Source organism: Neobacillus drentensis (genome assembly GCF_036965645.1).
Lineage (GTDB): Bacteria > Bacillota > Bacilli > Bacillales > Cytobacillaceae > Neobacillus > Neobacillus drentensis_D.
Window position 1 is genome coordinate 1 of record NZ_JBALPZ010000044.1, and the last position, 57,671, is coordinate 57,671.

Here is a 57,671-nt window from a genome sequence, read left to right on the forward strand (position 1 = left end):
ATATGGTATTTAACATAGTATTTAAATTTTTTTATTCTATTCATTTTTTTTATTACTAGTGCTTTAAAACGTATTTTAACATCTGTTGGAAAATGTATAACAAATTAGAAATTTTTGCAACCTTTTTTAGGTTATTTCTCCATTTAATCAAAAATCCCTTCTAAAATAGAGGATATTATTCGTCAATTTTTAATCGTGTAGGGGAATATACTTTAATTCTTCTAAGATGTCCTTTGCACTTGTAATTAGTTTTGCACCTTGCTGGATCAATTCATTCGTACCACCAGAGCAAGGATTAAATATGCTTCCCGGTAATGAAAATACATCTCTTCCTTCATGAACGGCATAATTAGCGGTGATTAGCGAACCACTTTTCCGCTTTGCTTCTATAATAAACGTTCCGGCGGATAAACCGCTAATAATTCGATTGCGGGCAGGAAAGTGCCACCTAAGCGGCTTGGTATCAGGGGGATATTCTGAAAGGACTAGCTGCGTTTGCATCATCTTAACAGCGAGAGGAATATTTTCTTTTGGATAAATATGATACAGACCTCCGGCAATTACGGCGATGGTCCTGCCGCCCAATTTTATTGTCTCTTCATGAGCAATGGCATCAATTCCCATAGCAAGGCCGCTAACAATCAAGATTTCTTGTTCTATCAACTCAGGAAAGATGTGCCTGATCGCATTTTTACCGTATGATGTGGCTTGACGAGATCCAACGACAGCAAGTTTCGGTTCTTTTTCTAAAAGGGACAAATCTCCCTTTGCATACAAGGCCCAAGGTGGTTGATATATTTCTTTTAAAGATTGGGGGTATTCTTTATCGAAAATGGTGATTACAGAAATATCATTGGTTTTATATTGACGAATTTGTTCATGGATCAATTCAGTTGGAATAGTAGGAAAGGTTAATGATGAAGACATTTGGCGAGTATTCGGTAGAGTTGGATTAGGAGGAAAGCTAGAATTTTGTGCTTGGAGTGAGGGGTCTTTTTTTAGTATTTGATAGACGGTATTCCAGGAAATGTTGGGGTAGTGCATTAATTGAATAAATTTTTCTTTAAACTCATCCATATGTTTAAAACCTCCATTTTTTAATTTTATGATAAATAGCCCCTCAAAATTTGAGGGACTATCTGTTCATACTAGTTGTATAAATTAGTTAGTTTTACACTTTTCGTATAAGCCTTTTTCTTTTAATACTTCTATTAAGGTTTCACCCATAACAGAAGGGGTGTCTGCAACTTTAATACCACATTCGTTCATGACGCGAATTTTTTCATCAGCGGTACCTTTTCCACCGGAAATGATGGCACCTGCGTGACCCATTCTTTTGCCAGGAGGAGCAGTACGTCCGCCAATGAAACCAACAACAGGCTTTGTCATGTTTGCTTTTACCCATTCTGCTGCTTCTTCCTCAGCTGTACCACCGATTTCACCAATCATGATGACCGCGTAGGTATCAGGATCTTCATTAAAGGCTTTTAAAACATCAATGAAGTTTGTTCCATTTACTGGGTCTCCGCCGATTCCGACAGCAGTCGTTTGACCGATACCAGCTTGTGTTAATTGATGAACCGCCTCATATGTTAAGGTACCAGAGCGGGAAACTACACCAACATGTCCTTTTGTATGGATATAGCCAGGCATAATTCCAATCTTACATTCATCAGCCGTAATCACACCAGGGCAGTTTGGACCAACTAAACGAGTCTTCTTGCCTTCCATGTAACGCTTAACCTTTACCATATCTAATACAGGGATGTGCTCTGTAATACAAATTACTAGATCTAGTTCAGCATCCACTGCTTCAATAATAGAATCTGCGGCAAACGGAGCAGGAACATAGATAACGGAAGCATTGGCACCTGTATCCGCAACAGCATCTCTTACTGTATTAAAAACAGGTACTCCTTCCACTTCTTGACCTGCCTTACCAGGTGAGGTTCCACCGACAATTTTCGTACCGTATTCTAGCATTTGCTTTGTATGGAAACGGGCAGTTCCGCCTGTAATCCCCTGAACAATAACCTTTGTATCTTTATTAATAAAAACGCTCACGTGAATTCCCCTTTCTTTTGATCCTATTTGACTAATGAAACAATTTTTTGTGCACCGTCAGCCATAGATTCAGCAGCAATAATATCAACGCTTGACTCAGCAAGAATTTTCTTACCCAAGTCAACATTCGTTCCTTCTAAGCGAACAACAAGTGGAACCGATAATCCAACCTGCTTAGCTGCTTCCACAACACCCTCAGCAATGACATCACACTTCATAATTCCACCAAAGATATTTACAAAAATACCTTTTACATTTGGATCTGAAAGGATAATTTTGAATGCTTCTGTAACTTTTTCAGCTGTTGCGCCGCCGCCAACATCAAGGAAGTTAGCCGGATCACCGCCGTAATGCTTAACGATATCCATCGTAGCCATTGCAAGGCCAGCACCATTAACCATACAGCCGATATTACCATCTAAAGCAATATAGCTTAAATCATATTTAGATGCTTCGATTTCTTTCGCATCTTCTTCTTCAAGATCGCGGTATGCCAAGACTTCTTTTTGACGGTATAACGCATTTGAGTCAAAGTTTAATTTTGCATCTAATGCCATAACCTTACCGTCACCGGTAACGACCAATGGATTAATTTCTGCGATTGAGCAATCTTTTTCAATATAAGCATTGTATAAGCCCATCATGAACTTAACAGCTTGATTAACTAACTCATTTGGAATATTAATATTGAAGGCAATACGACGTGCTTGGAAAGGCTGTAAGCCGATCGCTGGGTCGATTTCTTCTTTAAAAATTTTCTCAGGCGTTTTAGCGGCTACTTCTTCTATTTCAGTACCGCCTTCTTCAGATGCCATTAGGACAACACGTGAAGTAGCACGATCTAATACTAAACCAACATAGTATTCTTTTTTAATGTCACAGCCTTCTTCAATTAGGAGGCGTTTTACTTCTTTTCCCTCAGGACCAGTTTGGTGTGTAACAAGGGTTTTTCCTAGAATTTCACTTGCATATGTACGAACCTCTTCAAGGTTTTTCGCCACTTTTACACCACCGGCTTTTCCCCGTCCGCCTGCATGGATTTGTGCTTTTACCACACATACCTGTGTTCCTAGTTCTTTAGCAGCTTCCACCGCTTCTTCAACCGTGAATGCCACTTTTCCGTTTGGAACAGATACCCCAAATTGCTTGAGGATCTCTTTCCCTTGATACTCATGGATATTCATTTCCCATCCTCCTATCAAACTCTTCAAAAAATTGACTCCGTTTTCATTTTATATAATGATACAAACCTTGTCTAGCTTTTAATACTAAAATTATATTCATCTTTAAAATATTCAGAAAAGTAACCGGAATAGTAAGCGGTTTCATGGAGTTTTCTTTATTTTTAGTTTTTTGTACAATAATAAAAAACAGGCCAAGACCTGTTTTCACTTTTACATTATTATGCTGGTATAATCCTTAACAGGTGCAAAACTTTTTCGATGGTACGGAGTAATGCCAAATTTTTGGATTGCTAGTAGATGCTCTTTTGTTCCATATCCCATGTTTTGCTGAAACCCATAGACAGGGTAAGTAAGAGACAGCTTCTTCATGTACTCATCTCTTTCAACCTTCGCAATAATGGAAGCTGCGGCAATTGAGATGCTTTTTGCATCACCCTTAATAATAGATTCGGTCGGATACGGGGTTTCAAGCTTCATGGCATCAATCAATAAAAAATCAGGTTTAGGATTTAGAGAGGCAATGGCTGATTTCATAGCTTTTTTAGTGGCTTCATATATATTAATCTCATCTATTTCATCAGCAGGAATCATCGCCACACTGTACGCCAATGCCTCTTGTTTAATTATGGCCGCAAATTCCTTCCGTTTTTTTTCAGTTAGTTTCTTCGAATCATCAATCCCTGCTAAGAAAAAATCCTCAGGCAATATAACCGCAGCGGCTGTAACCGGGCCTGCAAGCGGTCCTCTGCCTACTTCGTCAACACCGGCAATGAAATGAAATCCTTGGGCACGGACCTTTCGTTCAAATTGATTCATCTCAAAGAACTTTTTTTGAAGGAGTTTTTCTTGCTCTAGTTGTTTTTTCCATTTGACCAAGCATTGCTGTACGCCTTTTCGGTCATCGTTTTCTAATTCAATAATAAAAGAGTCATCTTCTTTTAAAATAGCTGTGAGCTTTTCTTCAATTTGGGCAATCGAAAGCTTTTTCATATGTAGTCACCTTATCTATAAATTGAAAAAATCAAGCCCTCCCAAGGGAGAGCTTATTTTATAAGTTATTTTCCATAGGTACTGATATATCTTTTGGAGTTTCAAAAGACAGTGGTCCAAATTTCTCCGAACGAATTTCTCTGATAACTAATTCAGCTACCTTATCGTAGTCAACCAATCCTCCGCCCATTAAACACCCTCTCAGAGTTCCAATATGGTCGAACAATGCTACAACATCCTCAGGTATCCCTGTTAGCTTGTATCGCTCCTTTAAACGTTCTGGATAGGCCTTTTCTAAAAAGCGCAGTGAGTAAACGGTCAAATCCTGCAGGTTTAATAAGGTATCCTTGATTGCCCCTGTGATTGCCAGTTTCATCCCCACTTCTTGGTCCTCAAATTTAGGCCATAGAATTCCCGGTGTATCGAGCAGTTCTAATTCTTTTCCTACCTTTATCCATTGCTGCGACTTGGTTACTCCAGGAGTGTTTCCCGTTTTTGCAATGTTTTTCTTGGCTAGACGATTAATAAGAGTAGATTTACCTGCATTTGGAATTCCTACGATCATAGCTCGGATCGCTCTTGGTTTAACACCTTTTGCTTTCAGGCGATCAAATTTTTCTTTTAAGATTTCATTAGAAGCCTGGACGATATTTTTCATGCCCTCGCCTGCCTGAGAGTTGATAGCTAGTGCTTTTATTCCCTTCTCAGCAAAGTAAGCAATCCATTCTCTTGTAACTTCTCTATCGGCCATATCTGCTTTATTTAATAAGACTAATCTGGGTTTATGCTGGATAATTTCATCAATCATTGGATTCCTTGAAGAATAGGGAATTCTCGCATCTACCAATTCGAAAATAATATCAACCAGCTTTAATTTTTCCGTGACCTCTCTGCGAGCCTTGGCCATATGGCCTGGAAACCATTGGATCGTCAAAGTGCCACCTCCTTTTAAAAGCTTAAACTATTTCTCATTTACCGTAACAATGTGGGCATCTTTTAATGGCCAATAGACAACACTGGTTTTCCCGATGACCTTACTCATCGGAACAGTTCCAATATGTCTTGAATCCTTACTAAAGCGGCGGTTATCACCCATCACAAACAATTCTCCTTTAGGAACTGTTTTACGGCCAATTTTTTCTTCTAGAGTGAATGAACCTGTTAACGGACCATCTTCTACCTGTTTCTTATATTCATCCAAATAAGGCTCTTTATACGCTTTTCCATTGATATATAAGACGTCATCCTTATACTCCAGCGTATCGCCAGGAAGTCCAATTACCCGCTTTATGTAATCTTTTCCTTCAGGGGCATGAAAAACGATAATATCAAATCGCTTTGGTTCTCCAATTGTATAACTGAATTTATTCACAATCATCCTGTCCTGGTCTTTTAAAGTCGGCATCATGGATAGTCCATCCACTACGATTGGAGCAAAAAGAAAATATCGAATGACTGCAGCTAAGGCTACTGCAATCAATAACGCTTTTGTCCATTCCCAAAGTTCATTTTTCTTTTTCTCTTCCTTTTTTTCCATACTGTCCCCACCAATCACTATTAAAAAATGTCATATATATAGCCTATTTTACATAAGTTAAACTTATTTAACACGATGGGATGATTTTTTTAACCAAACTTTAATATTTAATTAAAGGATAAACGTTCGATACATATCATTTACCATAGAATTCCATGTTATGTATAAAAAAAGAGCCTGCCCGAGCAAGCCCTTTTTCTTTTTTCATATTATCGAATCTCTTTAATTCTAGCTTTTTTACCACGAAGGTTACGCAAGTAGTAAAGCTTAGCACGGCGAACTTTACCGCGGCGAATTACTTCAAGCTTCGCAATTTTTGGTGTGTGTACAGGGAAAGTACGTTCAACGCCTACTCCGTAAGAAACTTTACGTACTGTAAAAGTTTCGCTAATTCCACCACCACGACGCTTAATCACAACACCTTCAAATAACTGAATACGCTCACGAGTACCCTCGACAACCTTTACGTGTACACGTACAGTGTCACCAGGACGGAAGCTAGGAAGATCAGTACGAAGTTGTTCTTGTGTGATTTCTTTAATTAATTGTTGCATCGTTTTCAACTCCTTCCAACAGATGCTCTTACAAATCTACTTTCGATTACCTTGCAGCGGAACATCGTTATAAGACCACAATCTGAAAACCATCAGCTCTGAGTCACAAGAAGTATCATAACATAATTATAACGAGCCTGCAATATTACTCGTAATCTTTTTTTACTTCTTTCAGCCATTTTTCCTGTTCATCTGTTAGGGCAATTTTATCTAATAAATCAGGTCTTCTTAAAAGTGTCCGGCGTAATGCCTCTTTATTGCGCCATTCTTCGATTAGTTTATGATTGCCTGACAGCAGGACATCAGGAACCTTTAATCCCCTGAAATCCGCTGGTCTCGTATAATGGGGATGTTCTAGTAATCCTGTGCTAAAAGAATCTTTCTGATGAGACTCTTCATTCCCTAGTACTTCTGGCAGCAGACGGACAACACTATCCACCACGACCATTGCGCCTAGTTCACCACCAGTTAAAACATAGTCGCCAATCGATATTTCGTCTGTTACGACATGTTCCCTAATCCGTTCATCATATCCCTCATAATGACCGCAAATAAAGATCAAGTGCTCTTCTTTAGCTAACTCCTCGGCTTTTCGCTGCTCGTAGCGTTCCCCTTGCGGACAAAGCAGGATAACCCTTGGATTTTTACTAGCTGCTTGTTCTCTAAGAGATGCTACAGCGTCAAAAATTGGCTGCGGTTTAAGAACCATTCCGGCCCCGCCGCCATATGGGTAATCATCAACAGTAGAGTGTTTATTGTCGGCATAATCACGGAAGTTTACGACATTATACTGAACGGCAGATTTCTCTGCGGCCTTTTGTAAAATAGAATGACCGAAAACTCCGGAAAACATTTCCGGAAATAATGTCAAGATATCGATTTGCATCATGAAAGTAATCCTTCCATTGGATCAATAATGATGACTTGTTCTTTTACATCTACTTTCTTTACTACATCTTGTATATATGGGATTAGAATTTCTTTGCCGCCCTTTCCTTTCACAACCCAAACGTCATTTGCTCCAGGCGAAAGAATTTCAGTTACCTTACCAAGTTCTTCCCCTTTGGTAGTTGCAACCAGGCAGCCAATAATTTCATGATAATAGAATTCGTCTTCTTCTAACTCACCGAGCTGGGATTCAGGTACTTTTAAAATTCCTTCTTTGAATTTCTCTACATCATTAATGTTGTTGTATCCTTCAAATGTAAGCAGCTCAAAATTTTTATGTGTTCTGTGGGTTTTTACCGTTAGTTCAATCGGTGTTTTCGAGTTCGGCATAAATAGATAGAGAACATTCCCCGACTTATAGCGTTTTTCAGGGAAATCTGTTTTCGATACCACTCGAACTTCACCTTTAATCCCCTGAGTATTGACGATTTTACCAACATTAAACCATTTTTCCATATTACTTCACCTTCTATCTTATTTCCTTAATTACTCCGTCCTCGATAATGATGGAAACTTGACCAAACTTGTCGTCCCATAGGTCTCCAACATTTACTTCTACGAGGGCCTGAACTTCTCTTTCCTGTATTTCGCTGCCTAGTGGTAGGTTATGTAATTGTTCGGTTTGGAACTCAAGAAGCTTCATTTTTTCTTTACGAATTTGTATTTCTGTTTCGAACTTTTTCTTTAATGCCTCTGTAGAAAAATTTTTTGTTTTTTCCATTCGCTTTTGCTCGAATAAAAGCTGTTCGCTTTCCTTTTTCAGCTGTAGCATTTTCCCTCGGAACTTTTCGAAAAGCTGTTCCTTGCTTTTTTCCGTTAACACTTGCTTCACCACAACAGTTTGAATCAGCTGCAAAAAATCCGCCTCCCTGATTGAACTTTGAGAAATGTTCAGCTGCAGCGCCCCTAGGAAAAAATGAACTACTTTTTTCCCCGAGCAAGGCGCTTCCGCTTTTCGTATAGCAAAAAAGGGAGGAATGACTCCCTCCCTTTTATCTAGATGCAAAAAGCTATTCACCAATTTCTAGAAAAATTTTCTTTTGTTGTGATGATCCTGCTGCATAAACAACAGTTCTAATGGCCTTTGCAACGCGCCCCTGTTTCCCGATTACTTTTCCCATATCTGTTTTATTAACGGATAATTGATAAGTAATCCTAGAGTCATCTTCTACGACATCCACATGAACATCTTCTGGAAAATCAACAAGAGGCTTAACAATCGTCTCGATTAATTGTTTCATAATCGTTTAACAATTACTTGTTTAATTTTGCATTATGGAATTTTTCCATGATGCCTTGGTTTGAGAAAAGGTTACGAACTGTATCAGATGGCTTCGCACCGTCTTTTAACCATTTAAGAGCTAATTCTTCGTTGATGTCAACTAGTGCTGGCTCAGCAACTGGATTGTAAGTTCCAACTGTTTCAATGAAACGGCCATCACGTGGTGAACGAGAATCTGCTACAACAATACGATAAAAAGGAGTTTTCTTAGCTCCCATACGCTTTAAACGAATTTTTACTGCCATTTTAAATAAGCACCTCCGAATAGTTTCACACAAGATAGTATAATATCAATTCTTTTATAGTTTGTAAAGTGTTTTTTCTTTACAACCATTATTACCATTTTTTTTCAGCTTAAAACTTAAAAGGAAACTTAAATCCGCCCTTTTTCTTGCCTTTTAGCTGCATTCCGGACATTTGTTTCATCATCTTCTTCATGTCCTCGAACTGCTTTAATAGACGGTTAATTTCAGTTACTGGACGGCCGCTTCCTTTAGCAATTCTTTTCTTTCGGCTGGCATTTAGAATTTCCGGATTATTTTTCTCAGCCTTTGTCATGGATTGAATAATTGCTTCTACATGGGCAATTTGCTTTTCATCGATTTGAATATTATTCAAACCCTTGATTTTATTTGCACCAGGCATCATCTTCAACAATTCATCCAGCGGTCCTAAGTTTCGAACCTGGCCAAGCTGATCTAAAAAGTCCTCGAGCGTAAACGAAGCTGTCCGCATTTTCTGCTCTAACTCTTTTGCCTTTTGTTCATCCACATTGGCTTGTGCTTTTTCAATCAGTGTCAGCACATCACCCATGCCTAAGATTCTCGAAGCCATTCGTTCAGGATGAAACGGCTCCAATGCATCCATTTTTTCGCCAAGACCAACAAACTTAATCGGTGTCTGAGTTACCGCCCGAATAGACAAAGCCGCTCCTCCACGGGTATCACCATCAAGCTTAGTTAAGACGACACCAGTTAAACCAAGCTGTTCATTAAAGCTTTGTGCTACATTGACTGCATCTTGACCGGTCATAGCATCGACTACAAGGAAGATTTCGTCCGGTTTGGTTAGTTCTTTTATGTCCTTAAGCTCGTCCATTAAGGCCTCGTCAACGTGGAGTCGACCGGCGGTATCGATCAGAACATAATCATGATGCTCTTCTTTTGCTTTTGCAATGGCTTGCTTAGCAATTTCAACAGGGCTCACCTGATCCCCAAGCGAGAACACAGGCATATCCAACTGTTTACCCAAAGTTTGAAGCTGTTTGATTGCGGCAGGACGATAAATATCAGCTGCAACCAGCAAAGGTTTACGGTTATACTTTTTACGAAGTAATAGTGACAGCTTTCCCGTTGTCGTTGTTTTACCTGCACCTTGCAGCCCAACCATCATAATCACCGTCGGCGGGCGATTTGAAGCAGCAATCTTGCTATGTTCGCCCCCCATTAACTCAGTTAATTCCTCGTTAACGATTTTAATGATCTGCTGTCCCGGAGATAAACTTTGCAGAACCTCTTGCCCTACAGCCCGCTCACTGACCTTTTTAACAAAATCTTTGACAACCTTGAAGTTAACGTCCGCTTCCAGTAAGGCTAGACGTACTTCACGCATCATTTCTTTGACGTCCGCTTCCGAGACCTTTCCTTTTCCGCGGATTTTTTGGATTGTATTTTGCAGTCGGTCGGCTAATCCTTCAAACGCCATTTATGCCGCCTCCTAATCTAATTTCTCAAGCTCAGCAACCGTATTTAACAATACTGCTTTTGATGGGTTCTCCCCATTAAGCAATTCTTTCATGTCTCTGATTAGTCTTGTACGCTCTTGAAATTTCTGAAGTAATAACAGCTTTTCCTCATACTCCTCGAGCATTGCTTCTGTCCGTTTAATATTATCATAAACAGCTTGTCTGCTGACATCATATTCTTCAGCAATTTCTCCCAGAGAATAATCATCTAAATAATAGAGAGACATATAGCTTTGCTGCTTTGGAGTTAACAGCGAATAGTAGAAATCATATAGATAATTCATTCGCGTTGTCTTTTCAAGCATCATGCCAGTATTCCCTCCCATACTAATGTTAAGTGAAAAGCCTTTACAAAAGTAGTTTACAGGGTCATATCATATCTGTCAAGATAATACCTTTACAAGCTATTCTGATTTTTCTACTTGATCGGCAAATAACCCGTACACATATTTTTCTGCATCAAATTCTTGAAGATCATCCATTTTTTCGCCAAGCCCTACAAATTTAACAGGGATTTTTAATTCGTTGCGAATCGCCAGAACGATTCCGCCCTTTGCGGTACCATCCAATTTTGATAGAACAATCCCACTGACATTAGTTGCTTCTTTGAACGTTTTTGCCTGGATGAGTGCATTCTGACCGGTTGTTGCATCAAGAACTAAAATTACTTCATGCGGGGCACCCGGAATCTCCCGCTCAATCACCCTTTTTACCTTTTCTAACTCTTTCATTAAGTTCACTTTGTTTTGCAAACGGCCTGCTGTATCACACAATAAAATATCAGCATGACGTGATTTAGCTGCTTGAATGGCGTCATACATAACCGCAGCCGGGTCAGAGCCCTCTGCCTGTTTAATGACTTCTACTCCAACTCTTTCACCCCACACCTCGAGCTGTTCGATGGCACCAGCACGGAACGTATCTCCTGCTGCCATCAATACTTTTTTACCTTCACTCTTAAACTTATGACCAAGCTTGCCAATGGTAGTCGTTTTTCCAACTCCATTAACCCCGACAAATAATATGACGGTTAAGCCATCCTCCTGGATATTTAATTTCGATGATTGTTCTTCACCTGAATTATAAATATCGACAAGTTTCTCGGAGATAACACTTTGCACCTCTTGCGGGTCTTGAATGTTACGGCGTTTTACTTCCATCTTAAGATCATCAATTAACTGCATAACGGTATCGAAACCGACATCGGCCTGAATTAAAATTTCCTCTAATTCTTCAAAAAAATCTTCATCAACTTTACGATACCTGGCAACTAAATCATTTACTTTCCCTGAAAAACTGTCTCGTGTTTTGGTCAGTCCTTCCCTAAACTTTTCGGTTACAGAATCCGTGGACTTTGAAATTTTTTCTTTTAACTTTTTAAAAAAGCTCATGTTTTCACTTCCTTCAATTAAGATTCAACTAATTCTTTTGTATCCTCCAAACGGACAGATACAAGCTTTGAAACACCCGATTCCTGCATGGTTACTCCATATAGAACATCGGCCTCTTCCATCGTACCTTTTCGGTGCGTTATGACAATGAATTGTGTTTCCTTACTATACCTTTTTAAATATTGGCTGAAGCGGTGTACATTGGCTTCATCTAAAGCTGCCTCTACCTCATCTAGAATACAGAATGGTACCGGCCGTACTTTTAAAATGGAAAATAACAAAGCAATCGCGGTTAGTGCACGTTCTCCTCCTGATAACAGTCCAAGATTCTGCAGTTTTTTACCCGGCGGCTGGGCAACAATTTCTACACCGGTATTCAAGAGATCCTCTGGTTCAGTTAAGACTAAGTCCGCTCTCCCTCCCCCAAAAAGGGTCCGGAATGTCGGTTCAAAATGTTCTCGAATCCCCTCAAATGTTTGTTCGAAGCGTCTCTTCATTTCAGTATCCATTTCCTCAATAACCTTGTAAAGAGTATCTTTTGCTTCCTGAAGGTCCGTTTTTTGTTCATTTAAAAACTCATAGCGTTCAGAAACCCGTTCATATTCTTCAATTGCCCCAAGATTAACATTGCCGAGTTCTTCAATTGCGAGCTTAATTAATTTAACCTTTTTCCTTGCTTCATCTACAGGGATCATTAATGGATACTGTTCCTTCGCTCCCTCAAATGATAGAAGATATTCTTCTCTGAGCTGAGCAAGGCGATTTTCCAGCTCCACATCTAAGCGGTTAATTTTTACTTCTTCATCCTTTAAAACGACGATCATCCCTTTTTGAAGTCGCTTTAACTCTTTTGCTTCTAATTCACTATTTTCAAGTGAGTCCTGCATCGACAACCGCTCTTGTCTTCTTTCCGTAATTAACGTTAAGGTTGCTTCTTTATCCCGTTGCTTTCTTTTTGCGGCTGCTTCTAGTTGTACTTCCCCAGAGGAACTATTCGTCATTTCAGAATTTAGAAGGTTTAGATCCTCTGTAAAAATGAAGAGCTTTTGCTCACTTTCCTTTAAATCATCTTGGAGCAGTGTTAAGCGCTCTTTTGCATGGGTAAACTGTTCATTCTTCGAAGCAAACTCTATCTTCAACTCATTAATTTCATTAGTTAAGGTTTCCTTCGAGCTAAGATCACTTGTTTTTTGTTCTGTTAGTTTCGTAATTTGTGCATCTAACTCGGCAATCGTTATCTTATAAGACTCAAATGCCTCCACTAACTCCATTTTTCTTTTTAACAGTGATTCTCTCTCTTCCGTCAATTGTCCTTTTTCAAGATCATATAGAGCTAAACGGTCATTCAGGTTTTTCTCTTGCAGATCTGCCTCACGAAGGTCACCCTTAACAGTTTGCTCTGTTAATCTTAATGACTCCCCATCCTGTCGAAATTCATCTACTTGCTTTTCAGCCTGTTGAACTTCAGCTTTTAACCCCTTTACCGCTGTTTCCAAGCCTGCTGTTTTTTCTTCCATCATGACGAGCTTATCTTTTAAATTTTCAAGCTCCCCTTTTCTGGTTAACAGAGACGACGTCCTTTGCTTAACAGCTCCACCGGTCATCGAACCGCCAGGGTTCACAATATCGCCATCTAATGTCACCATTCTTGCACGATATTGAAGGATTTTAGCTAACTCATTAGCTCCTTTTAAGTCTTTTGTAATGACGACATTTCCGAGCAGGTTGTTCATAATCTCAGAATACTTCGGATCATGTTTAACGAGATTTACAGCTGGTCCAATCAAAGATGGATGGTTTTGAATGGAAGACAGCTGAGCAGCTGATAATGGCCGTCCCTTTATGACACTCAGCGGTAAAAATGTAGCCCGGCCAAATGAGTTCTGCTTCAAATATTGAATAGCTGTACGTGCATTTTGCTCGTTATCCACCACAATATGCTGAAGCGCCCCCCCAAGGGCTGTTTCAATTGCTGTTTCATAATCTTTTGGAACCTTTACAAGCTCCGCAACTGCCCCTTCAATTCCCTTTAATTTATGACCACGGGCTTTTAAAACCTCTTTAACACCCTGAAAAAAGCCAGCAAAATCTTCTTCCATCTCTTCAAGCATTTCTTTTCGAGACTTTGCTTGCTGAAGCAGCTGATAGGCTTGATACAATGTTTTTTCTTGTTTTTCGTAATTAGATTTAACTGTTTCCAGCTCACGCTTTCCCTCACGATAGCTTACCAACTGACCAGCTAATTTCTTTTGTACCTCTTCTAAGGCAGATTGAATTTCCCGCTTTTTGTTTTGGATGGCAAGTCGCTCTTCAAGATATTTTTCATTTTCTTCATCAAGACGACCTCCTCTTCGCGCTTGTTGCTCCAATTGCTGTTCAATATATTTTATTTCATTCTTCGCACCGGCTTGATCGTTCAATAAGTCGATATATTCACTTTTTAAGGCTTCAATTTTTTCTTCCATATTCTCGGTAAATAAAGGAAGCTTCTCTTGCCGTTCTTTTAATTCAAATTGCAGTTTTTCAACTTGAATCGTTAAATGCCTTACGGTTTCAGCCTGTGTATCTCTATTATCCTTTAACAGACTAATGCGATCTTTTAGTTCTGAGATGTTATTTTTTAGCTGTTCTTTATTTTGTGATGCATTCTTCTTTCGTTCCTTAAGGACTTCTTTCCTGCCCTCCAGCTTTTCCAATTCTTCACTTGCATGTAAAAGGACATTCTGCAAGTCTGTGATTGACTCATCCATGGCAGCCATTTTGTCCCTTGTTTCAACAATCTCCGCTTCTTTGACCTGCAATTTCGAGGAAAGCTTTAGTTCTTCTTGTTGGTGTTCCTCCAGCTGTTTTGAAAGTTGTTCCCATTTTTGGTGAAGGTCTTCTATTTCAAAAACCGTTAACGCCACTTCAATCTTTTCAAGCTCTTCTTTTTTCTCTAAGAAGTCTTTTGCTATTGATGCTTGAATTTTCAGCGGCTCAACTTGACCTTCAAGTTCATGGAGAATATCATACACACGATTTAAATTATCCTGTGTTTCAAACAATTTTACTTCTGCCTTTTTCTTGCGGTTCTTATATTTTAAAACCCCTGCAGCCTCTTCAAAAATCGTTCGGCGGTCCTCCGCCTTGCTATTTAATATTTCTTCTACTTTTCCTTGGCTGATAATCGAAAAAGCTTCCCGGCCAAGACCAGAATCCATAAATAAATCAATAATGTCTTTAAGGCGGCATGACTGTTTATTAATGTAGAAGTCACTATCACCAGAGCGGGAGACCCTTCTAGTCACGCTAACCTCATTAAAATCAATCCCTAATCCTTGATCGGTATTGTCTAATGTTAGTGTCACTTCGGCAAAATTAAGGGCTTTTCTAGAATCACTTCCAGCAAAAATTATATCCTCCATCTTGCTGCCTCTTAAAGACTTGGCTGATTGTTCCCCTAATACCCAGCGAATCGCATCGGTAATATTACTCTTACCACTGCCATTAGGACCAACTACAGCCGTTACTCCAGGAACAAAATCAACTTCAATGCGTTCAGCAAAAGATTTAAAGCCAATAATGTCCAACCGTTTTAAAAACATTTTTTTTATCCTCCCTATGCTGCATGGGGATTTCTCCTGCCACCATTGTCTTTTCTAGGTTGTTTTTGTTTTTAACATCTTTAGGGCCATTTCAGCGGCATGTTGTTCCGCTTCTTTTTTAGATTTTCCTGAACCTACACCAAGTTCGGCCCCATTAAGAGATACTCTTGAAACAAATTCTTTATTATGGGCAGGGCCTTTTTCCTGGAGGACACGATATTCAATGATACCTACTCCATCGCGCTGAACAAGCTCTTGTAATTGACTTTTAAAATCCATCACATGAGAAAAAGCACCGGCATTTATTTTAGGAAAGACCACTCTCTCAAGGAATTCGACCACTTTTTCAATCCCTTGATCTAAATAGAGTGCACCAATGAAAGCTTCAAACACATCAGCTAGCAGAGCTGGGCGTTCACGGCCGCCTGTCATTTCTTCACCTTTGCCTAGCAGTATATGTTTGCCAAACTCTAGTTCATTTGCTAGTGACACTAGTGAAGGTTCACAAACGATGGCTGCACGCAGTTTGGTTAATTCCCCCTCCGTCATCGTAGGGTATTTTTTAAAGAGGAATTGCGAAACCGTTAATTCCAAGACAGCGTCTCCTAAAAATTCAAGTCTTTCATTATCTTCGAATGGCTTTCTGCGATGCTCATTCACATAGGATGAATGAGTAAATGCTTGTTTTAATAATTTTTCGTTTTCAATCGTAACACCGACTGAAATTTGAAAATCCTTAAATGGATTTTCCTTTGCGCGATTTACTTCATTTTCTTTACCGTTCTTGCGCATGAATTTCTCCACCTTGCATCAAATTTACATTCTATCTAATAAGAGTTTAAAAAAGTTTCCATGAAAACGCAAAGAAACTTGGCAGATAGTTTGCCAAGTTCTATCATACAGAATAAAGCTCCGTTTGAAAACGGAGCTTTTGAATAAATCTAACGGGATTATTTACTGCTATTTATGTAATTAACAGCATCACCAACTGTACTGATTTTTTCAGCATCATCGTCAGAAATTTCCATATCGAACTCATCTTCTAATTCCATTACTAGTTCAACTACGTCAAGGGAATCAGCGCCAAGATCATCTTTAAATGAAGCTTCAAGCTTAACTTGAGACTCATCAACACCTAAGCGGTCTACGATGATTTTTGTAACACGTTCTAATACCTCTGCCATACTTGTTCACCTCCCCTCAAGCTATTATAGAGTATTTCATAAAAAAGATAAATCTAAAAAAAAATTATTTTCACATTACCATGCCGCCATCGACATGGAATGTCTGGCCAGTTATATAGGCTGAATCATCTGATGCGATAAAAGCGGTTATTTTAGCAATATCCTTCGGTTCCCCTAAACGTGCAAGCGGGATTTGCTTGAGCATTTCTGCCTTTACTTCTTCCGGTAACTTATCAGTCATATCTGTGGTAATAAAACCAGGGGCAATCGCATTGACTGTAATATTCCGTGATGCCAGTTCTTTAGCCGTTGTTTTAGTTAAACCAATGACACCAGCCTTTGCCGCTACATAGTTTGCCTGACCTGGATTGCCGCTTACACCGACTATAGAAGCAAGATTAATGATCCGGCCAACACGCTGCTTCATCATTTGTCTTGTTACAGCTTTCGTGCAGAGGAACACACCTTTTAGGTTGGTATTGATGACATCATCCCATTCCTCTTCCTTCATTCTCATTAATAAATTATCTCTTGTAATCCCGGCATTATTAACGAGGATGTCTAGTCTTCCGAAACGATCCACTGTGGCTTTTATCATTTCTGACACTTCTTCAGAATTGGCGACATTACATTTTACCGTAAAGGCATCTCGGCCAATGGCCTTAATTTCATCTACAACCTCATTCGCTTTTGCTTCACTGCCTGCAAAATTGACGGCCACCTCGGCACCTTGTCTTGCCAATTCTAGGGCAATTTCTCTGCCGATTCCCCGGGATGCTCCTGTTACAAGAGCAAATTTCCCTGCTAAATTCATAGCTTTTCCTCCTTTAAAGCGTCCAATACGGTTTGAGCGCTCGCTTCATCCGATACCGAATACGTTTTAACTGTCTTATCAATTTTTTTAATTAAGCCTGATAGTACTTTCCCTGGACCAATTTCAATAAATGTATCGACTCCAAGGCTTATCATTTTTTCAACAGAATCTTCCCATAGTACTGGGGAGTATAGCTGTTCAATTAACTTATCTTTAATTTCTAAACTAGAATTAATCGGTTCGGCCGTAACATTTGCGATCACAGGGATATTGGCATCCTTCATTTCAAGTCCGTCTAAAACTTCTCTCAATTGATTAGCTGCAGGTTTCATTAGAGTCGAATGGAATGGTCCGCTTACCTCTAAAGGCAGTACACGTTTTGCACCGGCTTCTTTTGCTTTAGCACTTGCAACTTCTACACCTTCTCTTGAACCAGAAATGACAATCTGACCGGGACAGTTTAAGTTGGCTAATGAAACTGATAAACCAGACTCATTGACCTCATCAGCTACATTTTGAAGAGCATTTCGGTCTAATCCTAAAACAGCCGCCATGGAACCCTCACCATTCGGTACCGCATGCTCCATAAACTCTCCCCGTTTACGCACAGCATACACTCCATCTTCAAAAGATAACACTCCAGCCGCAACAAGAGCCGTATATTCACCTAAGCTGTGCCCAGCAACAAAATCTGCCTTAACCCCGGATTGTTGAAAGAAGTCTAAGATCGCGATACTTGTCGTTAACAATGCTGGCTGGGTATTATAAGTCAATGTCAACTCTTCTTTTGGCCCTTCAAAGATTAGATTACTTAATGGAACGTTCAATCTTTCATCCGCTTTTGAAAAATAGTTCATAATTTGTGGATGTTTTTCCGCTAACTCTTTCCCCATTCCCACTGTTTGTGAACCCTGTCCAGGAAAAACAAAAGCTAGTTTACTCATTTCAACACCTCTATTGTTCTAATTTAGCAGTATCTGATTCTTCTACTGCTTTTTGAATTAATTGGACCACATTGTTGCCTGCCATTTCCCTTGTCTGCCTAATAGCACTAAAGATTGCTTGAGCATTGGAAGAGCCATGCGCCTTAATGACAGGCGCCTTTAAACCGAAAAGGGCTGCACCGCCATACTCAGAATAATCCATTGTATTTTTTAGCGCCATTAGGTTGGGTTTTAGGACTGCTGCAGCTAGTTTGCTTGTAAAGCTGCTCATTAATGCTGTTTTTAGCATTTTAAACATCGATAAAGCAGTCCCTTCAAGTGTTTTCAACACCATATTCCCGGTGAATCCATCTGTCACGACAACGTCTGCAACGCCGTCAAGTAAATCACGTGCCTCGACATTGCCGACAAAATTCAGATTCGTGTTTTTTAATAAAGCAAAGGTATTCTTTGTAAGCTCGTTCCCTTTCTTTTCTTCCGTTCCGATATTTAAGAGCCCTACTCTTGGCCGTTTCAGCCCTCTAACCTTTTCACTATAAATAGAACCCATAATAGCATATTGAACTAAATGTTCAGGCTTAGCATCGGCATTAGCCCCAACATCGAGAAGCAGGAAGCCTTCACCCCCGATGGTTGGTAAGGTCGGTGCAAGGGCAGGACGATCAATTCCTTCTATTCGTCCTACTACAAATAGTCCAGCTGCCATTAATGCCCCTGTATTCCCTGCTGAGATGCAGGCATCGGCCAATCCATCAGTTACTTGTTTTGCTGCCAAAACCATTGAGGCTTCTTTTTTACGACGGACCGCCCTTACTGGTTCATCAGTTCCAAGTATTACTTCCGTTGTATGTAAAACCGAAATCCTCTCGTGATTCGTTAGTGTTTCTTTGATTTTGTTTTCGTCCCCAACAAGGGTAATATGTATATCAGAAAAGGACTGAACAGCCTTCATTGCACCTAATACGATTTCTTTTGGGGCATGATCTCCGCCCATGGCATCGATTGCTATTTTCATGTTTCTCATCCCTTAATAATTTTTCGAACGGTACATTTCAAATTCTCCGGTGAAAACCAGTTCGTTATTAACAAAACTATTTACTTCCACAAATGTTCTCCCTGAATTTTCTATTTTAGCTACCTTAGCTTTGGCAATAACCCGTTCATTCAAATTAACGGAACGTATAAATTGAATATTTGCTTTTGCCGTTAAGGCTAATTCGTCATTAATGACAGCAACCGCAAGAGAATTTGCCTGAGCAAAAACGTGATGTCCTCGTGCAATATTATTGCGCTTGAAAACATGCTCTTTCTTTACATCAAAAATGGATATGGCATTTTGGTCTAACTCTATATGGATTATTTCACCAATTATTTCTTCTAATGGCAAGGATCGGACTTCATCTTCAAATCGTTTCTCAGCGACCGTTTTTATTCGTTCGCGCAATTCCGGTATTGACAACTCTAAACGATCAAGACGGATCGTTTGTACACTTACTTGAAACTTTTCTGCTAATTCCTCATCGGTAATGAAAGGATTTTCTTTAATTGTTGAAGTTAATAATTGTTGTCGTTCTTTTTTACTTCGTCTCATGAATTTTCACACCGTCCGAGCTCTTATGACTAGGTACTAAGAGTAGTATAAAATTTAAAAAAGCAGATTGCAAGATATAATTTTATCACAAATTCCGAAGTGCCCGGTTTCCGACAGGTTGTTCGAGTCACCGGACACTTAGTAGACGGCGCGAAGTTGGTAAGAGTACTTGAATGCTTAATCTAGTTTTTCCCCTTCTAACACTCCTGATTCTTTAATTTTATCCCGCAAATACAGATATTCAGGGTCTTTCCAAAAATACTCTGAATTGATCAGCATGCTGGCATCATTTCTAGCTGTTTCAAGTGCACGATAGTCATGCACCATGTCGGCTACCTTAAACTCTGGGACTCCACTTTGTTTTTTCCCAAAGAAGTCCCCTGGCCCTCTTAGTTCTAAATCTTTTTCACTTAAGACAAAACCATCATTTGTTTCCGTCATAATTCGCATTCTTTCTTGGCCTACTTCTGTTTTTGGACTAGCCAGCAAAATACAATAAGATTGAGCACTGCCACGTCCAACACGGCCCCGCAGCTGATGCAGCTGAGATAGCCCAAACCGCTCCGCATCATAGATCACCATCATTGTCGCATTTGGCACATTTACACCTACCTCGACGACCGTAGTCGAAACCAGGACCTGAACGACATTTTCACTGAATGCCTTCATTACGGTTTCCTTTTCCTCTGATGTTAAACGGCCGTGCATAAGCCCTACTTTAAACCGATTTTGAAAAAATTGGCTTAATGTCATGTGAACATCGATTGCATTTTGTACATCCAGCTTTTCGGACTCCTCAATTAAAGGGCATATCACATAAGCCTGATGTCCTTTCAACAATTCCTTCTCAATAAATCCGAGAACCCGCTCTAGCATCTCCGGCTTTGCCCAATAGGTCTCGATTGATTTTCTTCCCGCCGGCATTTCGTCGATAATGGATACATCCATTTCTCCAAAAACCGTAATGGCAAGCGTTCGAGGAATAGGAGTGGCTGTCATAAACAGGACATCTGGATTCTCGCCTTTTTCACGTAAAATCCTTCGCTGCTCCACCCCAAAACGGTGCTGCTCATCGGTAATAACAAACCCAAGCTTGTTAAATGATACCTCATCTTGGATGAGTGCATGGGTACCGATTAAGATATCCACCTTGCCTTCTTGTAAATCTTTAAGTATTTCACGTCTCTGTTTTCCTTTAATAGAGCTTGTTAAAAGTTCGCATCTGACTTGTACCGGCTCTAACATCTTTTTTAACGATTCCGCATGCTGTTCTGCTAAAATCTCTGTTGGTACCATTAAGGCCCCCTGATAGCCAGCGGTTATAGTCGCGTAAAGACCAATCGCTGCTACAACCGTTTTACCAGAGCCTACATCCCCTTGGAGCAGACGACTCATATGGTAGGGGGATTTTAAATCTGCTAATATCTCATTAACAACCTTTTTTTGGGCATTTGTTAATGGGAAGGGAAGACTATTGATTAGCTCCATTAATTTGTCCAAGTTATATTTTTGCTTGATTCCTGGAGAATGTTCCCTTTCAAATTTCCTTAATGCTTGCATCTTCAATTGAAACAAAAGAAATTCTTCATATACAAAACGCCTTCTTGCTTGCTTAACTTCCTCTGGACTATTTGGAAAATGCATGATTTTTAGAGCATCCCGTTTACCCATCAGGCGATATCTTTTCAAGAAAGGATCTGGAAGGGTCTCGTCTATTTGCTGCCCATATTGTTGGAAGGCAAGATGGATAAACTTCCGCATCCCTTTTGTTGTGACCTTGCCTCTTAGGGAGTAAACAGGTTCGAAGTCGTTTGACTTCGTGTTATTCCCCATTTGCATTTCAGTTGCAGTAATGGTTTGCCGGTGTGCATCCCATTTACCAGTGACGGTAATTGTTTCATTCATGTGGATTTTATTTTTTAAATACGGCTGATTAAAGAACACTACCTTTATCAGATAAGAACCGACAAAAAGCCGAATTGTTAACTTTGATTTCTTTCTGCCAAAATAGTTAAGAGAAGGCTCACTATGAACCTTCCCTTCCACTGTCACTTTCTCATCATGCTGTACCTCGGCTAGATCTTTTAGCGAATAGTCTTCATAACGATACGGAAAGTATTCTAATAAATCACGGATGGTATAAATCCTCATTTCCGCGAAGGATTCTGCTGTTTCTTCCCCAATTCCTTTTAATGCGGTTATTGATTGATTTAGTTCTGTACTCACTTTTCTTTGAGCGGTAAACCGAAGATCTTTGCCTCTAGCTCACGACCTGTCGGTGTAGCCGCCAACCCTCCCTGCCCTGTTTCTTTTAAAGCAGTCGGCATCGATTGGCCGATTCTATACATAGCATCGATTACTTCATCGCATGGAATTCGGCTTGTAATCCCGGCTAGCGCCATATCTGCCGCTACCATCGCATTAGCTGCTCCCATTGCATTACGTTTCACACAAGGAACTTCTACAAGACCGGCAACAGGATCACAGACTAATCCAAGCATATTTTTTAAGGTAATGGCCATAGCCTCTGCACACTGATCTGGAGTTCCACCCGCCATTTCAACGATGGCTGCAGCTGCCATTCCAGATGCGGAGCCAACCTCTGCTTGACAGCCCCCGGCTGCTCCTGATATCGACGCATTATTGGCAACAACAAACCCAAAAGCACCGGCGGTAAACAAAAAGGATATCATTTGCTCTCTAGTTGGATTGAGTTTCTTCTTCACGGCGAACAAGGTACCAGGAACTACTCCTGCTGAGCCTGCGGTTGGCGTTGCACAAATCGTTCCCATTGCTGCATTTACTTCATTTGTCGCCACCGCTTTACTTACTGCATCTAGAATGGTTTCACCTGTTAAAAAGTTACCTTTTTCGATGTATTTTTGAAGAAGGACAGCATCACCCCCAGTTAATCCCGAGTGTGAGGTTACTCCTTTTAAGCCTCTCTCCACCGCTTGCTCCATCACTGTTAAGTTCCTGTCCATAAAGGAAAGGACTTCTTGTCTAGTTCTGCCCGTTACGCTCACTTCTTGCTCAATCATGATCTCAGAAATCTTTTTATTTTGGCTTATGGCTAATTCTACTAATTCAGCGACATTACGAAACACAAACCTTCCCCCTTGCTGTCTAACTGCAGCGCCTAAGGGCTCAGAGTTAAAAGACGAGCCCCTGGTCAGAGCACTGCCGTTTTTAGTATCACTCTACAATCTTTGTTACTTTTAGTATGTTAGGAAGCTGTTCGAGTTCTATAAGAATCTTGTTATCAATATTTTGATCTACTTCGATCGTCATTAGGGCCATCTTGCCTACGTCTTTACGGGCAACTTCCATATGGCCAATATTTAATTCGTATTTGGCTAGGATTTGAGAAACACTGGCTATCGCACCAAAACGGTCATTATGAACAACTAAAATGGCTGGATGATTTCCTGAAAGCTTTAGTTCAAAGCCATTTAGCTCAATAATTTCAATTTTACCGCCACCGATCGAGATACCTACTAATTCCAATTCACCATTAGAATCTCCAATAATGATTCTTGCTGTATTTGGATGATCTGTCACAGCATCTTCTTCAATAAAACGAAGCTTCATCCCTTTTTGTTTGGCGATATCAATCGCATGAATAATTCTTGTATCATCTGTATCAAAATCAAGCAAGCCGCCCACAATGGCTACATCTGTACCATGTCCTTTATACGTCTTTGCAAAAGAGCCATATAAAGAAATATTGGCCCATTTGGGCTCTCTGCCAAACAAGCTTCTAGCCACTCTTCCTATTCTGGCTGCCCCGGCTGTATGGGAACTAGATGGTCCGATCATAACTGGACCAATGATATCGAACACACTTCTATATTTCATTAGGTTCCTCTCCCTTAGTGTTCTTCTATCGTATATATTACGGTCATCCCGCAGGAAAATGATCAACTTTTTTATAAGCAATAAAAAGAAGGGGAAAACCAAAAGCCCCCCTTCTATTTTAGCTGTTTCTTATTCAATTGAAAAGATATATGAATATAATGGCTGACCGCCATTATGAATTTCAATTTCTACATCTTCATAATTTTCTTCAAGGAACGAAGTGAGTTTCGAAACTTCTTCTTCCGTTGCATCTTCACCGTAGATAATGGTAAGAATTTCAGAGTCCTCATCTAGCATCTCTGCTAATAGGTCCTCGGCCGCTTTTCCTTTATCTTTGTTTTTTACTACGATTTTCCCCTCAGAGATTCCCATGAAATCATCTTTTTCAATTTCCAAGCCATCAATAGAGGTATCCCTTACAGCAAATGTGATTTGCCCGGATTTGACATGATGTAACGCTTCTTTCATTGCAGCTTCATTCTCATCTACCGCTGCAGATGGATTAAAGGCAAGGAGAGCTGATAACCCTTGCGGAACCGTCTTAGAAGGAATGACGTAAATCTCGTCATCGGCAACATCTTTTGCTTGTTCTGCCGCCATTATGATGTTTTTATTATTTGGCAAAATGAAGACTTTTTTTGCATGGACATCTTTAACCGCTTTCACAATATCCTCTGTACTTGGGTTCATCGTTTGCCCGCCTTCAATGACAGCATGTGCCCCGATGCTTTTAAATAACTCAGCAATCCCTGCGCCCATTGAAACTGTAACGATCCCATATTCCTGCATTTCTTTTGGTGTCTGGCTGACTTCAGATTTTGCAGCGATGTGAGTTTCACCAACAATATTGGTGTGCTGCTGCCGCATATTTTCAATTTTCATGTTAATCAAATTACCATACCGTTGGCCATATGTTAACACTTCACCTGGCTGTTCTGAATGAATATGAACCTTAACGACATCATCATCGGCAATGACCAATAATGAGTCACCATATTTACTTAGGTCATTGCGGAAGGTACTTTCATCAAACGAATGTTTGGCTACCTTTTCCTGCTCAAAACGAACCATGAATTCGGTACAATAACCAAACACTATATCTTCCGTGTTGATGTGTCCTTGAACACTCTTATGATGTTCTGCACTAACTAACTCCGACATGGACGGAAGCAAGTCTGATGATTCAGGCAGACTTTCGCCCTTTAATTGAGCTAAGAATCCTTCATATACAAAAACAAGTCCCTGTCCGCCGCTATCAACAACACCTACTTCTTTTAAGACAGGAAGCAGATCAGGTGTGCGTTTAAGGGATGCTTTTGCTTCTTTTAAAACTTCTTCCATTATATAGATAATATCTTCTGACTTTTGAGCTGCCGCAAGGGCACTCTTAGCTGAATCTTTGGCAACCGTTAAAATGGTCCCCTCGACAGGCTTCATCACAGCCTTATAAGCTGTTTCTACACCTGCTTCTAGGGCATGAGCAAAATCACTCCCAGAAATAACCGGTTTAGACTCCACTGCCTTCGAGAAACCACGGAATAATTGCGAAAGAATAACACCGGAATTTCCACGTGCTCCCATTAGCAAACCTTTTGAAAGGGCTGCTCCTACTTTCCCAATATGTGCTTGGTTATTATTTTTTACTTCCTTTGCACCGGAGGTCATCGATAAATTCATATTAGTACCGGTATCACCGTCGGGCACTGGAAAAACGTTTAAGGCATCAACCATTTTGGCGTTTGCTGACAAATGATTGGCACCTTGAATCACCATCTCGGCGAAACGTTTTCCATCTAATGCTGTAATTGACACAAACTTTCCTCCTCACTACGGGTTCGTCACGCGAACTCCCTGAACGTAAATATTAACCGAGTCAACGGCAAGTCCAACAGTCTGATCGAGGGTGTATTTAACCTTTGATTGCACGTTGTGGGCAATTTCGGAAATTTTCGTTCCATAGCTGACTATAATGTACATATCAATATGTAAAGCCTCGTTTTCTTGGCGTACTATCACACCACGAGTAAAGTTTTCTTTACGTAGTATTTCCGTGATTCCATCTTTAATTTGATTTTTAGAGGCCATACCGACGATTCCATAGCATTCAATTGCAGCTCCTCCAGCAATTGTTGCAATTACTTCATTTGAAATATCAATTTGTCCGTACTTTGTTTTTAATTCAATGGACATGAATCGTTCCCCCTTTGGAATTTGCTCTCTGACTAAAGCCATTTTACTATAGTCAATCCAATATTGAAAGTCATACTTGCCTGTTACTATAAGAGCATTTAATAAATATCGATGTCAAGGTTTTTTTCTTGAAAGGTTTGTACACAAGTATTGCATTAAGGTACGTTGTGTGATAAATTATTAAGGTATCTCAAGTCTAGAAAATTTTTATACAATTTTCTATATCCAAATGAACATCTAATAGATGCTGTTCTAAGCTTTTGGTAGTTAAGGAGGGAAATCATTATGCCACGTAAATGTGTAGTAACTGGAAGAAAAACAACCACTGGTAACGCACGTTCTCACGCTATGAACGCTAACAAGCGTACATGGGGTGCTAACCTACAAAAAGTACGTATTCTTGTTGACGGAAAGCCTAAGCGTGTTTGGGTTTCTGCAAGAGCGTTAAGATCTGGTAAAGTAGAACGCGTATAAAACATGCGAGCATCCAATTATTGGATGCTTTTTCTTTTGGCAAAATTGTACTTATACATTTTTGTACAAAAAAAGAACAATTTAAACTATGCATTTTAGTATGATCTAAAATGCAAATAAAAAGCACCCAATCGGAAGGGTGCCCATGAATCTAAAGGTCTATTTCTATTCGCCTTTTTTAAATGCACCAATCATCGCCCGGACAAGTCCGCCTAAGAATTTCGGCAGTTTAATTGTATAAAATTTCATACTGTCCCTCCTCACAAATCTACCACAGCTATTTTAAAGCCACTTTTTTCGCACGCCTTACATAGTATTCATACGAACGAAATCAGTACCATGAATTGCATATTAATCGTTACTTCTTATCACTATTAATATGCCTTTGGAAAATGAAAAAGTACCATAATCACTAATAAGTTCATTACTAATACATAGTGTGGATCCGAGGGAAATATGACGGTTTTTAAGCGGATATTTAAAGCCCTCAAGCGTGAGATCAGTAACATCAAGGGTTAAAGGGACAAACGAAATATATTTTTTAGACGCCATTTTTTCAATGGAATAATCTCCTGCCTCTTTTAAAAAAACAATATTTTTTTCGTCAATTAAGTAAACATTGGCAGGGCTATTTACTTTAATCGGATTCAGCAGTAATTGGACATTGGCAAGCAAATGATCAAGTCTGCCACCAGTGGCGCCAAACAGCTGGATCCTTTCAGGCTGTTGTTGAAGGGCCCAATTGAGGGCAAGTTCCATATCGGTTTCATCTTTTTCCGGTTTGTATTTTTTTATGCCGTTTACTTGATGTTCAATCATTAATAATTCTTCTTCACTAACAGAATCAAAGTCACCAAATGCCTTTTCCGGGATAATGTTTCGGTTTAGCAGATGAAAAACCCCCCGGTCAACGCCCACCCAGATTGTCTCATCTCCTTGATAGCGGCTTAAATCAGGGACTAAATCCTCAGGTCCCCCTGCAAGTATATTGATAATCATAAAACATCCCTCTTTACATAAGAAAAGCGCAAGCGCCTTGATCAGCCCCGACAAGCATAAGACGAGCCGGCCGAAAGGTTGCTTTTTAACCTTTTGGACAGATTGGCTGTAGACCATCGAGGGGCTAGGCGCTGAAGCTAGACAATTTTCAAAGTACATTTATCTCATCTATTTAAAGGAAAAAGCCAGCTTTGTAAGCCTGGCTTTACCCTCTTAGTTGTGAAATGGCCTGTTTGTAATCCTCTTGATTATAGACAGCAGAACCAGCCACAAGAACAGTGGCACCCGCCTCGATGCATTGTCTAGCTGTTTCTGGATTAACACCGCCATCAATCTCTATCTCAATTGACAGCCCTTTTTGCTCGGCCATTTCCTTGACTTTCCTTATTTTCGGAAGTACTTCAGGAATAAAGGTTTGTCCCCCAAATCCCGGATTGACAGACATTAGTAACACCATATCAATGTCACCAATAATATGTTGAATAGATTCTACAGGAGTGGCTGGATTCAGGACAACACCTGCTTTAATACCAAATGATTTAATACTTTGAATGGTACGATGCAGATGGCGGGACGCCTCGACATGTACCGTAATAAAATCAGCTCCCGCCTTAGCAAAAGCTTCAATGTACTGATCAGGATTATCAATCATTAAATGTACATCCAATGGAAGCTTGGTAACCGGACGGACAGCCTCTACAATAAGCGGGCCAATTGTTATATTAGGAACAAAGTGGCCATCCATTACATCAATATGGATGTAATCTGCTCCCGCTTGATCAACAGCAATAATTTCTTCCCCCAACTTTGAAAAATCGGCTGAAAGTATAGAAGGTGCAATTTTCACCATGTTAATACCTCGGCTTTCTATCTTTAATTTCCTGTAAAAAATCCCCATAATGCTCATAGCGGTAAGATGGGATTTCTCCAGATTCAACAGCAGCTTTTACACCACATTTTGGCTCAGTCACATGCAGACAGCCGCGAAATTTACAATTTTCACTCGCCCTTTGGATTTCCGGAAAACAAGACGTTAAATCTTCTACTTCAATATTATTGAACTCTAACGAGCTAAAGCCTGGTGTATCAGCAATAAGCCCATTGCCTACCTTTATTAGCTCAACATGCCTGGTCGTATGTTTTCCCCTTCCAAGGTGTGAAGAAATATCATTGGTTTTTAGTTCAAGGTCAGGCCTTAATACATTTAGCAAAGATGATTTTCCGACACCTGATTGTCCGGCAAATACTGAAATCTTATTTTCGATATGAGGATTTAGCAATTCAATCCCTGTTTCTGTTTCTGATGAGGTTAATATTACCTCATACCCTGCAGTCCGGTATTGGTCTGCATATTTTACAATCTTCTCTTTTTCTTCTTTATTAGTTAGGTCCATCTTGGTGATACAAATTAATGGTTCAATACTGTTAAACTCCACCAAGACAAGGAAACGATCTAAAAGCACGGTGCTAAAATCTGGTTCGACCGCTGAAAAAACAAGGATTGCCTGATCCACATTGGCAATAGGCGGACGAACCAATTCATTTTTGCGCGTCTTTACTTCTAAGATATATCCTTCTAAGTCATTTTCAGCTTGAAAAACAACTTCATCACCAACTAGCGGGGTGATCTTGTTCTTCCGAAAAACGCCACGGCCGCGACATTGAATCAGGTTGTCGTCGTAAAGAACATAATAAAAACCGCTTAATGCTTTGACAATTTTCCCTTCAGGCATAGCTACACTCCTTGCCCTTTTACTTACCAAATAATTAATTTTCTCCTTTAAAATCTACACGAATTTTGTCCATCTTATTCAGGCAGAGTAATACTAATTATTTTGTGTTGTGTCAGTCGCTGTGTCAGTCGCTGTGTCAGTCGCTGTGTCAGTAGTTGTTTCTGGTGCTGATTCTGTTGTAGGTTCTGAATCTACATCCGAATAGTTTTTATTTTCATCAATAATCACCTTGTTATCACGAATGACTTTATAACCGGCCTTCTTGCCATATGGAATCATTAATTTAATTTGCTTTTTCGTATTTTCCGTAATATAAAAGGTATCTGCAGGCTCCGTCATACTGTGGTTCATATCCTCGATTAATATGTTCACAAGTTGTTTCTGGCCTGGCTCTCCTGGTATGGCTGGCTCATATGGAATGGATAACTCAATAATCACTTCTTTAGGCGGCTTATCTTCTTTCCCCTTTGATATGACCACCTTTACTTTGTCACCTTTCTCCAATTCCTTCCCCGGTGCTGGATCTTGGGAAATCACCATTCCAGCAGGAACATTTTCATCATATTTTTCCTCTGAAGCATCTATAGTTAGACCTACCAAAGAAGCATAGTCTTGAGCCATTTTTAAATTGTATTGGGTTAAATCTTTTAAAACAATTTTTTCAGGACCTTTACTTACCTCAAATTCGAGGGCCGTTTCGTCTGGAACGACTTTATCTCCAGCGGATAAGTTTTGACTAAGAATAGTCCCAGGTACGCTGTCATCAGTTTGTTCCATTTTTTTTATATCTTTAAATCCTTGCTCTTCGAGTAAACGAATAACATCCTCATATTGCCTTCCCACATAATCGGATAATTCATATTTCTCTTTACCTGTGCTGACATAGATGGTTACCTTTGAATTTTCTTTAACAGTACTACCGCTTTCGGGCACCGTCTTTATTACGTTCCCCTCTTTTATCTCTTCATCGGTTAATTCAACTTTATTTCCGGCTGCTAATCCTTTTAGCTTGAGTTTGGAAATCGCATCGTCTAAGGTCATACCGCTTAAGTCTGGTACCTTTACATCTTTAGGTGCCAACAAAGGAGGTAATAAGGTAAAAGATAATATACCGAGAATGACTAGTACTAAAAAAGTAGATAATAAAACTATCGGCCATTTTTTCCGTTTTTTCGTGTTAGTGTTTCCTTTATTTAACGGATCTTTCTGATTATACGTTGTTTTTTCATTACTATGGACCATTGTTTCATCCAAATTTTTCATTGGTTGATGATTGGTTATAACCGGAATTGCTTTTGTAGCATCATCATCAACTGGAATAGTAAACTTAGGTTCATCCATTCGCTCAGGGCTTAGGGCTGTGCGCAGATCCTCTTCCATTTCATCTACACTATTATAGCGATGAAAAGGGTCCTTTGCGGTAGCCTTTAAGACAATATTCTCAACACTTTGCGGGATGTTTGGATTCCATCTTCTGACAGAAGGTGTTTCCGATTGAAGATGTTTTAACGCAATCGATACTGCTGACTCACCAGAAAACGGCAGCCTGCCTGTCAACAGCTCAAACATGACTATTCCTAATGAATAGATATCGGACTTCCCGTTGGCCATGCCCCCTCTTGCTTGTTCAGGAGATAAGTAGTGCACAGACCCTAAGACAGAATTCGTCTGTGTGATACTTGTCGCACTAAGTGCCATCGCTATACCAAAATCCGTAATCTTAACATTTCCTTCGTGGTCTACCAAAATATTATGCGGCTTGATATCACGATGGATAATACGGTTTTGATGCGCATGCGAAATAGCTGATGTAAGCTGCCTCATGATTTCAATTGAATCCTCGACTCTAAGTGGTGAATTTTGCTGTATGTATTGCTTCAACGTCTGACCATCTACAAATTCCATCACGATATAATATAGGTCATTTTCCTCGCCAACGTCATAGATACTTACAATATTGGGATGTGCAAGACTTGTAGCTGATTGTGCTTCTCTCCGGAATCTGCGGATAAATTCTTCATCATTGGCAAAATCCAGCCGCAGCATCTTCACTGCAACATCACGGTCAAGGATCATATCATGGGCTAGATAGACATTTGCCATGCCTCCTCCGCCAATCATATCCAAAATTTTATAGCGGCCACTTAATCTTTTTCCAATCAACATCTAAACATCATCCTCGCGTGTTTCAGAAAACTCGACAATAGCCAGTGTAATGTTATCCTCTCCACCATTTTCATTTGCAAGTGAGATAAGTGTGTCTGCTTTTTGTTGTAAATTTTCATCATTTTGCAGTATTTCCATCATCTCTGATTCATTGATTTTATTAGAAAGACCATCGGAACAAAGTAAAAGGATGTCTGCTTCTTCAAAAATGATTGTTTTTATATCCATTTCGACTGTTTTTTCCGTCCCTAAGGCACGCAATAGGACATTCTTTCTTGGATGATGTTCAGCATCCTCTTTTGATATTTGTCCAGATCTTACAAGTTCATTGACTAGGGAATGGTCTTCCGTTATTTGTTTATAGCCGGATTCGTTCAACAAATAACCTCTGCTGTCACCAATATTGGCAATCGTCGCAAAAGTGTCCGTAGTTATCGCGGCAACAATTGTTGTCCCCATCCCGTCACATTCAGAATTATTGGTTGCATGGTCAAGTAATAATAGATTAACTTTGTTAATTTGCTTCTTAAGCCAGCTCTCAGCATCACCAGCCGTTTTAATCCCGCTGGATGCTTCCCATTCTGCTTTTAATGCATCGATTGTCATTTCACTCGCTACGTCACCAGCACGGTGGCCGCCCATCCCATCAGCTACAATGGCAAGGCGGTAACCGTCCTTATTTTTAAATACACCACCTGCATCTTCATTATGAAGTCGCACTTTCCCTCTATCTGTCTGAAATACTGCTTTCATCCTTTCACCTCGTCTCTTCCTTCCGCTCCTTTGCACGAAGTTGTCCACATGCTGCAGCAATATCTGATCCCTGCTCTCGGCGGATTGTTACATTAATTCCTAAGTCTTTTAAGGTTTTTTCAAAAGCAAAAATTTTATCCCTTGGTGTACGAACATAATCTCTTTCTGGTACATAATTAACAGGAATTAAATTTACGTGACATTTTAAACCTTTTAAGAGGGCTGCTAGTTCTTCAGCATGCTCGGTTGAATCATTTACACCGCCAAAAAGGCCATATTCAAAACTAATCCGTCTACCTGTCTTATCGATATAATACCGTACTGCCTTCATTAAGTCATTAAGTTTGTATGCCTTATTAATCGGCATTAATCTAGAACGAAGTTCGGTGTTTGGTGCATGAAGTGAAATGGCAAAATTTATTTGTGTGTTTTCATCTGCAAATTGATAGATTTTTGGAACGATTCCACTGGTCGAAACGGTAATATGACGCGCCCCAATATTCAAAGATTTGTCGTGATTAATGATTTTTAAAAAGGCTAACATGTTATCGTAATTATCAAACGGCTCGCCAATCCCCATGATGACCACAGAGTCCACCCGCTCGTCTGTTTCATCCAAGGCCTGTTGGACTTTGACAACTTGAGCAACAATTTCGCCTGCTTCTAAGTGTCTTTTCAAACCGCCAAGGGTCGAAGCACAAAAGGTACAACCGATTCGGCATCCTACCTGTGTAGTAACGCAAACAGAATTACCATAATCATGGCGCATAAGCACCGTTTCAATTGAGTAGCCATCATGAAGTTCAAATAAGAATTTAATGGTTCCATCTGTAGAAGTTTGCTGAATGATGGTATTCAGTGTGGTAATCTGAAAATGACCATCAAGCTTATCTCGCAAGCCCTTTGATAGATTGCTCATATCTTCGAAAGAAGTAATTCTCTTTTTATAGAGCCAATCGAAAATTTGTTCGGCCCGGAATGACTTTTCGCCATTCTCTGACAACCAGTTTTTTAATTCTTCAAGCTGAAGAGAGTAGATTGATTTCTTCTTCATGTCCATTGTTGTTTTTGTCTCAGTTGTATTTAATTGTTCCAACTGTAACACCTTCTTTCTAATGTCTAGCTTCAGCGCCCAGGGGCCTACGCTTTTTTTAAAACTGCGATATAAAACCCATCGGAGCCAATATCTTGCGGGAAAATTTGTAGGTCGTAACCTGTAATTAATGGTTGAATGGCTTCAGGCATCCTGCTTTTAAAAGTGGTATCACCTTCAAACTCCGGATGATTTTCTAAGAATGTTTTAACGGTATGTTCATTTTCACCTTTATCTACTGTACAGGTACTATAAACAAGAATACCGCCTTTTTTTAGAAGCGGAGTAACCGACTCTAAAAGGGTTTGTTGAATACTGCTTAAACGTTCTATGTCTTGTTCCGTTTTTGTATATTTCATGTCAGGTTTTCTTCTCATTACCCCAAGTCCAGAACATGGGGCATCGAGGAGAATTCGATCGAATGATTCAAGCTTGAACTTTTCCTGTAGATGTCTAGAATCCGCAACACTTGTAATAATATTTGTTAACCCTAATCGCTTGGCATTATCATTGATTAATCTTACTTTGTGCTGATGAAGGTCAACCGATATCACTTCACCCGTATTATTCATTTTTTCAGCAATATGGGTACTTTTCCCGCCCGGCGCAGCACATGCATCGAGAATATATTCATCTTCCCTTGCACCCAATGCATAAGCAGCAAGCATCGAACTCTCATCTTGGATTGTGAACATTCCATAGTTAAACGCGATCGTAGAGGCGAGGTTCCCTTTTAGCGCCCTAATCGCTTCAGGGATAACTGGACTTTTTTCAATCTGGAATCCATCCTCTTCCAAAAGGGCAACACATTCATCTCTAGAAATTTTCGTAAGGTTAATCCTTGCAGTTTGCATTGGAGCGGTTAAATTAATCTCACACATTTCTCTCGTCTTATCATAACCAAATTGGTTTACCCATCTTGAAACCAGCCAAAGCGGGTGGCTGGTTTCAAGCGCTAATCTTTCAATAGGGTCGGACACATCATTTAAGGAAGGGAGTCCTTGCCGCTGGATATTTCTTAGCACGCCATTCACTAAACTGGCAATCCCTTTATGTCCGCGTTCTTTTGCAATTTCTACTGCTTCATAAATAGCAGCCCGATCTGGAATTCGATCGAGATAAATCATTTGATAGAGCGTTAATCTAAGTAAATGATGGATCCAGTTGGCTAATTTTTTATTGTCTTTAATAAAAGGTGTTAAGTAAAAGTCAAGTGCCATTCGACGCTGCAAAGTTCCATACGTCAGCTCGGTTAATAGCCCAACATCCACAGCGGACAATTGGTTCTTTTCAATTGTGCTGTTTAGAAGTAAATTGCTATATGATTGGTTTTTCTCAATGGTCACTAAAAGATCCATAGCGATTGCACGTACATTTTTTTTCGTAGAGGTCATCTTATTCTCCCAGCTTGCTGCCCAATGTAATTTTTGAACCAGCACCTCTTAAAAATTGTTCACTTAGCATTTTTGTTTTACCCGAGGGCTGTAGTTCAATTATTTTAATGGCTGTTTCATTTCCAGTTCCAACGGTAAAGCCATCTGATTCTATTTTTAAAATCGTTCCGGGGTCACCCTTTATGCCAGTAACTTTTTCGGACTTCCAAATCTTTAAAACCTGACCCTCCATGGTCGTAAAAGCGACTGGCCACGGGTTTAAACCACGGATATGGTTGTATATTTCCTCTCCCGATTTCTCCCACTCAATCTTTTCCTGTTCACGTTTAATGTTGGTGGCAAAAGTAGCCTCCGCCTCATTTTGGGGCTTGGGTGTAAGTCGGCCCGCCAGTAAAAGAGGCAGAGTTTCCGATAACAATTTAGCCCCCGCTTCACTTAACTTTTCAAAAAGTGTCCCAACATTATCATTTTCACTAATCGGTACTTCTACGCTAGTTAAGATATCACCAGCATCTAATTTTTCGACCATATACATAATGGTGACGCCGGTCTTCTTTTTCCCTTGCATAATAGCATAATGGATAGGCGCGCCGCCGCGAAGTTCAGGCAGTAATGAAGCATGTACATTTATGCAGCCGAATTTTGGAGCCTCTAATAACTCCTTAGGTAAAATTTGCCCAAAAGCAGCCGTAACAATTAAATCCGGCTCTAGAGCTAGAATTTTTCTGAGTTCCTCTTCCTGGCGGATTTTTTCTGGTTGATAGACAGGGATTCCATGTTTGACTGCTTCTACCTTTACAGGTGGAGGTGTTAAAACTTTCTTTCGCCCTACTGGCCGGTCAGGCTGGGTTACTACCCCAATCACTTCATAACCATCCTTAATGATTTGCTGTAAAACATTCACTGAAAAATCCGGGGTACCCATAAAAACGATTTTGGTCATTCACTTTCTACTCCTTTTAACTCATCTTCCTCAAGATATCGGGAAACCTTTGTGGTAAAAAGAATACCGTCTAGATGATCAATTTCATGCTGAACGGCTCTGGCTAAGAAACCTTCAGCCTCAAGTGTATATTCTCTTCCTTTTCGATCAAGTGCTTCGATCTTCACATAATTTGGCCGAGTCACCTCGCCATACAATCCGGGAAAACTAAGACAGCCTTCTGGATCTGTTTGTTCTCCAGATGTTTCGATAATGCGCGGATTAATCATTTCTATTGTGCCGAGTTCATCATCTATATCTACAATTGCTATTCTGGCATCAAGTCCAATTTGCGGCGCAGCAAGTCCTACCCCATCATATTCAATCATCGTATCATACATATCATCTAAAATACGTGTTAATTTTTTATCAAATTTCACTACTGCTTGGCATGATTTCTCCAGAATCTCAGCAGGGTGAAACACTATTTTTCTTATTGCCAATTTTGTTCCTCCATTATTTCAAAGCTGGTTAAGCTGTATATTTTTATATTATTAATCTTCGAGAAATGTCCAGCTGCAGCGGCTGGGTGCGGGAGGCGCTCAGCTTTTTTTGTTTGTCTAGCTACAGCGCCTATGGTTGTAGCTTTTTTGTTATCATTTTCACCCAAAAACAAATTTCATAACCTATTCCAAACGTATTTTGAGAAATGGCTACATTAAAATAACCGGATTGACATCTATTGAAACCAGCAAACCGCTTCTCGCATCTTTCTGATATTGATCGAGAATCGTTTTAAGCGTTTTAGTAAGGTTCGGTTCCCGCTTGTATTTTATCAAACATTGATAACGATATCTATTATTTATCCTAGGAATGGATGAGGCCGCTGGCCCTAAAACAACGGCTTTATCTGAAATTTGTGAGCGTACATAGTTGACCATTTTCTCTGTTGCCGAAACGACTTTAATCAGGTTTTCATGACTTACCGTTATTAGGGCCAGATAATAGAATGGGGGATAATGATGAAGCTTTCGAATTAACATTTCCCTCTGATAAAATAAATCATAGTCTTGACGACCCGCTAGCTCAATACTATAGTGTTCCGGTGTATAGGTTTGAATGACGACTTCACCGGGCAGCTGATGTCTTCCCGCCCTGCCGCTAACCTGTGTCAATAATTGAAATGTTTTTTCTGAAGCGCGGAAATCAGGTAAATGGAGCATCGTATCTGCTGAAAGGACGCCAACTAGGGTGATATTGGGAAAATCCAAGCCTTTGGCAATCATTTGTGTCCCTAGTAAAATATCGGCTTTTCCATCTTTAAAATCACTGAGAAGCCTCTCATGTGCCCCTTTACGGCCTGTGGTATCAACGTCCATGCGAATGACTCTTGCTTCCGGAAGAATCTTCCCTAATTCTTCTTCCACTTTTTGTGTTCCTGTGCCAAAATAACGGATGTATTCACTATTACATTCAGGACAATTCTTTGGTACAGTGCTTTCATAGCCGCAGTAATGACATTTCATCTGTTCATTTACACGATGATAGGTAAGGGAAATATCACAATTTGGACAGTTCACCACATAACCGCAGTCTCTGCACATCACAAATGATGAGTGTCCCCGCTTATTTAAAAATAAAACAGATTGCTGTTTCTTTTCGAGCCGATCCTGAAGCAGTTCAAAAAGTTTTCGGGAGAACATGGACCGATTGCCGTCCCGAAGCTCTTCACGCATATCAATGATCTCAACAGCAGGAAGCTCCTGGTTGTTCATTCGGTTCGGTAATGATAATAGTTGATATACCTTCTTTTGGGCTCTTGCAAAAGACTCTAGCGAAGGGGTAGCACTTCCAAGAACGACTGGACAGTTATACGTTTTTGCTCTCTTAATTGCCACATCTCTAGCATGATATCGGGGCATCTCTTCCTGCTTATAGCTGGTTTCGTGCTCTTCATCAATAATGATGATACCAATATCTTCAAAAGGGGCAAAAATGGCCGATCGTGCTCCGACAACTACTTTTACTTCCTTGCGTTGGATTTTACGCCATTCATCATACTTTTCCCCTGCCGATAAACCGCTGTGTAAAACAGCCACTAAATTACCAAATCTTCCTTTAAAACGATGGACCATTTGCGGTGTGAGAGCAATTTCTGGTACTAGAACAATCGCTTCTTGCCCTTTTTCAATCACTTCTTGGATGGATTGCAAGTAAATTTCCGTTTTTCCGCTCCCAGTCACTCCATATAATAAAAACACCTCATGCCGATCTTGTTCAATAGAATGTAGAATTGGCCCGATCGCCTGCGCTTGCGCATCTGTTAATGGCAGCGGTTTAGTCCGCTCAAACGTTCGATGGGCAAAGGGGTCACGGTATACTTCCTTGTCAAACTCCACCAATAATTTTTTTTCAATTAGGGCTTTGATGGTCGATCCTGAAGTATTCAGCTCATCAATCAAAATTTTTAATTCAACTTCATCACTATGCTCTAGAAAATACTGCAAAATTTGCCTTTGCTTTTCAGCCTTAGCGGGAATGGTTTGGAGCGCCTCTTCTAATTCACAATGACTGACAGTTGGCCGAACAAACTTCCGGAGTTTTTTCTTTACTCGTTCTTTCACCATATAAATAACTTCTAAATGGCCGTTTGCCGCCTCACGCTGCAATAAAGGACCCAAGCCCATTTTTAAGGCTTCATCCCAGTCAAGTTCACCGTCATTCTCAAAGAAAGCTTGCAACTTTGAGGGTAAATCCATGACAGCCCCCTTGTTTGCAAGCCTGACTTTTTTTTCATATTTGGCTTTTAATGCTGCCGGCAGCATGACCTGAAAGGCAAAAATTTTAAAACAAAGAGTGTACTCCGTAAGCCAATTACCAAGTTCTATTAATTCCTGATTTAATACAGGCTTTAAATCCATTGGTTCATTAATCTCTCTTAGCTTATTAACATCTGTTTCGGTTTTCAAACCAACCACAAAGCCTTGTATTTGCCTCGGACCAAATGGGACAATAACCCGCATTCCGGGCTTTATGGTCCCGCTCCACTGTTCAGGGATTAAATAATCGAAAGCCCGGTCTGTTTGTTTTGTCGGTACATCGACTATTACGCTAGCTATTTCCATTTGTTTTCAGATCCTTCAAAAGTGAAGTAATTTCTTCAATAATTTTTACAGAGACTTCTTTTTTTGACATAAGGGGCAAGTTAATGATCTCCCCAGAACGCTTAAACAAGGTAACAATGTTTGTATCAGTGCCAAATCCTGCACCTTCCTCTTTTACATTGTTCGCCACGATCATATCTGCATTTTTCTTTATTAATTTATTTTTCGCGTATTCTTCAACTTGATCCGTCTCTGCCGCGAAGCCAACTAGAAGTTGTTTGGTTTTACGCTGTCCTAGTTCAAAAAGAATATCTTTTGTTCTTTCCAACTCAATGCTTGAATCGCCTGCTTGCTTTTTTACTTTATGATCAAAAATCACTTTTGGACGGTAATCAGCCACGGCTGCCGTCTTGATAACCACATCAGCAGCTTCATAGTGTCTCATTACCGCTTGGTACATTTCCTCTGCACTCTCTACCTTGACGAGTTCTACCCCTTGAGGAGCAGATAGTGAAACAGGACCTGAAACCAATATAACATGGGCTCCTTGTTTAACAGACTCTTCAGCCAGCGCGTACCCCATCTTTCCTGATGAATGATTGGATATAAAACGAACTGGATCAATCTTTTCTCGTGTTGGCCCGGCCGTAACAATGACTGTTTTCCCCTGTAATGTTTTCCGGTCCTGTTGATTAAAATAGTTATGAATTAGCGACACTATTTTTTCTGGTTCTTCCAGGCGCCCTTTGCCAACATAGCCGCAGGCAAGATACCCTTCACTTGGCTCAATAAATTGACAGCCGTAATCAGCCAATACCTCAAGATTCTTTTTAACGGCTGGATGACCATACATATGTACATTCATAGCAGGGGCAATCCACACAGGGGAAGTGGCTGCAAGCAATGTAGTGGTAATCATATTATCGGCAATTCCATTGGCTAATTTGCCAATTGTATTTGCTGTAGCAGGGGCAACCAAAATTAAATCGGCCCAGTCTGCCAAATCAATGTGAGCAATCACTTGGGGATTTTTCTCATCAAAAGTGTCGGTATACACATCATTTCGCGATAAAGCCTGAAAGGTTAAGGAAGTAACAAATTTTTCTGCCGATTCACTTAAGATGACCTTCACGTTAAATCTTGCTTGTACAAGCTTACTCGTAAGCGCTGCAGCTTTATAAACAGCAATCCCTCCTGTGACACACAATAGGATGTTCCGTTCCTTACTCATTTTTAAAGCCCCCACTCTTGTCCATTACTTTTTACTTTTATTATGCTAGAAAATATCCTTTTTTTCATCTATTTCCTAATTAAAAATGATATGAATCACTTAGAATAAGGCTGTGTTAATCTTAAATGTTGATTTCCGCTCCAGTCGCTCAGCAAACCCGCGGGCGTGCCGGGGAGNNACTCCCGCAGGAGTCGAGCTTATCCGATCCAATCAACATCGTCTCAAAATCAACAGTAACCTTTAACACAGCCTAAAGCAAAATAAAAAGGCTGACATACAGGTGATTTCCCTTTTGTCAGACCTTCTTTCATTTTATATTGTGACTGTGGGCTGGGTCCTTACTCAGCTGATGTTTCTGCCTTTTTTGAAATCCGATAAGTTAGTTCACCGCTATAAATTTCCTCTAATGCTTTTCCTACATATTTATAAGAAACATATTTAGGGAGCCTTTCATCTTTTAGCTGTGACATGACGCGGGCGCGCTTAGCAGCAACAGATACAAGTGAATATTTAGAATCAATTTTTTCTAATAAAGAATCAATAGATGGATATAACATATTATTCAACCTCCAGCAGTTTTTTATAACGATGTTCTACTCTTTCTCTGCGGCAGTGCTCTGCCGTGACAATGGCTTTAACTCGTTTGCAGGCGAGCTCTACCTGATCATTTTCCACTACATAATCATATAATTCCATCATTTCGATTTCCTCACGCGCAGTTAACATTCGATTATGAATGATATCTTCTGTTTCTGTTCCTCTTGTTACAATTCTGTTCTTGAGTTCAGTTAAGCTTGGCGGCATGAGGAAAATAAACAATCCCTCTGGAAACTTTTCTCGTACCTGACGGGCACCCTTCACCTCAATTTCCAGGAAAACATCTTTACCCGAATCTAGAGTTTCACGGACATAATCTACAGGCGTTCCATAATAGTTGCCAACAAATTCGGCATACTCCAATAACTTGCCTTGTTCAATTAACTGTTCAAATTCGCCGCGTGTTTTAAAGAAGTAATCTACCCCATCGACTTCCCCTTCACGCGGAAGCCGGGTTGTCATAGAAATGGAATATTCAAAAGCGGTATCAGGATGTGAAAAAATCTCTTTTCGGACAGTTCCTTTCCCAACACCGGATGGTCCAGACAATACAATCAGTAACCCTTTTTCCTGCATATTATGAAAATCCTACCCTTCATCAATAATATCATCACGGTCTGTCAAGCGATTGGCAACCGTCTCCGGCTGTACAGCTGAAAGAATGACATGGTCACTATCCATTACAATTACAGCACGTGTCCGTCTGCCATATGTAGCGTCAATTAACGATCCCCGATCCCTGGCATCTTGAATAATTCGTTTAATTGGCGCTGATTCCGGGCTGACAATGGAAATAATGCGATTGGCAGATACGATATTACCAAATCCAATATTGATTAATTTAATCGACATGGTTCCTCATCCAATCATTAATAATATATTTTGACCGTGTTAAACAGTTTCTAAACAAATCCTATTCGATATTCTGGACCTGTTCCTTCAGCTTTTCAAGCAAACTTTTGATTTCAACTACTTTTTTAGCAATATTGGAATCATTTGCTTTTGAGCCGATGGTATTCGCCTCTCTGTTCATTTCCTGAACCAGAAAGTCCAGCTTTCTACCGATAGGCTCGTACTCAGTCATAGTTTGCAAAAATTGCTGGATATGACTTCTTAACCGAGTAATTTCTTCATTAATATCTGCTTTGTCGGCAAAAACAGCTACCTCTGTTAAAATTCTCGTTTCATCTAATTGCCCATTCACAAACTCTTGCATTCTTTTTGTTAAGCGCTCCTTAAAGGCTTGAACAACGAGAGGGGCAAATTTTTGAAGCTCCGTTACATAGGTTTCAATTTGGGCAGTAATCGCAAGTAAATCTTTTTTTAATTCTTCTCCTTCAGCCATCCGCATTTGCTTTAACAGTATTACTGCCTCTTCTGTGGCGGTAAGGACAAGCTTTTCGATTTCTTCATTGCCTGCTTCATTTTCTTCAATATGTAAAAGATCGGTACGACCCAGTAAATCCTGAATGGAAATGGTTCCTTCAATTGCGTATTTACTTTTCGCTTCATTAATAAATTGAAAATATTCCTCAATCAGCTTCCAATCCGCCTGAATTTTTCTCAAGACGGTTCCTTCACCATCCACACTTACATATACCTCTACCCGCCCGCGGCGGATATGCTGGCTTAAGATCTTTTTCAATTTATCTTCTATTTTTAAAAGTTGTCTTGGCATGCGGATATTCATTTCAGAGAATCGGTGGTTGACAGTCTTGATTTCAACATTCACTGAAAATGCCCCTGACTCTGTCTTGCTCCTGCCAAAGCCTGTCATACTAATAACCATCACTTACACATCCAATCTTAAATAATGATCGGCTTTATTTTTTAAAAATAACAAAAGGTAATAGAATGAATCTATCACCTTTTGGATTATAACATACTTTATTTTGTTTTTCTTAACAAAAATGATCCTGCTAGTAAAAAAGTTGGAACAGCTGATAATCCTAAAATTAACAGCCAATCTTTTGCTGCGATAGGAAGTGTGTGGAAAATTGGTTGTAAAGGCGGATAGTAAATAGCTACTAGCATCAGTAATAAAGATGAAATGACGGCCCAAACCAAATACTGATTTCCAAACGGATTTCTCGACAGCACCGATCTTTCACTGCGGCAGTCAAATACATGAATCAACTGTGCCATAACAAGGGTTGCGAATGCAACTGTCTGTGCATAAGGCAATTGCCTTGGATCGTTATGGTATACGATCATGAACGCCAAGAGCGTAACGAGTCCAATGAGGAACCCACGCGAGACAACCTTCCAGCCAAGTCCGCGTGAAAATACCCCTTCATTTGGACTGCGCGGCCCTCGCTTCATTACATTTTCCTCAGGTTGATCTAGTCCCAAAGCCATCGCCGGCAAACCGTCAGTCACTAAGTTCACCCAAAGAATCTGAATTGGTACGAGTGGCAGCGGCAATGCCAATAACATCGCAAAAAGCATGACTAATATCTCCCCGACATTTGAAGCTAATAAGTATCGGACAAACTTACGGATATTTTCGTAGATGTTTCTACCTTCTTTAATAGCTGCTTTAATGGTAGCAAAATTATCATCCAATAAAATGAGTGCCGAAGCTTCTTTTGCAACGTCCGTACCGGTGATCCCCATCGCGACACCGATATCAGCAGCCTTAATGGCTGGAGCATCATTCACGCCATCTCCTGTCATGGCAACAATATGCCCTCTATTTTGTAAAGCTTTCACAATTTTTAATTTATGTTCTGGTGACACCCTTGCAAACACCGAGACATCTTCCACCACATCTTCGAGTTCTTCTACCGACATTTCAGCTAGTGCCTTTCCCTCGAGAACCTTACTTTTCTTGGTCAATATTCCAAGCTGCGATGCAATTGCTTTAGCAGTAATTACATGGTCACCCGTAATCATCACGGTTTTTATGCCTGCTTCTTTACATTCTTTTACTGCCGCCTTAACTTCAGGTCTTGGCGGATCGATCATTCCCTGGACGCCGATGAAGGTTAACTTTTTCTCTGCCTCATGGTCGCTTAAGATAACGGTATTGGCCGAGATTGGCTTATAAGCAATGGCTATCGTTCTTAATGCCTGTGACGCAAGTCCATTAATCGCATCCTGAACCTTGCTTTGTGTTTCTTTACTTAAGTATTGTGTTCTCTCATCCCATAAAATGGACTCACATATACCTAACACAACATCCGGAGCACCTTTGGTGACAATAAAGTGCCGGCCCTGTTTGTCCTGCACATGGATACTCATCATTTTTCTGGTGGAGTCAAACGGGAATTCATTGACGATTGTAAAATCTTCTAAGAGTTTGGTCCGGTCAAAGCCTGCTTTCATCGCACTAACCAGCAATGCACCTTCCGTTGGGTCTCCGTCAAGGATATAATCGTCATCTATCCTGGCCAGTTCTGAATGGTTACACAGCATACCAAAGATCAGCATTTGCTGTAACGACTTTTCATCCCTAGGCTGAACATTTTTTTCGTCCCGGTAAAAATTCCCTTGTGGCTGGTAGCCGACCCCGTCGACCGTCCACGTATCCCCGCCGCTCCATAGATGAGTAACGGTCATTTTGTTTTGTGTCATGGTCCCCGTCTTGTCCGAACAGATGACCGAAGCACAGCCTAGTGTTTCAACTGCTGGCAGTTTCCTGACGATGGCATTTTTCTTAATCATTTTTTGAACACCTAATGATAAAGCCACTGTTACAATAGCCGGCAGCCCTTCTGGTATTGCTGCCACTGCTAGGGAAACACCTGCCAAGAACATTTCATATAATTCATGGCCTTGTAATACTCCGACAATCACCACTAAGACCGTCAGTAACAAGGCCACAGTAATTAATATTTTCCCAAGCTGCTCTAAACGCCGCTGCAGGGGTGTATCCTGTGCTTCGGCATTTTGCAGCAAATCGGCAATCTGCCCCATCGCTGTTTTCATACCGGTAGCAATAACCACACCTAAGCCGCTTCCCCTTGTGATCATCGTCCCCATAAAAGCAATATTTTCCATATCACCAATACCGGGGTTAGGGTTACTTAATGGATCGATATGTTTAGCAACGGGCACAGACTCACCCGTCAACGCTGATTCTTCAATTTCTAAGCTCTTCGAATCAATAATTCGGACATCTGCCCCAATTCGATCCCCGCTTGCAAATTTGATCACATCTCCAACGACAATTTCTTTCGATGGGATTTTAACCCACTCGCCCCCGCGAAGGACAGACACCTGTGGTGCCGATAACTCTTTTAAAGCTTGGAGTGACTTTTCTGCCCGTCTTTCCTGGTAGAAGCCGAGACATCCGTTAATAATGACAATGGCAATAATCGCAATTGCATCAATATACTCACCCAGCAAGCCTGAAATCAAGGTTGCAGCTAACAATACTAACACCATAAAATCTTTAAACTGGCTGAAGAATAAGAGTAAAGCCGATTGCTTTTCACCCTCATCTAATTCATTTAAGCCGTACTGCTTTACCCTTTTCTTTACTTCTTCTTGTGATAATCCAGAAGAAAAGTCGGTTTCTAGAGCCTTTTCTACTTGTTCTAGCTTCATTTCATGGAATTTCATCCGACCATCTCACTTCCCCCTTTTATAGACTTGCTCTAAGGAAAGCTTATTCAGGGTCGTCCAAAAAAATGCTAGATGAAAATATGAATGATGGGTAAATTAAGACAGATTTTAGCCAGATAGGATATAATTGAATCATAGCTTTTAGAAAAGGATGTTTTCCATGTCATTTGATGGTTTATTTACAAAAGCAATGGTCGATGAACTAGTTCGTTCCCTCAAAGGTGGACGGATTAACAAAGTCCATCAGCCTTATAAAAATGAAGTCATTCTGACGATCCGCGCAAACGGAGTCAATCAAAAACTATTATTATCGGCTCACCCAAGCTACGCAAGGGTCCAATTCACCAATGAAGCCTACGATAATCCAAGTGAGCCGCCAATGTTCTGTATGCTGCTTAGAAAGCATATTGAAGGACATATATTAGAGGATATGTATCAGGTTGATAATGACCGGATCATTGTGTTTGAAATTAAAGGCCGCAATGAAATTGGTGATATCAGCTATAAACAATTAATTATCGAAATTATGGGGCGCCATAGCAATATTGTTTTAGTTGATAAGACACGTAATATCATTCTCGATAGCATTAAGCACGTTTCATTTGCTGTGAACAGCCATAGAGCCATTCTTCCTGGACAACCTTATATTAACCCGCCAGAACAACATAAGGTCAATCCGTTTACAGCAGATGAAGAGGATGTATTAAAGAAGTTAGATTTTATGGGTGGTAAACTGGACCGCCAGCTCGTTGAACACTTCGGCGGTATTTCACCGCTTTTGGCAAAGGAAGTTATTTTTCAGAGCGGGTTAGCCAATCGTTCAACAGTGCCAGCAACATTTGTTAGACTGATGAAAAAAATAGGCTCCGGTGATATTGCTCCCTCTATCATGACTTCTAATGGAAAAGAATTATTTTATTTATTCCCGCTTGAACATGTAAAAGGAGAAGTAAAAACCTTTTCATCTCTTAGTGAAATGCTTGACCGATTCTATTTCGGCAAAGCAGAACGTGACCGAGTGAAACAGCAGGGAAATGATATTGAGAGATTTATCACAAATGAAAAAGAAAAGAATGAAAAGAAAATTGACAAACTCCAACGTACATTGGAAGATGCGGAGAAAGCAGAAGAGTTTCAACTTTACGGAGAGTTGTTAACTGCTAATCTATATGCGGCAAAAAAAGGAATGAAAGAAATCGAAGTTCTTAATTATTATGATGAAAACGGCGGAATGCTTGTCATTCCACTCGATCCAAGAAAGACACCATCTGAAAATGCCCAAAAGTATTTTTCCAAATATCAAAAAGCAAAGAATTCCATCTCGATTGTCATCGAACAAATTGACAAGGCCCGTGAGGAAGCAGAGTATTTTGATAATTTACTCCAGCAAGTGCAAACAGCATCGCCAAAGGATCTACAAGAAATCCGGGACGAACTTGTCGAGGGCGGATATATCCGTGAACGACAAAAAAGGAATGGGAAAAAACCTCACAATGGCAAGCCGGTACTGGATTATTTTGTTGCGTCTGATGGAACAGAAATCATAGTTGGAAAAAACAATAAACAAAATGATTACCTAACGAATAAACTCGCAGCGCGAGATGAAATTTGGCTTCATACAAAGGATATTCCAGGATCACACGTAGTTATCCGCAGTAAGGAGCCTTCAGATGAAACCATTCTTGAAGCTTCAAATTTAGCGGCCTATTATAGTAAGGCACGTAATTCCGGATCGGTACCCGTGGATTATACAAAAGTGCGTCATGTAAAAAAACCAAGTGGAGCAAAGCCTGGGTTCGTTATTTATGATAATCAACAAACCGTTTATGTGACTCCAGATGAGGAAATGGTTTTAAAATTGAAGAAATAACAAGTAAAAGAGGGGAGCCTATTTACGATTGGGCTCCCCTCTTTGGTTTATCGGTGGTTTTTCAGTACTTTTCGGCGTTTTTTTGATATTTATCGGCGGTTTTCCGGTACTTATCGGCGGTTTCTCGATATTTATCGATTTCTTGTAACTTAGCCAAAATTTTATTTTATCAGGGATTCTGCTTCCTCAAACTTTTGGCTCCATGCTGCTGTGTCTTTACTCCATTGTAGAAGGCTTTCTTGATTTTCCGCACTTACATATCCCTTATCAATGGCTACATCAATTAAGGAAGCAAAATCGGTTAATGAATAACTCTTAATATTTTCTTCTGCAAATACTTGTTTTCCTTTTTCAAGACCGTATGTAAAGATGGATACGACCCCAAGTACGTCACAGCCTGCTTCCTTTAATGCATTCACTGCCGTGACCACACTGCCTCCAGTAGAAATCAAGTCTTCGACAACCACTACCTTTTGGCCGGCCTCGGCTTTTCCTTCAATTTGATTCCCTTTACCGTGGCCTTTTGCTTTAGAACGGACGTAGCACATTGGAAGTTCCATAAGGTCACTGACCCATGCGGCATGAGGAATACCTGCCGTTGCGGTTCCAGCGATAACTTCAGTCCCTGGAAAATTTTCTTCAATCAGCTGCTTCAATCCTGCAGCAATTGCTTTTCTAACCTCAGGGTATGAAAGTGTTAGGCGATTATCACAATAGATCGGGGAACGAAGTCCCGATGTCCAGGTAAACGGCTCCTCTGGTTTTAAGGCAACCGCATTGATTTCTAGTAATTTTTCGGCAATTAATTGTTTCATTGTGTTACTCCCTTCCATGCTTCCATCCATTGTTGATAACTTGTTAACGGGTCGTGTGAGCGGGTAATTGAGCGGCCTACAACAATCGCACTTACCCCCATGGTCCGTGCTGATTCAGGAGTTGTGACACGTTTTTGGTCACCAACCTGATCGGTCGCCATACGAATTCCTGGACAAACCGTTAAAAAGGAATGTCCAGTTTTCTCTTTAATTAAAGACGCTTCCCACGCAGAGCAAACAACCCCATCTAAGCCTGCTTGTTTGGTTATGGAGGCATAATGAAGCACCGATTCCTTTAAGGAGACCGGAATAAGTTGTTCCTTTTGCATTTGTTCCTCAGATGTACTTGTTAATTGTGTTACAGCGATACAGTTAGGCCGCATCCTTCCTGCAGTGGTACCTGCTTCAAGACCTTCAAGTGCCGCCTGCATCATCTCAATACCTCCGGCAGCATGAACATTAACCAAATCACACTCTAAACGGGCTAGACCTTTCATTGCACTTTTCACGGTGTTTGGAATGTCATGAAGCTTTAAATCCAGGAAAATCCGGTGGCCTTGTTCTTTTAATTGATGAATAATCGAGGGGCCTTCCTGGTAGAACAACTCCATTCCTACTTTTACAAAAAGCTCTTTGCCAGCAAACGGCTCTAGAAATTGATTTACTTCGTTTATGCCGGGAAAATCAAGCGCGATGATAAGCGAGTTGTCCATGTTCCTTCCAGCTCCTTCCTGTACATTCACTAATATGTTCAAATCCTAATTTTTCAAGCAGTTCAGGCAGTTCTTGAATGATCGTCGGACAAACAAATGGGTCTACGAAATTAGCGGTTCCAACTGCGACTGCACTTGCGCCAGCATAGAAATACTCAATCACGTCACTAGCCGTCTCGACGCCGCCCATACCAATAATAGGTATCTTAACAGCTTGGCTGACTTCGTGAATCATCCGAATCGCCACAGGCTTTATCGCTGGGCCTGACAACCCGCCAGTTCGATTGGCAAGGATTGGTTTTCCTGTTTTTAAATCAAGCCGCATCCCAATAAGGGTATTAATCATGGTCAACCCATCCGCACCACCATCTTCAACGGCCCTTGCCATTTCTACAATGTTTGTTACATTGGGCGACAGCTTCACATATACAGGTACCTCTGATACCTCTTTAACCTTACGGGTTAATTGCTTCGCTGTTTCCGGAATGGTTCCAAAAGCAATCCCGCCTGTTTTTACATTTGGGCAAGAAATATTCAATTCCAGTGCATGAACATTAGGTGCTTTAGAAATCTCACGGGCAACCTCCACATAATCTTCCTCAAGTGATCCAGCCACATTCGCAATAATGGGTACATCATATTGAGATAGAAATGGCAGTTCCTCGCTAAGGACCTTTTGAAGTCCTGGATTTTGCAGGCCAATGGCATTTAACATTCCCGCGGAGGTTTCTGCCACACGCGGTGTTGCGTTTCCGAACCTAGGTTCAACTGTTGTGGCTTTAATCATAATGGCACCAAGTACGCTCAAATCATAGAATTGACTGTACTCTCTGCCAAACCCAAAGCAGCCGGAAGCAGGCATGATTGGGTTTTTTAAATTTAATCCTGGTAATTCAATGTTTAAGCGACTCATATCAATACCTCCCCTGCTCGGAATACAGGACCATCACTGCAGACTTTTTTATAGGAAACTCCTGTTGGATCATCTTTCTTTTTACATACACAAGCAAAGCAGGCACCGATGCCGCAGCCCATCCGCTCTTCTAACGATAAAAATACTTTTTTATCTTGATAATTTTGCTCAATTGCTCTTAACATTGGTGTTGGCCCGCAAGTATAGATACAATCAAACTGTAATTCTTTCATCACATCTGTCACAAAGCCCTTTCTCCCATAAGAACCATCAACAGTCGTCACATAGGTTTCCCCATTTTTCAAAAATTCCTCTTCGTAGAAGACGGCTGAAGCTGTTTGAAAGCCAAGCACATGGATGACTTTAACACCTTTTTCAACTAACTGATTCGATAATTCATATAGAGGAGGGACGCCAATTCCGCCCCCAACAAGTAGTACCGTGTCACCGATGCTAACCTCGTCTGCAGGAAAACCATTACCTAGTGGACCAAGGATGTCAACAAACATCCCTGGTCTTAATTCTGCTAGCATGGAAGTTCCTCTTCCATCTTTACGATAAATCATGGTTAAACTTTTCTGTTCATAATTGTACGAGGAAATACTAATTGGTCTTCGCAACAGTGGATCCAAGCCATTGGATACTTTAATATGGACAAATTGACCTGGTGACGTAATTTGCATAACTAATTCGCCATTTATAGTCAGCTCATAAATATCTGAAGCTATTTCTTTTTGGCTTAGAATTTTGCATAACTCTTTTTGGATCATGCAAACACTGCCTCCTTTTTCATCGCTGCCATCGGTTCTGCTGAGAAATTCATTGATTCAATCACTTTTAGGATTGCATCAGCTGTGTCAAGTGAGGTTAAGCATGGTACTCCATTTTCGACAGCTTCTCGGCGGATTCTAAACCCGTCACGTTCCGGCTGTTTGCCTTTTGTTAGTGTATTGATAATGAACTGTGCTTCTCCATGATGGATTACATCTAAAAGTGTTTTTCCATCCGACCCAATTTTTCCTACTACTTTCACTCGAAGGCCGGCTGATTCTAAAACAGCTGCTGTTCCACTTGTTGCCATTAAACGATATCCGTTTGCAGAGAAACGCTTTGCAAGCTTTAATGCTTCTTCTTTATCTTTATCAGATACCGTAAACAATACCGTACCGAATTGCTGAATTTTCATGCCTGAGGCAACTAAACCTTTGTATAGTGCTTTTTCAAGTGTAATATCCTTGCCCATTACTTCCCCAGTTGACTTCATTTCAGGTCCAAGCGTGATATCGACGCTCTTAAGTTTTGCAAAGGAGAAGACCGGTACTTTAACATAGACGCCTTCTTTCTCAGTGACAAGACCTGGGATGTAGCCTTGGTCAAGAATAGAAACCCCAAGGATCGCTTTTGTCGCAATTTTTGCCATTGGAACATTCGTAATTTTACTTAAGAATGGAACGGTACGGCTCGATCTTGGGTTTACCTCTAAAACATACACTTGGTCTCCCGCAAGCACATATTGAATGTTTAGTAATCCAATAATATTTAACCCTTTCGCTAATTTCTCGGTGTACTCCACAAGTGTTTGTTTTACTTTTTCACTTAGGGTTTGCGGAGGGTATACGGCAATCGAGTCACCTGAGTGGACTCCAGCTCGTTCGATATGTTCCATAATACCTGGGATTATAACATTGGTGCCGTCACAGATGGCATCAACTTCAATTTCTTTTCCTGTTAAATATCGGTCAATCAAGACTGGATGCTCTGGATTTACTTTTACAGCGTTTTTCATATAGTAAAGAAGTTCTTCTTCATAATAAACAATTTCCATTGCTCTTCCGCCAAGCACATAGGAAGGTCGGACAAGGACCGGATAACCAATTTCGCCTGCAATAACTAGTGCCTGTTCTACTGACATAGCTGTTTTTCCTAATGGTTGTGGGATATTTAACTGCTCAAGCGCTTGTTCAAACTTATCACGATTTTCAGCACGGTCTAAATCTTCTAAGCTTGTTCCAAGAATTTTCACGCCGTTTTCTTCAAGTTTAGCAGCCAAGTTGATCGCGGTTTGTCCGCCAAACTGAACGACAACTCCCATTGGTTTCTCTAAATCGATAATACTCATTACATCTTCGATCGTAAGCGGCTCAAAGTATAGCTTGTCGGAAATACTGAAATCCGTTGATACTGTTTCTGGATTATTATTAATGATGATCGCTTCATAGCCTGCCTCTTTAATGGCTTTTACAGAGTGTACAGTCGCATAATCAAATTCAATTCCCTGGCCGATGCGGATTGGACCGGACCCTAGAACGATAACACTCTTTTTCGCTGTTACAATCGATTCGTTTTCGTCTTCATATGTGCCATAGTAGTATGGTGTTGCAGATTCAAATTCGGCTGCACAAGTATCAACCATTTTATAGACTGGGATAAGGCCGTGATTTTTTCTAGTATGATAAATTTCTTTTTCAGATGTGTTCCAAAGCTCGGCAATTTTTTTATCAGTAAATCCTTTTTGTTTTGCTTCCATTAAGATTTCAGTTTCAAACGGATTTTCAGCAATTGCTTTTTCCAGTTCGATAATTCCTTCCATCTTTTTTAAGAAGTATAAGTCGATTTTACTCCATTCATGAATCGTCTCAATAGTTAATCCACGTTTTAACCCTTCTGCGATGTAAAAGAGTCGTTCGTCTCCAGCTTTGCGAATCCGTTTTTCGAGTAGTTCATCAGTGATTTCTAAAGCGTCGTTTAATTCAAAATGATAAACACCTGCTTCAAGGGATCGGATTGCTTTCAATAAGGACTCCTCAAATGTTCGGCCAATTGCCATAATCTCTCCCGTGGCTTTCATTTGTGTCCCAAGTGAACGGTTACCCGATTCAAACTTGTCAAACGGCCATCTTGGAATTTTGGTAACGATATAATCTAGTGCTGGTTCAAAGCTAGCATACGTTTTACCGGTTACTGGGTTTAACATTTCATCAAGAGTCAAGCCGACCGCAATCTTTGCTGCAAGCTTAGCAATTGGATAACCTGTTGCTTTTGATGCTAATGCCGAAGAACGGCTAACACGTGGATTTACTTCGATAATATAGTAATTGAAACTGTCAGGATCCAAAGCTAGCTGAACATTACAGCCTCCTTCAATTCCTAAGGCACGAATAATCTTTAGAGAAACATTTCGAAGCAGCTGATATTCACGATCACTTAATGTCTGGCTTGGAGCAACGACGATGGAATCCCCGGTATGTACCCCGACCGGGTCGATGTTTTCCATATTACAAACAACAATCGCATTGTCATTTCTATCTCTCATTACTTCATATTCAATTTCCTTGTAACCAGCAATACTTTTTTCTAGAAGACATTGAGTTACAGGGCTGTGCTTTAGTCCGCTTGTGACGATTTCTTCTAGTTCCCCATCGTTATGGCAAATACCTCCGCCTGTTCCACCAAGGGTAAACGCAGGGCGGACAATTACAGGATAACCAATTTTTTCAACAAATGCCTTTGCTTCCGGTAACTCATGGATAATTTCGCTGTCCGGTACAGGCTCATTAAGCTCATTCATCAAGCTTCGGAACAGATCGCGGTCCTCCGCTTGATTAATCGCAGAAAGTTTTGTTCCTAGGATTTCAACCTCGCATTCATCTAAAACGCCGGATTTTGTTAATTCAACAGCTAGGTTTAGACCTGTTTGCCCACCAAGTGTTGCAAGTAATGCATCTGGACGTTCTTTACGAATGATTCTGCTGACAAATTCAACTGTTAATGGTTCGATATAAACAGCATCTGCAACCTCAGTATCTGTCATAATTGTAGCAGGGTTCGAGTTTACTAGAATAACCCGATAGCCCTCTTCTTTCAAAGCGATACATGCTTGTGTACCTGCATAGTCAAACTCTGCAGCCTGCCCAATGACAATTGGTCCTGAACCGATTACTAGAATGGATTTAATATCTGTACGTTTAGGCATTTGCTGTTACCTCCTGTTTGTGCTTTTCCATCATGTCAATAAATTGGTTAAATAATCCGTTCGCATCTTCTGGCCCCGGTGATGCTTCTGGATGGTATTGAACCGTAAAAGCTGGATAATCTAGATGTTTTAGTCCTTCAACTGTACCGTCGTTAACTGCAATATGAGTGACTTCTAATCTTGTATTTTTAACAGACTCTTCTTCCACTGTATAGCCGTGATTTTGCGAAGTAATCGCTACTTTACCTGTAGCTAAGTCTTTTACAGGATGGTTGGAACCGCGATGACCGAACTTCATTTTTTCCGTATTGGCTCCACACGCTAGTGCGAATAACTGATGGCCTAAGCAAATGCCAAATAGCGGAACTCTGCCTAATACACCTTTTAGCATATCAATCGCTTCTGGAACATCCTTTGGATCCCCAGGTCCATTCGATAACATAATCCCGTCCGGACGTAACTGAAGGATTTCGTTAGCTGTTGTATGATAAGGAACAACCACCACATCACAATCCCGATGGTTAAGTTCACGTAAAATTCCATGCTTCATACCAAAATCCACAAGGACCACTCTTTTACCTCGCCCTGGGCTTGGATAAGCATTTTTAGTGGATACTTGTTTCACTTGATTTGTTGAAAGTGGTGTTTTTCTTAATTGTTCCAAAACCTCATTTGGATTTTTCTCAATGCTGCAGATGGCACCTTTAAGTGTTCCATATTGTCGGATGATCCGTGTCAATTTACGTGTATCAATTCCTGCAATCCCCGGTATTTTTTTCATGTCAAAATATTCATCCAAGGTATACTCGTTTCTCCAGTTAGAAGGGAAGTCCGCTGCTTCTTTCACAACTAAACCCTTTATTGCCGGATTGATTGATTCGAAATCATCCCTGTTGATTCCGTAATTTCCGATCAGCGGGTATGTTAATGTGACAATTTGTCCGCAATAAGATGGGTCGGATATGATTTCTTGATAACCTGTCATCCCTGTATTAAAAACAACTTCACCGATTGTTTCTGTATCACTTCCAAAGCCTTTACCAATAAAGATTGTTCCATCTTCTAAAATTAGTTGTTTTTTCATACCAACACACATCCTTTTTCCCAAGCGATTTCTCCTCCAGCGATTGTCATTTCTGGCCATCCCTTACATGCCCAACCGCCGAATGGTGTATTTTTTCCTTTTGATAAGAATTCTTCTGTGTTAATTTCTCGTTCTTCTTCTAAGTTCAACAGAACTAAATCTGCAGGAGATCCAACTTCTATTTTTCCGTATGGCAGGTCAAACGCTTCTGCTGGTTTGACTGTCAGGTATTCAATTAATTGCTCAAGCGTCATGACATTCTTTAAGACAAGGTGAGTATATAGAAGCGGGAACGCTGTTTCTAGCCCAACGATACCGAATGGAGCAAGCGTCATACCCTCCGCTTTTTCTGCTGCCGTATGCGGTGCGTGATCAGTTGCAATGAAATCAATTGTGCCATCTAGGAGCCCTTCGATTAAAGCCTTGCGATCTACTGCATCACGAAGCGGCGGGTTCATTTTAAAGTTTGAATCCAAGCCAGGGATATCATCTTGAGATAACAATAAATGGTGAGGCGTAACCTCTGCCGTTACCTTAATCCCTGCGCGTTTTGCATCTCTGACCACCCGGACTGATTCCTTTGTACTGATATGGCAGACATGATAGTGACAGTCCGCTGCTTCGGCTAACAGAACATCTCTGGCGATCTGAACAGATTCACATACAGATGGGATTCCATTTAACCCATGTTCCTTCGCAAAAGAGCCATCGTGAACTGAACCTTTATTGATCAATGTGTCTTCTTCGCAATGTGCAACAATGGCCATATCAAGAGAGGCCGCTTTCCGCATCGCTTCAAGCATCATCGCTGCAGATTGTACGCCAACCCCGTCATCTGTAAAGGCAAACGCACCTTTAGCTTTCAATCCCTCAAAATCCGTTAACTCCTGACCCAACTGGCGGATTGTGATAGACGCATACGGCAGTACTCTAACCTTTGCAGTATCCTTAATCCGTTTTTGCAAGTCCTCCATGTTAGTAATGGTGTCAGGCACCGGTCTTGTGTTTGGCATGTTGGCTATGGTGGTAAATCCGCCTCTTGCGGCAGCTGCTGTTCCGGTTGCGATGGTTTCCTTTTTTTCTCCGCCTGGCTCACGAAGGTGTACATGCAGGTCGATAAATCCAGGTGAAACTAATTTACCCTCCGCGTTAATTGTGCGGTCCACAATTGCGTCGATTTTTGTTTCAATCTTTGTTATGATGCCATCTTCTATTAATATATCAGCTTGTTTCTTTTCTCCTTTAGATGCTATGTAGCACGCGTTCTGAATAAGTAGTTTCATTTTGGTTTCCTCCTTCAAGACTTTCGATTGATCTCTTAAGTGCCGCCATTCTGACGTACACACCGTTTTCCATTTGCTTGAATATCCTTGATCGCTTGCATTCTACAAGACTATCAGCTATTTCTACATTTCTATTAACAGGTGCAGGATGCATGATAATGCTGTCCTGCTTCATCATCTTTTCTCTTTCGAGCGTAAGACCATATTGCTTATGGTACTCATTTGCCGTGAAGCTGCTTTTTTGTTGATGCCGCTCATGCTGCACCCGCAGCAGCATCACAACATCCGCCTCTTGAATGGCCTGGTCAATGGGTCTGTATTTGGACATATCTGCACTGCGGGAATCAAACCATTCGACAGGACCTGAAAAAATCACTTCTGCGCCCAGCCTTGTCAATACGTCTGCATTAGAGCGGGCCACTCGGCTATGGCGTATGTCTCCAATAATGGCAATCTTCAATCCCGCAAATTGGCCAAATTCTTGGTGAATCGTCATTAAATCCAGCAGTGACTGGGTAGGATGATGACCGCATCCATCTCCACCATTGATAATTGGTATATTCACTTTTCCTACTAACTCATCAAAGTAGCGGTCCTGATCGTGGCGAATTACCACTGCTTTTACACCAATCGATTCTAATGTTTTTACGGTATCGTAGAGTGTTTCCCCTTTTTGTACACTTGAAGTCAACACTTCAAAGTGAATTACATCAAGACCTAACCTTTTTTGAGCAACTTCAAAGCTGCTTTTTGTTCTTGTACTTGGTTCAAAAAATAGGTTGGCAGCGAATATTTTTCCCTTTGGATGCCACTCCATACCTTTTTTAAAGTTGTGAGCATCGTTTAAGATTTGATAAATCTCATCCACCTTTAATTCATTCGTGGTTAATAAATGTTGTAACATCCAATTCCCGCCTTTCGATGATAATAAAAACACCCTGACCTTTTGATCAGGGTGTAATGACTTACTTTCTCAAGGATGCGAGATTCTATCCCGCCTCATTGATCAAGTTTTACACCCTTCTAAGCCTCTCTGGACTTCCTTTAAAAGGTTTCTTTGTATTTATGCAGTTCTTTTATTTTCTTCGTCCACTTCAAACATATTCTCATCTGCCTCTTGTCTTCCCGGCAGAATTAGGTTTAACAATACACCGATAATAGCTGCTAATGCCATCCCTTGGATTTGAATATTAAAAGGTAGTTTCACAATCGCTCCGCCAATCCCTAGGACTAGGATTACAGATGAGATAACAAGATTACGTTTATCGCCAAAGTCTATTTTACTATCTACAAGCATTCTCAACCCTGAGGAAGCTATAATACCGAAAAGTAAGATTGATACACCACCCATAACAGGTGTTGGGATCGTTTGGATTAACGCTGTTATTTTTCCTATAAACCCGAAGATTATTGCGAATATGGCTGCACCTGCAATAACATATACACTGTATACTCGAGTAATCGCCAGGACTCCAATGTTTTCACCATAGGTAGTTTTTGGCGGACCTCCAATTAAAGCGGAAATGATGGTTGCTGTACCATCACCTAAAATGGAGCGATGTAAACCAGGATTTTTAATATAGTCACGTCCGACAACCTTACTAAGAACAAGCTGGTGACCGATGTGTTCCGACAAAGTAACAATCGCAATTGGGACAACCAAAGCGACAATGTCCCATGAAAACTTCAGTTTATACGTGACAAACGGGATAACAAATTCCGGCATTTCAAACCAGTTTGCATCTAAGACTGGTTTAAAATCGACTATCCCAACTATTAGCGCATAAATATATCCAATGACAATCCCAGCCAAGATCGGAATTACACTTAATATCTTTTTAGCGAAAATCGAGAAAATGATGGTGGCTGCCAAGGTTACTAGAGCAACCGAGAAATGAAGCATGCTATACTTTCCTGCAGCGTCGTTCATCGCGTTACCAACGGCATTTCCAGAAAGAGCTAGACCGATTACCATAATGACCGGCCCTACAACAATTGGCGGCAGTAAATTCATGATCCAACGGTGACCGGACTTACTAATCACGATTGCGACAATCCCATAAACCAAACCGGCAATGAAGGTTCCAACCATCGCTGCACCAGCACCGCCTGTTTCATAAAGAATT

55 protein-coding genes (1 of these 55 running past the window's edge) are annotated in these 57,671 nt (G+C 40.5%); 2 read left to right on the forward strand and 53 right to left on the reverse strand.

The features are described 5' to 3' along the window. Positions 1–189 precede the first annotated feature (189 nt). From dprA to V7266_RS09200, 27 genes are all read right to left on the reverse strand, one after another. Entirely contained in the window at positions 190–1,077 is an 888-nt protein-coding gene (gene dprA / locus V7266_RS09070) for a DNA-processing protein DprA (RefSeq protein WP_335467570.1), read from the reverse strand. 84 nt (positions 1,078–1,161) lie between these two features. After that, positions 1,162–2,064, reverse strand: a complete 903-nt coding sequence (sucD, locus tag V7266_RS09075) for a succinate--CoA ligase subunit alpha (RefSeq protein ID WP_335467571.1) — start codon at positions 2,062–2,064, stop codon at positions 1,162–1,164. A gap of 23 nt (positions 2,065–2,087) precedes the next feature. Continuing rightward, positions 2,088–3,248, reverse strand: coding sequence for an ADP-forming succinate--CoA ligase subunit beta (sucC, locus tag V7266_RS09080; RefSeq protein WP_335467572.1), 1,161 nt, complete (start codon positions 3,246–3,248; stop codon positions 2,088–2,090). 210 nt (positions 3,249–3,458) lie between these two features. After that, complete coding sequence (locus tag V7266_RS09085; RefSeq protein WP_335467573.1) at positions 3,459–4,238, reverse strand: ribonuclease HII; 780 nt, start codon at positions 4,236–4,238, stop codon at positions 3,459–3,461. A gap of 58 nt (positions 4,239–4,296) precedes the next feature. Beyond that, entirely contained in the window at positions 4,297–5,172 is an 876-nt protein-coding gene (gene ylqF / locus V7266_RS09090; protein WP_335467574.1) for a ribosome biogenesis GTPase YlqF, read from the reverse strand. A gap of 27 nt (positions 5,173–5,199) precedes the next feature. Beyond that, complete coding sequence (lepB, locus tag V7266_RS09095) at positions 5,200–5,775, reverse strand: signal peptidase I (protein WP_335467575.1); 576 nt, start codon at positions 5,773–5,775, stop codon at positions 5,200–5,202. Positions 5,776–5,984: 209 nt separating this feature from the next. Next, positions 5,985–6,329, reverse strand: a complete 345-nt coding sequence (gene rplS / locus V7266_RS09100; RefSeq protein WP_098528730.1) for a 50S ribosomal protein L19 — start codon at positions 6,327–6,329, stop codon at positions 5,985–5,987. A gap of 145 nt (positions 6,330–6,474) precedes the next feature. Beyond that, positions 6,475–7,218 (reverse strand): tRNA (guanosine(37)-N1)-methyltransferase TrmD, encoded by a 744-nt coding sequence (trmD, locus tag V7266_RS09105; protein WP_335467576.1) that lies wholly within the window; start codon positions 7,216–7,218, stop codon positions 6,475–6,477. After that, positions 7,215–7,733: a ribosome maturation factor RimM gene (gene rimM, locus V7266_RS09110; protein WP_335467577.1), complete on the reverse strand. Its 519-nt coding sequence runs from the start codon at positions 7,731–7,733 to the stop codon at positions 7,215–7,217. The genes trmD and rimM overlap by 4 nt, the downstream gene beginning before the upstream one ends. A 13-nt stretch (positions 7,734–7,746) precedes the next feature. Next, positions 7,747–8,133, reverse strand: coding sequence for a YlqD family protein (locus tag V7266_RS09115; protein WP_335467578.1), 387 nt, complete (start codon positions 8,131–8,133; stop codon positions 7,747–7,749). 154 nt (positions 8,134–8,287) lie between these two features. Further along, a complete protein-coding gene (locus V7266_RS09120) occupies positions 8,288–8,518 on the reverse strand; it encodes a KH domain-containing protein (protein WP_335467579.1) in 231 nt (76 codons plus the stop codon). 13 nt (positions 8,519–8,531) lie between these two features. Next, positions 8,532–8,804, reverse strand: a complete 273-nt coding sequence (gene rpsP, locus V7266_RS09125; protein ID WP_101647415.1) for a 30S ribosomal protein S16 — start codon at positions 8,802–8,804, stop codon at positions 8,532–8,534. Between the two features lie 109 nt (positions 8,805–8,913). Next, on the reverse strand, positions 8,914–10,263 hold the full coding sequence (gene ffh / locus V7266_RS09130) for a signal recognition particle protein (protein ID WP_335467580.1): 1,350 nt from the start codon (positions 10,261–10,263) through the stop codon (positions 8,914–8,916). Between the two features lie 12 nt (positions 10,264–10,275). Then, positions 10,276–10,608, reverse strand: a complete 333-nt coding sequence (locus V7266_RS09135) for a putative DNA-binding protein (RefSeq protein ID WP_335467631.1) — start codon at positions 10,606–10,608, stop codon at positions 10,276–10,278. Between the two features lie 99 nt (positions 10,609–10,707). Further along, positions 10,708–11,694: a signal recognition particle-docking protein FtsY gene (gene ftsY, locus V7266_RS09140; RefSeq protein WP_335467581.1), complete on the reverse strand. Its 987-nt coding sequence runs from the start codon at positions 11,692–11,694 to the stop codon at positions 10,708–10,710. A 17-nt stretch (positions 11,695–11,711) separates the two neighbouring features. Next, the gene (smc, locus tag V7266_RS09145) at positions 11,712–15,278 is read right to left on the reverse strand and encodes a chromosome segregation protein SMC (protein ID WP_335467582.1); all 3,567 of its coding nucleotides are present in this window, start codon (positions 15,276–15,278) and stop codon (positions 11,712–11,714) included. A gap of 54 nt (positions 15,279–15,332) precedes the next feature. Continuing rightward, the gene (gene rnc, locus V7266_RS09150; protein ID WP_335467583.1) at positions 15,333–16,070 is read right to left on the reverse strand and encodes a ribonuclease III; all 738 of its coding nucleotides are present in this window, start codon (positions 16,068–16,070) and stop codon (positions 15,333–15,335) included. A 158-nt stretch (positions 16,071–16,228) separates the two neighbouring features. Continuing rightward, positions 16,229–16,462, reverse strand: coding sequence for an acyl carrier protein (gene acpP / locus V7266_RS09155; protein WP_098528750.1), 234 nt, complete (start codon positions 16,460–16,462; stop codon positions 16,229–16,231). Between the two features lie 70 nt (positions 16,463–16,532). Further along, the gene (fabG, locus tag V7266_RS09160) at positions 16,533–17,276 is read right to left on the reverse strand and encodes a 3-oxoacyl-[acyl-carrier-protein] reductase (protein WP_335467584.1); all 744 of its coding nucleotides are present in this window, start codon (positions 17,274–17,276) and stop codon (positions 16,533–16,535) included. Beyond that, complete coding sequence (gene fabD, locus V7266_RS09165; protein ID WP_335467585.1) at positions 17,273–18,220, reverse strand: ACP S-malonyltransferase; 948 nt, start codon at positions 18,218–18,220, stop codon at positions 17,273–17,275. Before fabD ends, fabG begins: the two co-directional genes overlap by 4 nt. Positions 18,221–18,230: 10 nt before the next feature. Next, positions 18,231–19,235 carry a phosphate acyltransferase PlsX gene (plsX, locus tag V7266_RS09170; RefSeq protein WP_335467586.1) on the reverse strand — a complete coding sequence of 335 codons (1,005 nt, stop codon included), beginning with the start codon at positions 19,233–19,235 and terminating at the stop codon, positions 18,231–18,233. A 12-nt stretch (positions 19,236–19,247) separates the two neighbouring features. Further along, on the reverse strand, positions 19,248–19,811 hold the full coding sequence (gene fapR, locus V7266_RS09175) for a transcription factor FapR (RefSeq protein WP_335467587.1): 564 nt from the start codon (positions 19,809–19,811) through the stop codon (positions 19,248–19,250). A gap of 177 nt (positions 19,812–19,988) precedes the next feature. Then, positions 19,989–22,037 (reverse strand): ATP-dependent DNA helicase RecG, encoded by a 2,049-nt coding sequence (recG, locus tag V7266_RS09180; protein ID WP_335467588.1) that lies wholly within the window; start codon positions 22,035–22,037, stop codon positions 19,989–19,991. Beyond that, positions 22,034–22,918, reverse strand: a complete 885-nt coding sequence (gene sdaAA / locus V7266_RS09185) for an L-serine ammonia-lyase, iron-sulfur-dependent, subunit alpha (protein WP_335467589.1) — start codon at positions 22,916–22,918, stop codon at positions 22,034–22,036. Before sdaAA ends, recG begins: the two co-directional genes overlap by 4 nt. 88 nt (positions 22,919–23,006) lie before the next feature. Continuing rightward, on the reverse strand, positions 23,007–23,669 hold the full coding sequence (sdaAB, locus tag V7266_RS09190; protein ID WP_335467590.1) for an L-serine ammonia-lyase, iron-sulfur-dependent subunit beta: 663 nt from the start codon (positions 23,667–23,669) through the stop codon (positions 23,007–23,009). 129 nt (positions 23,670–23,798) lie between these two features. Beyond that, entirely contained in the window at positions 23,799–25,481 is a 1,683-nt protein-coding gene (locus tag V7266_RS09195) for a DAK2 domain-containing protein (protein WP_335467591.1), read from the reverse strand. A 15-nt stretch (positions 25,482–25,496) separates the two neighbouring features. Further along, complete coding sequence (locus tag V7266_RS09200; RefSeq protein WP_098528767.1) at positions 25,497–25,859, reverse strand: Asp23/Gls24 family envelope stress response protein; 363 nt, start codon at positions 25,857–25,859, stop codon at positions 25,497–25,499. 285 nt (positions 25,860–26,144) lie between these two features. Between V7266_RS09200 and rpmB the strand changes: the two genes are divergently transcribed. Next, positions 26,145–26,333 (forward strand): 50S ribosomal protein L28, encoded by a 189-nt coding sequence (gene rpmB / locus V7266_RS09205; RefSeq protein WP_053475625.1) that lies wholly within the window; start codon positions 26,145–26,147, stop codon positions 26,331–26,333. A 165-nt stretch (positions 26,334–26,498) separates the two neighbouring features. On the opposite strand, the gene spoVM is transcribed toward rpmB, so the two are convergent. From spoVM to V7266_RS09290, 17 genes are all read right to left on the reverse strand, one after another. After that, on the reverse strand, positions 26,499–26,582 hold the full coding sequence (gene spoVM / locus V7266_RS09210; protein ID WP_098528769.1) for a stage V sporulation protein SpoVM: 84 nt from the start codon (positions 26,580–26,582) through the stop codon (positions 26,499–26,501). Positions 26,583–26,684: 102 nt separating this feature from the next. Then, positions 26,685–27,332 (reverse strand): thiamine diphosphokinase, encoded by a 648-nt coding sequence (locus tag V7266_RS09215; protein ID WP_335467592.1) that lies wholly within the window; start codon positions 27,330–27,332, stop codon positions 26,685–26,687. 205 nt (positions 27,333–27,537) lie between these two features. Further along, a complete protein-coding gene (rpe, locus tag V7266_RS09220; protein ID WP_335467593.1) occupies positions 27,538–28,182 on the reverse strand; it encodes a ribulose-phosphate 3-epimerase in 645 nt (214 codons plus the stop codon). A 1-nt stretch (position 28,183) separates the two neighbouring features. Further along, complete coding sequence (rsgA, locus tag V7266_RS09225; protein WP_335467594.1) at positions 28,184–29,065, reverse strand: ribosome small subunit-dependent GTPase A; 882 nt, start codon at positions 29,063–29,065, stop codon at positions 28,184–28,186. 93 nt (positions 29,066–29,158) lie between these two features. Then, the gene (gene pknB / locus V7266_RS09230) at positions 29,159–31,231 is read right to left on the reverse strand and encodes a Stk1 family PASTA domain-containing Ser/Thr kinase (protein WP_335467595.1); all 2,073 of its coding nucleotides are present in this window, start codon (positions 31,229–31,231) and stop codon (positions 29,159–29,161) included. Beyond that, entirely contained in the window at positions 31,232–31,984 is a 753-nt protein-coding gene (locus tag V7266_RS09235; RefSeq protein WP_335467596.1) for a Stp1/IreP family PP2C-type Ser/Thr phosphatase, read from the reverse strand. It abuts the gene before it with no gap. Between the two features lie 4 nt (positions 31,985–31,988). Then, complete coding sequence (rlmN, locus tag V7266_RS09240; RefSeq protein WP_335467597.1) at positions 31,989–33,080, reverse strand: 23S rRNA (adenine(2503)-C(2))-methyltransferase RlmN; 1,092 nt, start codon at positions 33,078–33,080, stop codon at positions 31,989–31,991. A gap of 44 nt (positions 33,081–33,124) precedes the next feature. After that, the gene (gene rsmB, locus V7266_RS09245) at positions 33,125–34,471 is read right to left on the reverse strand and encodes a 16S rRNA (cytosine(967)-C(5))-methyltransferase RsmB (protein ID WP_335467598.1); all 1,347 of its coding nucleotides are present in this window, start codon (positions 34,469–34,471) and stop codon (positions 33,125–33,127) included. 1 nt (position 34,472) lies between these two features. Beyond that, positions 34,473–35,414: a methionyl-tRNA formyltransferase gene (gene fmt / locus V7266_RS09250; protein ID WP_335467599.1), complete on the reverse strand. Its 942-nt coding sequence runs from the start codon at positions 35,412–35,414 to the stop codon at positions 34,473–34,475. After that, positions 35,411–35,896 (reverse strand): peptide deformylase, encoded by a 486-nt coding sequence (gene def / locus V7266_RS09255; RefSeq protein WP_335467600.1) that lies wholly within the window; start codon positions 35,894–35,896, stop codon positions 35,411–35,413. The genes fmt and def overlap by 4 nt, the downstream gene beginning before the upstream one ends. A 210-nt stretch (positions 35,897–36,106) precedes the next feature. Beyond that, complete coding sequence (gene priA / locus V7266_RS09260; RefSeq protein WP_335467601.1) at positions 36,107–38,518, reverse strand: primosomal protein N'; 2,412 nt, start codon at positions 38,516–38,518, stop codon at positions 36,107–36,109. After that, positions 38,505–39,728 carry a bifunctional phosphopantothenoylcysteine decarboxylase/phosphopantothenate--cysteine ligase CoaBC gene (gene coaBC, locus V7266_RS09265; RefSeq protein WP_335467602.1) on the reverse strand — a complete coding sequence of 408 codons (1,224 nt, stop codon included), beginning with the start codon at positions 39,726–39,728 and terminating at the stop codon, positions 38,505–38,507. Before coaBC ends, priA begins: the two co-directional genes overlap by 14 nt. 338 nt (positions 39,729–40,066) lie before the next feature. Then, the gene (gene rpoZ, locus V7266_RS09270) at positions 40,067–40,285 is read right to left on the reverse strand and encodes a DNA-directed RNA polymerase subunit omega (RefSeq protein WP_335467603.1); all 219 of its coding nucleotides are present in this window, start codon (positions 40,283–40,285) and stop codon (positions 40,067–40,069) included. Between the two features lies 1 nt (position 40,286). After that, on the reverse strand, positions 40,287–40,901 hold the full coding sequence (gene gmk, locus V7266_RS09275) for a guanylate kinase (RefSeq protein WP_335467604.1): 615 nt from the start codon (positions 40,899–40,901) through the stop codon (positions 40,287–40,289). Positions 40,902–40,913: 12 nt separating this feature from the next. Continuing rightward, a complete protein-coding gene (remA, locus tag V7266_RS09280; RefSeq protein WP_098528797.1) occupies positions 40,914–41,177 on the reverse strand; it encodes an extracellular matrix/biofilm regulator RemA in 264 nt (87 codons plus the stop codon). 61 nt (positions 41,178–41,238) lie between these two features. Beyond that, positions 41,239–42,114: a YicC/YloC family endoribonuclease gene (locus tag V7266_RS09285; protein WP_335467605.1), complete on the reverse strand. Its 876-nt coding sequence runs from the start codon at positions 42,112–42,114 to the stop codon at positions 41,239–41,241. Between the two features lie 98 nt (positions 42,115–42,212). Next, on the reverse strand, positions 42,213–44,891 hold the full coding sequence (locus V7266_RS09290) for a calcium-translocating P-type ATPase, SERCA-type (protein ID WP_335467606.1): 2,679 nt from the start codon (positions 44,889–44,891) through the stop codon (positions 42,213–42,215). Between the two features lie 163 nt (positions 44,892–45,054). On the opposite strand from V7266_RS09290, the gene V7266_RS09295 reads away from it, so the two are divergent. Then, positions 45,055–46,764 carry an Rqc2 family fibronectin-binding protein gene (locus V7266_RS09295; RefSeq protein ID WP_335467607.1) on the forward strand — a complete coding sequence of 570 codons (1,710 nt, stop codon included), beginning with the start codon at positions 45,055–45,057 and terminating at the stop codon, positions 46,762–46,764. A 161-nt stretch (positions 46,765–46,925) separates the two neighbouring features. Here the strand turns inward: V7266_RS09295 and pyrE are convergent, their stop codons facing one another. From pyrE to V7266_RS09340, 9 genes are all read right to left on the reverse strand, one after another. Continuing rightward, a complete protein-coding gene (gene pyrE, locus V7266_RS09300) occupies positions 46,926–47,579 on the reverse strand; it encodes an orotate phosphoribosyltransferase (RefSeq protein ID WP_335467608.1) in 654 nt (217 codons plus the stop codon). Further along, on the reverse strand, positions 47,576–48,292 hold the full coding sequence (gene pyrF, locus V7266_RS09305; RefSeq protein WP_335467609.1) for an orotidine-5'-phosphate decarboxylase: 717 nt from the start codon (positions 48,290–48,292) through the stop codon (positions 47,576–47,578). The genes pyrE and pyrF overlap by 4 nt, the downstream gene beginning before the upstream one ends. Continuing rightward, positions 48,264–49,205: a dihydroorotate dehydrogenase gene (locus V7266_RS09310; protein ID WP_335467610.1), complete on the reverse strand. Its 942-nt coding sequence runs from the start codon at positions 49,203–49,205 to the stop codon at positions 48,264–48,266. The genes pyrF and V7266_RS09310 overlap by 29 nt, the downstream gene beginning before the upstream one ends. Then, positions 49,202–49,975, reverse strand: coding sequence for a dihydroorotate dehydrogenase electron transfer subunit (locus V7266_RS09315; protein ID WP_335467611.1), 774 nt, complete (start codon positions 49,973–49,975; stop codon positions 49,202–49,204). The genes V7266_RS09310 and V7266_RS09315 overlap by 4 nt, the downstream gene beginning before the upstream one ends. After that, positions 49,972–53,178: a carbamoyl-phosphate synthase large subunit gene (gene carB, locus V7266_RS09320; protein WP_335467612.1), complete on the reverse strand. Its 3,207-nt coding sequence runs from the start codon at positions 53,176–53,178 to the stop codon at positions 49,972–49,974. Before carB ends, V7266_RS09315 begins: the two co-directional genes overlap by 4 nt. Further along, positions 53,171–54,262 (reverse strand): carbamoyl phosphate synthase small subunit, encoded by a 1,092-nt coding sequence (locus V7266_RS09325; protein WP_335467613.1) that lies wholly within the window; start codon positions 54,260–54,262, stop codon positions 53,171–53,173. The genes carB and V7266_RS09325 overlap by 8 nt, the downstream gene beginning before the upstream one ends. Then, a complete protein-coding gene (locus tag V7266_RS09330; protein ID WP_335467614.1) occupies positions 54,259–55,545 on the reverse strand; it encodes a dihydroorotase in 1,287 nt (428 codons plus the stop codon). Before V7266_RS09330 ends, V7266_RS09325 begins: the two co-directional genes overlap by 4 nt. Next, entirely contained in the window at positions 55,505–56,449 is a 945-nt protein-coding gene (locus tag V7266_RS09335) for an aspartate carbamoyltransferase catalytic subunit (protein ID WP_335467615.1), read from the reverse strand. The genes V7266_RS09330 and V7266_RS09335 overlap by 41 nt, the downstream gene beginning before the upstream one ends. A 159-nt stretch (positions 56,450–56,608) precedes the next feature. After that, positions 56,609–57,671, reverse strand: partial view of a uracil-xanthine permease family protein gene (locus tag V7266_RS09340; RefSeq protein ID WP_335467616.1) — the 3' portion only. The gene runs 242 nt beyond the window's last position; the window shows 1,063 of its 1,305 coding nt (coding positions 243–1,305); its start codon lies beyond the right edge, outside the window — the gene reads right to left on this strand; its stop codon occupies positions 56,609–56,611.

Bases quoted from the DNA above. Each gene is read 5' to 3' on its own strand.
- coaBC (WP_335467602.1), bottom strand. From the start codon at position 39,728: ATGAGTAAGGAACGGAACATCCTATTGTGTGTCACAGGAGGGATTGCT.
- priA (WP_335467601.1), bottom strand. From the start codon at position 38,518: ATGGAAATAGCTAGCGTAATAGTCGATGTACCGACAAAACAAACAGAC.
- lepB (WP_335467575.1), bottom strand. From the start codon at position 5,775: ATGGAAAAAAAGGAAGAGAAAAAGAAAAATGAACTTTGGGAATGGACA.
- sdaAB (WP_335467590.1), bottom strand. From the start codon at position 23,669: ATGAAATATAGAAGTGTGTTCGATATCATTGGTCCAGTTATGATCGGA.
- rpoZ (WP_335467603.1), bottom strand. From the start codon at position 40,285: ATGTTATATCCATCTATTGATTCTTTATTAGAAAAAATTGATTCTAAA.
- V7266_RS09295 (WP_335467607.1), top strand. From the start codon at position 45,055: ATGTCATTTGATGGTTTATTTACAAAAGCAATGGTCGATGAACTAGTT.
- carB (WP_335467612.1), bottom strand. From the start codon at position 53,178: ATGCCTAAACGTACAGATATTAAATCCATTCTAGTAATCGGTTCAGGA.
- rsmB (WP_335467598.1), bottom strand. From the start codon at position 34,471: ATGACCTCTACGAAAAAAAATGTACGTGCAATCGCTATGGATCTTTTA.
- V7266_RS09135 (WP_335467631.1), bottom strand. From the start codon at position 10,608: ATGCTTGAAAAGACAACGCGAATGAATTATCTATATGATTTCTACTAT.
- V7266_RS09085 (WP_335467573.1), bottom strand. From the start codon at position 4,238: ATGAAAAAGCTTTCGATTGCCCAAATTGAAGAAAAGCTCACAGCTATT.
- V7266_RS09290 (WP_335467606.1), bottom strand. From the start codon at position 44,891: ATGAAATTCCATGAAATGAAGCTAGAACAAGTAGAAAAGGCTCTAGAA.
- rpsP (WP_101647415.1), bottom strand. From the start codon at position 8,804: ATGGCAGTAAAAATTCGTTTAAAGCGTATGGGAGCTAAGAAAACTCCT.
- V7266_RS09325 (WP_335467613.1), bottom strand. From the start codon at position 54,262: ATGAAAAAACAACTAATTTTAGAAGATGGAACAATCTTTATTGGTAAA.
- V7266_RS09120 (WP_335467579.1), bottom strand. From the start codon at position 8,518: ATGAAACAATTAATCGAGACGATTGTTAAGCCTCTTGTTGATTTTCCA.
- acpP (WP_098528750.1), bottom strand. From the start codon at position 16,462: ATGGCAGAGGTATTAGAACGTGTTACAAAAATCATCGTAGACCGCTTA.
- sucC (WP_335467572.1), bottom strand. From the start codon at position 3,248: ATGAATATCCATGAGTATCAAGGGAAAGAGATCCTCAAGCAATTTGGG.
- fabG (WP_335467584.1), bottom strand. From the start codon at position 17,276: ATGAATTTAGCAGGGAAATTTGCTCTTGTAACAGGAGCATCCCGGGGA.
- rpmB (WP_053475625.1), top strand. From the start codon at position 26,145: ATGCCACGTAAATGTGTAGTAACTGGAAGAAAAACAACCACTGGTAAC.
- trmD (WP_335467576.1), bottom strand. From the start codon at position 7,218: ATGATGCAAATCGATATCTTGACATTATTTCCGGAAATGTTTTCCGGA.
- V7266_RS09285 (WP_335467605.1), bottom strand. From the start codon at position 42,114: ATGGTTATTAGTATGACAGGCTTTGGCAGGAGCAAGACAGAGTCAGGG.
- fapR (WP_335467587.1), bottom strand. From the start codon at position 19,811: ATGAGACGAAGTAAAAAAGAACGACAACAATTATTAACTTCAACAATT.
- V7266_RS09200 (WP_098528767.1), bottom strand. From the start codon at position 25,859: ATGTCCATTGAATTAAAAACAAAGTACGGACAAATTGATATTTCAAAT.
- V7266_RS09215 (WP_335467592.1), bottom strand. From the start codon at position 27,332: ATGATTATCAATATACTTGCAGGGGGACCTGAGGATTTAGTCCCTGAT.
- rimM (WP_335467577.1), bottom strand. From the start codon at position 7,733: ATGGAAAAATGGTTTAATGTTGGTAAAATCGTCAATACTCAGGGGATT.
- ftsY (WP_335467581.1), bottom strand. From the start codon at position 11,694: ATGAGCTTTTTTAAAAAGTTAAAAGAAAAAATTTCAAAGTCCACGGAT.
- pyrF (WP_335467609.1), bottom strand. From the start codon at position 48,292: ATGGACAACTCGCTTATCATCGCGCTTGATTTTCCCGGCATAAACGAA.
- rpe (WP_335467593.1), bottom strand. From the start codon at position 28,182: ATGGTGAAAATTGCACCTTCTATACTTTCAGCCGATTTTTCAAAGTTG.
- V7266_RS09310 (WP_335467610.1), bottom strand. From the start codon at position 49,205: ATGAGTCGCTTAAACATTGAATTACCAGGATTAAATTTAAAAAACCCA.
- remA (WP_098528797.1), bottom strand. From the start codon at position 41,177: ATGTCGATTAAATTAATCAATATTGGATTTGGTAATATCGTATCTGCC.
- V7266_RS09330 (WP_335467614.1), bottom strand. From the start codon at position 55,545: ATGAAACTACTTATTCAGAACGCGTGCTACATAGCATCTAAAGGAGAA.
- rnc (WP_335467583.1), bottom strand. From the start codon at position 16,070: ATGCGCAAGAACGGTAAAGAAAATGAAGTAAATCGCGCAAAGGAAAAT.
- rsgA (WP_335467594.1), bottom strand. From the start codon at position 29,065: ATGCCTGAAGGGAAAATTGTCAAAGCATTAAGCGGTTTTTATTATGTT.
- spoVM (WP_098528769.1), bottom strand. From the start codon at position 26,582: ATGAAATTTTATACAATTAAACTGCCGAAATTCTTAGGCGGACTTGTC.
- smc (WP_335467582.1), bottom strand. From the start codon at position 15,278: ATGTTTTTAAAACGGTTGGACATTATTGGCTTTAAATCTTTTGCTGAA.
- pknB (WP_335467595.1), bottom strand. From the start codon at position 31,231: ATGTTGATTGGAAAAAGATTAAGTGGCCGCTATAAAATTTTGGATATG.
- gmk (WP_335467604.1), bottom strand. From the start codon at position 40,901: ATGCAGGAAAAAGGGTTACTGATTGTATTGTCTGGACCATCCGGTGTT.
- V7266_RS09235 (WP_335467596.1), bottom strand. From the start codon at position 31,984: ATGAAAGCAGTATTTCAGACAGATAGAGGGAAAGTGCGACTTCATAAT.
- V7266_RS09315 (WP_335467611.1), bottom strand. From the start codon at position 49,975: ATGATCCAAAAAGAGTTATGCAAAATTCTAAGCCAAAAAGAAATAGCT.
- pyrE (WP_335467608.1), bottom strand. From the start codon at position 47,579: ATGAAACAATTAATTGCCGAAAAATTACTAGAAATCAATGCGGTTGCC.
- rplS (WP_098528730.1), bottom strand. From the start codon at position 6,329: ATGCAACAATTAATTAAAGAAATCACACAAGAACAACTTCGTACTGAT.
- plsX (WP_335467586.1), bottom strand. From the start codon at position 19,235: ATGAAAATAGCAATCGATGCCATGGGCGGAGATCATGCCCCAAAAGAA.
- V7266_RS09335 (WP_335467615.1), bottom strand. From the start codon at position 56,449: ATGTTACAACATTTATTAACCACGAATGAATTAAAGGTGGATGAGATT.
- ffh (WP_335467580.1), bottom strand. From the start codon at position 10,263: ATGGCGTTTGAAGGATTAGCCGACCGACTGCAAAATACAATCCAAAAA.
- fabD (WP_335467585.1), bottom strand. From the start codon at position 18,220: ATGAGTAAACTAGCTTTTGTTTTTCCTGGACAGGGTTCACAAACAGTG.
- dprA (WP_335467570.1), bottom strand. From the start codon at position 1,077: ATGGATGAGTTTAAAGAAAAATTTATTCAATTAATGCACTACCCCAAC.
- fmt (WP_335467599.1), bottom strand. From the start codon at position 35,414: ATGACCAAAATCGTTTTTATGGGTACCCCGGATTTTTCAGTGAATGTT.